This window comes from Acidobacteriota bacterium (assembly GCA_012517875.1).
In the GTDB taxonomy this organism is placed as follows: domain Bacteria; phylum Acidobacteriota; class JAAYUB01; order JAAYUB01; family JAAYUB01; genus JAAYUB01.
On record JAAYUB010000022.1, the window covers coordinates 1 to 56,282 of the forward strand.

The following is a 56,282-nucleotide window of genomic DNA, read 5'->3' on the forward strand; positions in this document are numbered from 1 at the left end:
AGGGAGGCTGAATATGGCGGGGTTGACGAGACTCGAACTCGCGACCTTCGGCGTGACAGGCCGACGTTCTAACCAACTGAACTACAACCCCGCGTGCTTTAAAGACCCGTGATCCGTTTCCTGGTGGGCGGTACAGGGCTCGAACCTGTGACCTCCGGCTTGTAAAACCGATGCTCTCCCAGCTGAGCTAACCGCCCCGGAAGAAGGCATATTTATAGCCGAGCCCTCCAAATGTGTCAAGGAGAATTTCGGAAATCCGCATCGAACGTGGGCTCAGTGTTCCAGGCGGAGGGTCAGCCACAGATTGCCCAACCCCAGAGCCAGCGCGGCGAGGAACACGGCCGGATAGCCGGAGGCGTCCCAGAGGAACCCGCCAAGGAACGGCACGATCATGGACACCGCGTGATCCAACGTCAGCCCCATGGACAGGGTGGGCGCGATTTCCCGCTTGTCCGCGGCGATTTTGTTCAGGTAGGTGATCCGGGCGATCCGGGTGGCGAACATCAGGCTGTCGAGCACGAACAATCCGTACAACAGATGGATGTTCGCCGAGAGGGCGAACCCCAGGCAGATGGCCGCCATCGCCACGCCGTCGACCACCAGCACGGCGCGCTCGCCGAACCGATCCACCGCCAGACCGAAGTACTGGCGGAACACCACGCCGCCCACCGCCGCCGCCATGACCAGCAGGGCGATGGTCTGGGGCGGCGTGTGGAACACGCTCACCAGCACCCACGGGCTGAACGTGAGGAAGAGCTGCTTGCGGGCGCCCCAGAAAATATTGAGGAGATAGAACCGGGTGTACCGCTTCTTCAGCACGAACCGGCGGTGGTTGCCGCCGCCGTCGCCGGGCAGGCGCAGCCGGCTGAAGGCCACGGCCGCCAGAATCGCCGTGGCGGCGGCCAGCGTGTAGACACCCGGGTAGCGAACGCCCAGCCGGTCCATTAACAGCCAGACGGCCGCGGTGCCCAAGATCATGGACAGGTTCCGCGCACCGGTGAGCTGTCCCAGCCGCCGACCGGCCCGGTTCGCCTCGGCCAGCTTCAGGCCGATGGTGGCTTCGGCGGTGATGAACAGGTGGTCCCCGAGGCTCCATAGCATCATCCAGAAGATCATGAGGGACAGCGTGGGGGACAGGTACCCGAGGCCCAGGATGCCGACCCCGGTCGTCAGTCCCACCAGCACGGCCCACAACCGGAGTGAGAACGCGGCGAGGGCGCCGGTGACGAAGATCATGGCGAAGCCGGGCAGCTCCCGCGGGAATTCGATCAGGCCGCGGGCCGAGGCGCTGACGTGGAACGAGTCGAAGAGGTAATTGTTGAAGGTGGCGGTGAGAATGCCGTTGTTGATTCCCAGCAGCAGGGCGCCGACCAGAAACACCCGCAGGCTCGGACTGGACTCCCGCCATCGGTTGCGGTATCGGGTCAGGATGCGCACGAAACTCCTTCTCACTTTCCCGGCCGTCCGCACATCCGTCAAATTGAGGCAACGCCGGCGGCGAACCGTCATCCAACAGGACTGTCGTCATCGCCGGTCGGGTGTCGCGGCCGGTCAAATAACAGTTGAACACCAGACCGCCTTCATCGTACAAACATCAATCGGCGACGGACGATCCGGAGATGACCGCCCATTATGGCACCGGCGCCGTCGAATGCAACCACTTTCCCAAGGGAGTTCACATGACGCTCCGCCCCTGCCCTGCTCGCCGCTCCTGTTCCAGGCTGCTGCGGGCTCTGGTCGTGATCTTCGCCACCGCGCTAGGCATGCTCCACGCTCCCGCCATCCCGCCGCCGCCTCCGCGGGACGCCGCCGCCCTGCAGCTCACCCTGGACCGGCTGACGGTGCTGGGCAGCATCCTGTATGTGGCGCCCCACCCCGACGATGAAAACACCGCCCTGCTGGCGTACATGGCGCGCGGGCGAAAGGTCCGCGCGGCGTACCTGTCGCTGACCCGCGGCGGCGGCGGCCAGAACCTCATCGGCACCGAGCAGGGACCGCTCCTGGCCGCTGTCCGCACCCAGGAGTTGCTGGCAGCCCGCCGCATTGACGGGGCCGAGCAGTTCTTCACGCGGGCGCGGGATTTCGGCTACTCCAAGACGCCCGAGGAGAGCCTGGCCATCTGGGGCCGCGAGGCCGTGCTGGGCGACGTGGTCTGGGTGATCCGCCGATTCCAACCCGACGTGATCGTCACCCGCTTCCCGTCCACCGGCGAGACGCACGGCCACCATACCGCCTCGGCCATCCTGGCCCTGGACGCCTTCCATGCCGCCGCCGACCCGGCGCGCTTCCCGGAGCAACTCCAGTGGGTCAAGCCGTGGCAGGCGCGCCGGATTTTCTGGAACGCCTGGCGGCCGCCGTCTGATCGCACGTTCGATGCCACCGGTCTCATTCAGCTCAATCCCGGCGCCTACGATCCGCTGTTCGGCGAATCGTTCGCCGAGACCGCCGCCCGCAGCCGTTCCATGCACAAAACCCAGGGATTCGGCGTGCTGGCCCGCCGCGGCGCGTACACCGACTACTTCAAGTTGCTGGCCGGGGAGCCGGCCGCCGCCGACCTGTTCGAGGGCATCGACACCACCTGGGCCCGGGTGCCGGGCGGCGATGCGGTCGGCCGGTTGCTCAGCGAAGCGGCCGCCCGCTTCAATCCCCGCCGGCCCAGTGACGTGCTGCCGCTCCTCCTGCAGGCCTGGGAGGCGCTGGCAGCGCTGGACCATCCATGGGCGGCGGTGAAACGCGAGGAGCTGAGGGACGCCATCCGCGACTGCGCCGGGCTTTGGCTGGAGGCGATCGCCGAAACGGACACGGCCGCGCCGGGCGAAACCATCAAGGTGTCTGTCACCGCCATCAACCGGTCGGGGGCACGGGTCACCTGGACGTCCGTGACCGCCGCCGGCAAGACGGAGACGCGCGACACCGTCCTGGCCGCCGATCAACCCGACACGCGGCAACTCGCCGTGACCATACCGCCGGACGCAGCCGTCTCCCAACCGTACTGGCTGCTCCAGGAGCCCGAGCGGGGCGTCTATCGCGACAACGACCCGTCGCGGCGGGGGCTGGCCGAAAATCCGCCGGCGCTCGAGGTCGTCTTCTATTTGACGTTTGGGAACACGGTCATCGATTTTCCCGTGCCCGTGCGCTACCGCTGGCGCGACGCGGTGGAGGGCGAGCAGTACCGGCCGTTCATCATCCAGCCGCCCGTCATGATCCGCTCGGTGGACCGGGTGGAGATGTTCGCCGACAACCGGCCCCGCGACATCCGCTTCACTGTCGTCGCCGGACGGCCCGGAGTCAGGGGTACGGTCACCGCCGTCGTCCCCGACGGCTGGCAGGTGGAACCGGCCGAACAGCCGTTCGCGCTGGAGCGGAAGTCGGACGAGAGCGCCTTGTCCGTCCGCGTGACTCCGCCTGCCGGCGCCGGCACGGCGGTGCTGGATCTGGCCGCGGTGACCGATGGCGGCACCTATCGTCAGGGCCTGCAGCAGCTGGCCTATCCGCACATCCCCACCCAGACCCTGTTCCCGCCCGCTCACCTGCACCTGGTGCGGCTGGACCTGCGGCGCGACGGCCGCCGGATCGGCTACATCATGGGTGCCGGCGACGACGTGCCCGACTGCCTGCGGCAGATCGGCTACACGGTGGATCTGCTCTCGGACGAGGCGCTCGAATCGGGCGATTTGGCGGCGTACGACGCCATCGTAGCCGGGGTTCGGGCCTACAACACGCGGTCGCGGCTGGCCACGCTGGCGGGCCGCTTGGCCGACTACGTCGCCGCCGGCGGCACACTCGTCGTCCAGTACGCCACCGACCGCGGCCTCGTGGCGGACCCCGTGGGTCCTCTCCCGCTCACGCTCACCCGGAACCGCGTCACCGACGAGGAATCGCCGGTCATGTTCCTCCTCCCGGAGCATCCCGTCCTGAACACCCCCAACCGGATCACCGCGGCGGACTTCGCCGGCTGGGAGCAGGAGCGCGGCCTCTACTTCGCCGGGGAGCGGGACCCGCGATTCGCCGCGCCGCTGGCCATGCACGACCCGGGCGAAACGCCCATGGACGGCGGGCTTGTCGTGGTCCGGCACGGCCGGGGCCATTTCGTCTACACCGGACTGGCCTTCTTCCGGCAGCTCCCAGCGGGCGTCCCCGGCGCGTACCGCCTCTTCGTGAATCTGCTCTCGCTGGAGGCCGCCGATGAGTGATCCCGCCACCCGACGCGGGCCGGAGCCGCTCGAGGAGCCGCCGCCGTTCTTCGGGACGTGGCGACGCTTCTACCTCGTGGTGGCGGGCAACCTGCTGGGCTGGATCGTGCTGTTCTACCTTTTCCAGCGGTGGTTCTCATGACGCTCCTGGACTGGCTGGTGCTGGGCGGCACTCTGGCCTTCATCACCGGTTTCGGCATCTACAAGGGCCGCCAGGCGAACAGCCTCCAGGAGTACTTATTGGCGGGCCGCCGCATGCGTTGGTACTCGGTCACCCTGGCCATCATGGCCACCCAGGCCAGTGCCATCACCTTCCTCTCCACCCCCGGCCAGGGGTACGCCGACGGCATGCGGTTCGTCCAGATGTACCTCGGCCTGCCGCTGGCCATGATCGGCATCGCCGCGGTGGCAGTTCCCATCTACCACCGGCTGAAAATCCTCACCCCCTACGAATACCTCGAGCAGCGGTTTGATACCAAAACCCGGCTGCTGACGGCGTTCCTCTTCCTGCTTCAGCGCGGCCTGGCCACGGGCCTGACGATCTATGCGCCGTCGCTGGTGCTGTCGGTGCTGCTCGGCTGGAACCTGTCGCTGACCATCCTGGTCATGGGCGGGCTCATGATCACCTACACCGTCACCGGCGGCGCCCGGGCGGTGAGCCGCACCCAGCCGCAACAGGCGGCGGTGATTTTTCTGGGCATGACCGCCGCCTTCGTGGTTCTGGTGTGGCGGCTGCCGCACGACGTCTCCACAACAGGCGTGCTGCAACTGGCCGGTCACCTCGGGCGGCTCAATCCGATCGACTGGACTTTCGACTTGCAGAACCGCTACAACATTTGGTCAGGTCTGATCGGCGGGTTCTTCCTGGCATTGTCCTACTTCGGAACGGATCACTCGCAGGTGCAGCGCTACCTCACCGGCCGGTCGGTGGCCGAGAGCCGCACCGGCCTGCTCACGAACGGCCTGCTGAAGGTACCCATGCAGTTCGCCATCCTGCTGCTGGGCGCGCTGCTCTTCGTGTTCTACCAGTTCAATCCGGCCCCGCTCTTCTTCAACCCTGTGGAAACCGCCAAGGTGGTGGCGAGCGAGCGGCGGGCCGAATGGCTGGAACTGGAGGGGCGGCACCAGCGACTGCTCGAGGAAAGGAAGCAGCGGGCGCAGGAACTGGCCCGGATCATTGATGATGGGCCGGCGGATTCCGACGCAAAGGCCCGGCAGGCGCTGGCGGCAGCCGACCGGGCCGTGGACCAGACTCGCACCGCCGCCGCGCGGCTCATCCAAGAGGTGGATCCGACGGCGAACACCAACGACGTGAACTACGTGTTCCTGACGTTCGTGCTCCACTACCTGCCGGCCGGGCTGGTGGGCCTGATCCTGGCGGTGGTGTTCTCCGCCTCGATGTCGTCCACCTCGGGCGAACTGGCGGCGCTGTCCGCCGTCACCGTCGTGGACGGCTACCGCCGGCTCACCAGGGGCGCCGTCGGGGAACGCCGCGAGGTGGCTGTGTCGCGGCTGGCCACCCTCGCCTGGGGTGCCTTCGCCATGTTCTTCGCCGAGTACGCCGGCCGCCTGGGCACACTGGTGGAGGCCGTCAACATTCTCGGCTCTCTCTTCTACGGCACCATCCTGGGCATTTTTCTCGTGGCGTTTTTCGCCAAGCGCGTGCGCGGCAATGCGGTATTTATCGCCGCGCTGGTCGCCGAAGCGGCGGTAATCGCCTGCTGGCTGTGCACTCCCGTCTCGTTCCTCTGGTACAACGTGGTGGGTTGCATCATGGTCATCGGGCTCGCCCTGTTGTTCCATTCTGTTGAAAGATACTTTCTATCGACGATTGGCCGCACCGGTCCTTGCAGTTGATTCATGTTGACAATATCGTCATTTCCCAATATAAATCATTCATCACTCTTAATTTCGTCGGCAAAGGAGGAAAGATGGAACAGTGGCTGCCTCTGATCATTCAGCTGGTGAGCGGTGCGTTGGGCGGCAACCTGGCGGGAGCTTTGATGAAGAAGTTTTCTCTGGGCACCCTCGGCGATTCCATCGTCGGCATTCTGGGCGGCGGAATTGGCGGGTTCCTCCTCAAGTTGTTGGGGGTTGCGCTCTCGGGCGGGGCCGGTCTGGACCTTGGTTCCATTATCGGGAACATTGCGGCTGGCGGTGTCGGCGGCGGTGTCCTGATGGCCATCGTGGGACTCATCAAGAAGGCGCTGGCCAAGTAATCTCGGATCTCTCGGATCCGCCCGGCGCTGTTGCTGGAAGGATCCTGACAACATGCTGTCAAGATAATGAGAAGAGCCCCGGAATCGGGGCTCTTTGTTTATCGAATGACGGATCCCATCGGTCCTGCGGTTGCTATTTTTTCCACTCCGCCAGCAAGCCCTCCATCTCCTTCAGGTTGAAGGGGGGCTGTTCCATCTTGCGGCCCATCACCAGCGCTGTTTCCATGGTCGCCACGGCCTCGCCCTTCTGGCCTTGTTTAGCCAGAATGCGCGCCTTCGCCGCCAGGTTGTAGTAGGTTTCCTGAATCGCCACCGAGGTGTTGATCCACTTGAGCGCCTCATCGAGGTTGGTGTCATGGTCCAGGCAGAACATGGCCGCCCGATACGGCTCCGTCCAGTAGCGGGCCATGGTCTTGCGCGCCTGGTTCAGGAACTTGCCGGCGGTGTCCACGCTGAGTTTTACCGGAACGCCCACTTTTTCCCACTGGAGCATCAGGGTGGCGGAGTCCTCCTTGAGGTCAGCGAACACGAACTGCATCCACTCCGTATGCGCTACGATCACCGGCTTGACCTTCACGCGCAGGATGTCCTCCTCCTGCTTGTAGCCCATGGTGCCCCACATGGCGGTGTTCTTGTTGACGATGAATGTCCACTCGTCGGCGCCAGGGATGGTCGCCAGTGCATACGTGCCGGCCGCCAGCTCCTGCCCCTCCACCTTGACCGGATCGCTGATGGTCAGGAGAGTGGCCTCGTTGGCACCGGTGCGCCACACTTCGTTATAGGGGACCAGGCCGCCCCAGATCGTCCGCTCCTTGACGCCGGGGCGGCAATAGGTGACAGTCACGGTCGTAGTGCCGATGGTCTGAGTGACCACAGCTTTGGGACTGACTCGGGGTATTTCCAAACCCTGGGCCTGAAGGGGGATCACTGCCAGCACCAACGCCAGCAGCACCATCGAAACGAGTTTAGCCATGTTCATGTTGCCTCCTTACAAATTTCGCCGGAGTTGCCGCAGGAGCGGTCAGACCGAGTGTGTGTCATCTGCCCCGTTGAGGCGTTCACTCGACCGCGGTGTTGGCTTCCTCCCGGATGTTGAACGTATTCTACCAGACCTCGGATTGGATTCATACCTCACCGAACGGTTTCAGGGAAGCGCCTGGCAGCGGCAATAAACCGGAAAATACCTGTTTATTGCTTGGCAGCCACACAGTGGGATGATACACTGATTTTTTAATTCAGCCGGCTGCCCACCGGCAATCCCCGGAGGCGACATGGATTCCAATTCGAAGCACGGCTTCAGCACGTTGCAGGTCCACGGCGGCCATCACCAGGACTCGCTGGGTGCGGTGAACGTGCCCGTCTATCTAAGCTCCACCTTCGCCTTTAAAAATGCCGCCCACGGGGCTTCTCTGTTCGCCGGCGATTCGGACGGGTATATCTATACCCGGATCAGTAACCCCACCATCCGGGCCTTGGAGCGCGCCGTGGCCGAGATGGAAGGAGGCTTCGACGGCATCGCCACCAGCTCCGGGATGGGCGCCGTGTCCACCATCTACTTGGCGCTGCTGGACCAGGGGGCCCACGTGGTGAGCACGGCTTCGGTTTACGGCCCCTCGCGGCTGATCGTGGAAAAACACCTCAGCCGGTTCGGCGTGGCGGCAACTTTTGTCGACACGTCCGACACGAACAAGGTCCGGCAGGCCTTCCGCCCCGAAACCCGCGTGTTGTACGTGGAAACGCCATCCAATCCCACCATGCAGGTTACCGATCTGGCCGCCATGTCGGAATTGGCCCACGCTCACGGCGCCGTCCTGGTGGTGGATAACACCTTTGCCACCCCGTACCTGCAACGGCCGCTGGAACTCGGCGCCGATGTGGTCTTCCATTCGGTGACGAAGTTCCTCAACGGCCACGCCGACGTGGTGGGCGGCATCATCGTCACCCGAACCGAGGAGATGTATCGCCGGATCCGTCCCCTCATGGTGAACTTCGGCTGCAACATGGACCCTCATCAGGCCTACCTGGTGCTGCGCGGTCTAAAAACCTTGTCGCTGCGCGTCGAGCGGTCCCAACACAACGCCATGCAGATCGCCCGCTGGCTGGAGGGCAACCCCAAGGTAGCCTGGGTCAAGTATCTCGGCCTGGAATCCCATCCCCAGCATGAGCTGGTGAAACGGCAGATGCGGGGTTTCGGCTCCATGATCAGCTTCGAGCTCAAGGGCGGTTACGAGGCCGGCCGCCGGCTCATGGACAACGTCCGCCTCGCCATCCTGGCCGTCTCGCTGGGCGGGGTGGAGACTCTGATCCAGCATCCCGCTTCCATGACCCACGCGGGCATGTCCCGCGAATCGCGGCTTGCCGCCGACATCACCGACGGTCTGGTGCGGTACTCCGTGGGCATCGAAGATGTCAAGGATCTGCAGGCCGATCTCGAACAGGCGATGGAAAAGGTGTAGGTGCCGGGACGCAAGTTACAGGACCTAGGTCCTGGGTCCTGGGTACAGCACCTTAGGGATATACACCCTTGGTTTTGATTGTTCGTCGCGAACAGAACCGATTTTCAATGTGTCGGCTGGGGATTGTCCGAATTGTGTAGGATCAACCGATGGTGATTCTCCGTCCATAAATAGAGCCCTCGTTTTCAGAACCCAGGTTCTCGGTCCCAGGTCCCAGACCCCAGATCCCAGACCCCAGATCCCAGACCCCAGACCCCAGATCCCGGACCCCTGCTTCAACTCCCCTCACCCAACTTACGACTGCCTACACCGGGTAGTTGCCCGCCATGAGGGCTTCAACGTCTGCGACGGCTTTCGGGATGCGCCGTCCCAGCACCCGGGCGCTGTCCGCGGTGATCAGCACGTCATCCTCGATGCGGAATCCACCCAGACCGAGGTACTTGTCCACCTGGTCGTAGTTGATGAACTCGGCGTGGCGCTTCTCGGCGCGCCACTGCTCCACCAGCGCCGGGATGAAATAGATTCCCGGCTCGATGGTGATGCAGTAGCCGGGCCGCAGCGGCCGGATCATCCGGAGGTAGCCCAGTCCGAACTGCTCGGAGCGCCGATTGTCGGGGCCGTAGCCCACAAGATCGCCCAGATCCTCCATGTCGTGCACGTCGAGGCCCAGCATGTGGCCCAGGCCATGGGGGAAGAACAGGGCGTGGGCGCCGGCGGCCACCGCCTGCGGGACGTCTCCCCGCATGAGTCCCACCGCCACCAGTCCGTCGGCGATCACGCGGGCCGCCTCCAGATGGACGTCGCGGAACGCCACGTCGGGCCGGCACATCCGGATGGCTCGTTCGTTGGCTGCGAGGACGATCTCGTAGATCTCGCGCTGCCGTGAATCGAACGTACCCGTGATGGGGAAGGTGCGGGTGATGTCGCTGGCATAACCGGCGGTGGTCTCGGCACCGGTGTCCATCAGGACCATGCCGTGAGCGGGAATCTGGTTATGGTACGCGTGGTTGTGCAACACCTCGCCGTGGATGGTCACTATGGGGGGAAATGACAACGGCATCCCGCGGCTCATCGCCGCGTCGTGCATGGCCGCCATGACTTCAAACTCGGTGCGTCCCGGCGCGATGGTTCGCGCTGCCGCCGCGTACATGTGGAAGCTCACCTCGACCGCGCGTTCGATCTCGGCGACCTCCTCGTCGCCTTTTACCAGCCGCAGTTCCACAACGGCCCGCTTCAATGCCTCGCTGGCGTTCTGGCGGGTTTCCTGCGCGCTGAGGTGCAGCAGGCCGGCCAGCTTTAACAGATGGTCGCCACGATACGGCGGCAGGTAGTGCAGCGTCTGGGCGCCGCCCCGGAATGTGACGAGAAACTGCTCCAGTGAATTGATGTCTTCCACCCGGTGGATGCCCACCGTCTCGCCCAGTGATTCCAGCGACGGCAGCGGCCCGGTCCAGACGATATCGGCCACCGTCGGCTTGTAGCCGAACAGGATGTCCTCTTCCGGAGTCATGAGCAGGGCCATGTTGGGAATGGCGTGACCGGCGAAGTATAGGAAATGGCTGTTCTGGCGGTAGGGGTAGGGATTGTCCGCGTAATTGCGCGGCGCCTCGTCGTGGCCCAGGATCAGGATCCACGAACCGTTCAGGAGCTGCCGCAGCGCGTTCCGGCGATTGGCGTACACCCGAGCGTCGAACATGATTCCTCCAGGCAAAGGTTTCTAGTAAGATATACCAGATTCGAGCCGTTGTACAGCCCTCCAAGGCGCAACGCCCGAGCCTGGAGATGGTGACTGCCGATCTGATTGAGGTTTGTCAACGATGCACCCTGCACCGAACGGAATCCGGGAAGAGGTGGAATCGTTCCTCCACGACTGCACCATCATGCATTTAGCCACGATGTCGGCTGTATACCCCTGGTGTGCATCGGTTTACTTCGCCCATCGCGGCCGGCGGTTCTATTTTTTCTCCAGCCCCGACTCCCGGCATGTGAGCCACCTGCAGGACGTTCCGCGGGCCGCCGGCTCGATCTCGGTGGACAATGCCGATTGGCTGATGATCCGAGGTGTGCAACTTTCGGGCACCGTCCGCCGGGTGGACGCCTCGGTCGAGAAAATCCAGGCCATTGGTCTATACCTCACCAAATTCCCCCTGGTGGAGTCGTTCGTCGCTCGCCAGCACGGCGCCGGGCACCTGCCCGGCGGCCAGCTCGCTCACCTGTCCATGTACTGCCTCGACGTCGACGTAGTCGTCTACACGGACAACCGCCGGGGCTTCGGATGGCGCACGGAGCTGCACCTCGACGATTGACGCACCGTCCCTCATTGAGTGCACTCACCGCAGCCAACGTGACTCCGGAATCTGCATTGCGACTTCCTGACCGGCAAGTTACAGCGAATCAATCGTCAGATTGGCTCTTAAAAAATAATCCGGCCCGGAGGCCGGATCGGAAAAAATGGTTGGCGATTTGCATTATGACAGCACCCGAGATGTATGTCAAGAGAAAAGGTGTAAATTTGGTGTATATGATATAAGCCCATCTCAATCAGCAATATTGCGCATCCAAAATCCGCCGGGTGTTTACAAACCAGCTCCGCATTGCCATCGTTGGATGATTTCTGTAAAATACGTGTTTATGCGTGGAACCGGAAAGACATTCATCGTGGCGATCACGGGAGCCAGCGGCTCCATCTACGGCTGGGACCTGCTCCAGCGGCTGGAGACAGCGACTGATGTGGCCCGAATCTTCCTGGTGGTCTCCAGGCCGGGACGCGATGTGTTCCGGATGGAAACCGGCCAGAGCCTGGCCGGGCCAGAAGACGCCGTGCGACTGGGATTGTCCAAGGCGGTGTGGTTTGATGAGAGCGACTGGTTCGCGCCTATCGCCAGCGGTTCCTGCGCCACCGACGGCATGGTGATCGCGCCGTGCACCATGTCCACCCTGGGCGAGATTGCCGCCGGCACCGGCCGCAACCTGATCCATCGGGCGGCCGATGTCTGCCTGAAGGAGCGGCGCCCGCTGGTGCTCGTCCCCCGGGAAACACCGCTCAACATCATCCATTTGGAAAATATGCTCCGGGCGGCCCGGGCGGGCGCGATCATCCTCCCCGCCATGCCCGCGTTCTATTCACGCCCACAGAGCATCGACGAGCTAGCGGGCACCGTTTCCGCCCGGGTCCTGGCCGTGTTGGGGTCGCCGCTGCCGGACAACCTGACCTGGACGGGTCAGCCGTGATCACCGTCATCTTCAGGCAGCTCCGCCTGACTCTGGAGATGATCCGGATCGAGCACACCGTCTTTGCGCTCCCCTTCGCCTTCCTGGGTGCAGTGCTGGCCGAGCGCCGCTTCCCCGATGCCGTCACGTGCACCTGGATTCTGCTGGCCATGGTGGGCGCCCGCAGCGCCGCAATGGCGTTCAACCGGCTGGCGGACCTCCCCTTTGACCGCGAGAATCCGCGAACCAGCAACCGCGTGCTGCCGCAGGGGCGGGTCAGCCGGCGGTACGTGGTGGGCTTCATCATTTCCAGCGCCCTGCTCATGCTGCTGGCGGCCTACCTGCTGAATCCGCTCGCCTTCATCCTGGCGTTTCCCGCACTGCTGGTTATCCTGGGATATTCGCTGACCAAGCGCTTCACCTCGCTGACTCACGTCGTGCTCGGCTTCGCCCTGAGTATCGCTCCGGCCGGCGGCTGGATCGCGGTAACCGGCACCTTCGACCCCCGGATCCTGCTGCTGTCGGTGGTCGTGGTCACCTGGGTCGCCGGATTCGACATTCTCTACGCCTGCCAGGATGTCGGCTTCGACAGCCGGTTCGGGCTCTATTCCGTCCCGGTCCGCTTTGGGATCCGCCGGGCCCTGGCCATCAGCTTCCTGCTGCATCTCGGGACCATCCTCTCGCTGGGATTGATCATTTATGTCTTCCAACTGTCGTGGTTCAGCCTGGCGGGTTCCCTGTTCCTGGCCGGCATCCTCGTGTATGAACACCTGCTCCTGCGGCCGCAGGACCTGTCCCGGGTGAACACGGCGTTTTTCACCCTGAACGGCATCTTCAGCATCCTGCTGTTCGTCATCGTGCTGCTGGACATCTGGCTGTTCCGAACTCCCATCATCCCGATCCGCTGAGGCGACATCATGCTGGACATCTCGGCCCGATCCCCGCTCGCAGACGTCGCCCGCAAGGTGCATGGCGGCGAGCGCCTCGATTTCGCCGACGGGGTGCGGCTTTACCGCAGCCACGATCTGCTGACCATCGGCTACCTGGCCAATGTGGTCCGCGAACGGCTCAACGGAGACAGGGCCTACTACATTGTCAACCGCCACATCAACCATACGAACGTCTGCGTCAACGAATGCCGTTTCTGCGCCTACTACCGCCCGCCGGACCACCCCGAGGCGCACACGATGTCGCTGGACGAGATTTTCGCCATCGCCGAGGGGCACGCCCGCGAGGGCATCAGCGAGCTGCACATCGTCGGCGGCCTGAATCCCCGCCTGCCCTACAGCTATTACCTCGACATGCTTCGCGGACTGAAGGCCCGCCTCCCGGATGTCCACCTGCAGGCGTTCACCATGGTGGAGATCGACCACATCGCCGCGGTCGCCGGCAAGACGGTGCGAGACACACTGCTGGACCTTCAGGCGGCCGGGCTCGGTTCCATTCCGGGCGGGGGCGCCGAGGTGTTCTCACCCGGAGTCCGCGAGCAGCTCTGCGAGAAGAAAATCCCGGGAGCACGCTGGCTGGAAATCGCCCGCACCGCCCATGAGCTGGGCATCCGCAGCAACGCCACCATGCTGTACGGCCATGTGGAATCAGCCGAGGAGCGCGTGGAGCACCTCATCCAGCTGCGCGACTTGCAGGACGAGACCGGCGGCTTTCTGGCGTTCATCCCCCTGGCCTTCCACCCTGAGAACACCCGCGTGGAACAGGGTGCCGGCACCACCGGTTACGACGACCTGAAGAATCTGGCCGTGGCGCGGCTCATGCTGGACAACTTCCCCCACATCAAGGCGTTCTGGATCATGGTGGGACCCAAGATCGCCCAGGTCTCACTCTCGTTCGGTGTGGACGACATCGACGGCACCGTGATCGAGGAGCGGATCACCCACAGCGCGGGCGCCCGAACGGCCCAGGGCATGACCCGATCCGAGCTGGTGCATCTGATCCGGCAAGCTGGCCGGGTACCCGTGGAGCGGGACACGGTGTATAATGTCCGGAGTCAGAACGTCTGACGAGGTGACGCCAATGGATGTCAAGATCGCGCTCATCGGAGCGGGCAATGTGGGCCAGGGCTTTCTGTCGGTCTTACGGAAGAAGCGGGAACAACTGGCCGTCCGGCACGGCATCACCTTCCAGTTGGTCTCGGTGTGCGACCGCTCCCACGGCTCCGTCACCGCCTCGGCTGGCCTGAAGATCAGCGAGATTCTGCCCATCCTCGAGGACGGCCGCGGGCTCCTCGACTACCAGACGTCAGACCAGGCCTGTGTCAAGGGGCTGGACCCGCTGGCATGCCTGGAATTGAGCCAGGCTGATGTGGTGCTTGAGTGTACCCACTCCAACCTGCAGACCGGCGAGCCTGCCGCCGGCTATATCCGCCAGGCACTGGGGCTGCGCAAGCATGTGGTGTCCAGCAACAAGGGGCCGGCGGCGCTCAACTACCAGGAACTGCGCGACCTGGCCAAGACCAACTGCGTGCGCTACCTGTTCGGCGCCTCGGTGATGAACGGCACCCCGCTGGTGCCCCTCCTTCGCAATGCCTACCGTGCCGATGAGGTGCTGGAAATACGGGGCTTGCTCAACGTGACCACCAACTTCGTTCTGGCCCAGATGGAGAAGGACAAGCCGGGCGAGGCTGCAATCCAGGAAGCCGTTGAAAACGGCTACTCCGAAGCCGACGTCGCCCTCGACCTGGAAGGGCACGACACCATGGCCAAACTGATGATTCTGCTCAATGTGCTGAGCGATCGCCAGCAGCCGCTGGACCGGTTCATTCGGGAGGGGATCACAAACATCACCGTGCGGGACGTCCAGTCCGCCCGGGAAAAGAACATGCGCTACCGCATGATCGCCCATGCCGTGCGGGATGAGGATGGATCGTGGCGCGGCCAGGTCGGGCCGAACAAGATCGACGCACTCGATCCGTTCTATCACGTGGTGGAAACGCAGAACGCGATCCAGTTCAAGTCAGAGACAGTCGGCGACATCTACCTGGAAGGCCCGGGCTCGGGCCGTCAGGAGGTGGGCTACTCGATGCTGCTGGATCTGTTGTCCATCTATGTGCCCTGAGCGGCGGGTGGGAAGCGGCCGCTGCGCCGGACCCAGACCGAGACCCCCAGATTGTGCATGATGTGCGTAGCCATCGCCGCGCCGAGCGATCCGGTCCAGGCGTACACCGACGCCAACACCAGCCCCATCACAAACGCCATGACACCGTAGGCGGCCAGCCGTCGCTGCATCAAAAAGTGCAGGAAGGCAAACAACGTCGTCGCCGGCAGGATGCCGATCAGCGGCTGCAGTGCCGCACGGAATAGTACTTCTTCGGCCGCGGACCCCACCACCGCCACGAACAGCCACGGCACCGGCGGCACCGCCGCCACCGCCAGGTATATTTCCGCATCCAGTCGCGCGCAAAGCCACGGCCATTGCTCATAGAGGAGGGCGCCGGTACCGGCTGTGAGAAGTCCCAGCAACGCCGCCAGCGCCAAGGTGTCGAGCGGCCCCGGCAAACCGGCCAGGTCGTCCACCAAAGACGGCCCGCGCACCCCGAAGGCGATCCCCGTCTGAATCGCCGCGAGCACTATGGTCCCCAGCAGCACGGCTTTGACGAGATCGCGGTTATTCATTTTTAATTCAACAAGATATAAGCGTGCATCAAAAATCACTTTAACAGTTCAAATACGATGATTATCATTATATTTACGCTAAAAAGAAAGTATAATCTAGGCATCTTACAAAGATAATACTTATAAATATCGTATATAAATAAATAAAAACACGCAGGATTCGTCGATGCCGACGCGATCAGCGCCCGAGCTCATCGAAGTTGTCGATCTCGGGTGGGTCAGTCTGACGCACCTGGATGCCCACGTCAGCCAGCATGTTTCGCATGGCGGGATATGGGTATAGATAGACGACTTCTGTTATGCCGGCGTTGATGATGAGGCGTTGGCAAAGGTCGCACGGAAAGAGGGTGGTGTACATGGCCGCCCCTTTCGTGGAGATGCCCTGGTAGGCGGCTTGCACGATGGCGTTGGCCTCGGAATGGGTGGCCGGGCAGAGGGAGTGCCCCTGGTTGCTGTCGATGCGCTCGGTATCCTTGATGCAGGGGCGGCAGAACTGGTGGGTGAAGCCCTTGGGCGGTCCGTTGTATCCGGTGGAGATGATGTGCCCGTCGCGGACGATCACGGTACCGATCTGATGGCGCACGCAGATGGACCGCGCCCCGGCGATCTTGGCCAACGCCATGAAATACTCGTCCCGGGTGAGCCGTTTGCGCTCAATCACGGTTGGCCGCCTCCAGAGGGCTTTGGGGCGGCGGCCGGCGCAGGCACCACCAGTACCTTCTCGTCCCCTTCGCAGGTGACGAGAATCCGGCTGGCATCGGCGGTGAACACCGCATCGACGGGACTCTTGCGGACGGGAATCCGCCGGACGGACGGTTCGCCGGCGATGTCGGCATCGAGCACCGCCACCTCGCCGGCGCGGTAGCAGGCCACCGCCACCCATTTCTCGTCGGGCGACAGGCTGAAGCGGAAGGGACCCTCGGGCATGGGCACCTTGTGGAGCACCTGTCCGCGGCGCAGATCCCACACCCACAGATCGTTGGATCGCGAATGGGTGATGTAGAGCTTGCGGCCGTTGCGGCTGATCGCCAGCCCGTTGGGTCCGTCGCCCACCTTCAGGGTGTCGATCACCTTGTTCACATCCAGCGAGATCACCGACACCGTGCTCTCGGCGCTGTTGGCCACATACACCGTGTCCCCCGCCGGATTGACCGCCAGCGCCTGCGGCCGCAACCCCACCTTGACCGATTCGATCACGCGCTGCTTCTGCAGGTCGAAGATGTCCAGGCGTCCCCACTTCCCCTTGCCGTAGTTGGCTATCAGGAGGTGGTAGCCATCCGGGGTCAGACACAGGTCGGTGGGGACATGCCCCACCTTAAACGTGTCCTCGAGCTCCAGAATCGGCAGCGTGAACGCCTTGACCAGCCCCGACTCCATGTTCGTGACGTACACCCGCCGCCCCGCCGGTTCGACGGCGATGCCCAGTGGGCCGTAGCCTCCGGGCACCTTCCGGATCTGCCGCATGGATTTCAGGCTGATCAGAGAGATCTCGTCGGAACCGAAGTTGGTCACCACCGCGTGTTCGCCGTCGGAGGTGAGACGGATGAAGTTGGGCGCCTGACCCACCTTGATTTCTGTGGCCGTCACGGCGGCGGCCATGAACAGGCATGCGGCCCAAATGATCGCGCGTTTCATTCGGGTGATGTCCTCTCCAGTTGGTTTCGACACGCCCGGAGCGTGTTGTCCATCAGCAGGGCGATGGTCAGCGGGCCCACCCCGCCCGGCACCGGCGTGATGGCCGCGGCCCGCGGGGCCGCCGAGGTCCATTCCACGTCACCCACCAGGGCCGTACCCTTCTTCTCGAAGGACCGCCAATGCTCGGGGCTGTCGCCGACGATCCGCCGCAGCTCGGCTGCGTCGGCCACCGCGTTGATGCCGACGTCCACCACCACGGCGCCCTCGGCCACGTGGCGGCCGGTGATCATGCCGGGTTTGCCCACTGCGGCGATCAGCACGTCCGCCTGGCGGCAAACCACCTCCAGATCGCGGGTCCTGGAATGGCAGAAGATCACCGTGGCATGGCGCTGCAGAAGCAGAATGCCCATGGGCTTGCCCACAATGTTGCTCCGCCCCACCACCACCGCGGTCCGGCCCGCCAGGTCCACGCCCGACTGGTCCAGCAGCACCATGATGCCGGCGGGCGTACATGGCACGAGGCGGGGGCGACCCAGGAGCAGGCGGCCCATGTTCTCCGGGTGGAAGCCGTCCACGTCCTTGGCCGGTAGAATCATCTCGGTGAGCGCGTCGGCCTCGCCGGCCAAAGCCGGCGGCAGGGGCAACTGCAGGAGGATGCCATGGACGGTGTCGTCCTCGTTGAGTTCGCGGATGGCCGCCCGGATCCGGTCGGCGCCGCTATCGGCGGGCAACGGCACGTGCCGGGATTCCATGCCCAGCTCCTCGCAGGTCTTGACCTTCTTGCGCACGTACACCCGCGAAGCCGGGTCGTCGCCCACAAGCACCGTGGCCAGAGCGGGGGTCACGCCCCGCCGGTCGCGAAGCTCCCGCACCTGCGACTTGATGCGTTCGATGATTTCGTTGGCGATTCGCTGTCCGTCCAGGATGACCGGCGGCATGATCGACCTCGTGTCTGGCAGTCCCGCCCATCTTAGCAGAGCCGTTATCCGATGACAACGATGCCCTGAAGGCGGAGGAGGTTTCGGTTGGCGAACGATCGGCGAAGGCTCCTCCCGACCGGTGCCCCTCGCCCTTCAGGCCGGGAGGTGTCCCGTCATCCGTGTGTTTGTCAGCCGCCGGCTCCGCGGACCGGGCAGAATCAGGACCTGCCCGCCCTAGAGTCTGGAGTTCACGAAGTCCCAGTTGATCAGCCGGTCGATAAACGCCGCCACATAGTCGGGCCGGCGGTTCTGGTAGTCCAAGTAATAGGCGTGCTCCCAGACGTCCACGGTGAGCAAGGCGGTGCAGCCGTGCGCCAGCGGCGTGTCGGCGTTGGCGGTCTTGGTCACCGCCAGCTTGCCGTCGCGCAGCACCAGCCAGGCCCAGCCGCTGCCGAACTGGGTGGCGGCGGCGTTTTTGAACTCTTCGACGAATTTCTCATAACCGCCAAGGTCCGTGTCGATTTTCTTCGCGACGGCTCCGGTGGGCCGGCCGCCGCCGCCCGGCTTCATGCAGTTCCAGTAGAAGGTGTGGTTCCACACCTGGGCGGCGTTGTTGAAGACCCCCGCCTTGCCGCTGTCGCCGGCGACCTTGCGGATGATCGCCTCCAGGTCCAGAGTCTCCAGGTCGGTCCCCGCGATCAGCTTGTTGGTGTTGGCGACATAGGCGGCATGGTGCTTGCCATGGTGGAATTCCAGCGTTCGCTCGCTGATGAAATCCGCCAGGGCGTTCTTCGGGTAAGGCAGCTCGGGAAGGACGACGGCCATGATTACCTCCTCGCGACAGATGATACGGACATCTAATCACACTCCCGGGGTGGACGTAAAGCACGTCCAGCGGCTCAGTGCGTCCGCTCCAGGACAAACACCGCCAGATCCCGCAGGAAGCCGGGGTCGGCGAGGCCTGGGCCGATTTCCGCCAGCACCGCCAAGGCGCGGTCCACGGTTTCGCGGGCCATCGCCCGACTTCGCTCCAGGCCGTGAACGGCCGGAAACGTGAGCTTGGACTGGGCCGCGTCCTTGCCGGGCGTCTTGCCCAGTTCCTCGCGGGTGGCCGTGACGTCCAGCAGGTCGTCCGTGATCTGGAACGCCAGGCCCAGCGCCTCGCCGTACTCGGTGAGCCCGTCCAGAATGTCCCCGCCGGCGTCACCAAGGAGCGCCCCGCAGCGCACCGCACCGCGGATCATGGCGCCGGTCTTCAGCCGGTGGATCTCACGAAGTCGTTCCGCATCGGGTGCGCCCGCGCTGGAGGCGACGTCCAGAACCTGCCCGGCGACCATCCCGTCGGGAGTACCGGCCGCCAGCGCCATCTCCTCGACCAGGCGGGCGCGCAGGGCGGCGAATTCCCCCCCCTGCGGGTGGCGCGCGAGCAGCCAGAAGGCGTAGGTCAGCAGAGCGTCGCCGGCCAGGATGGCTGTGGCCTCGCCGAACCTTTTATGGCTGGTGGGCTTGCCGCGGCGGAAATCGTCGTCATCCATGGCCGGCAGATCGTCATGGATGAGCGAGTAGGTATGGATGAGCTCCACGGCGCAGCCCGGAACGTGCCGCTCCGGGTGTCGGCAGCCCAGCGCCTCGGCCGTGGCGGCAACGAGCACGGCGCGAAGTCGCTTGCCGCCGGCGAACACGCTGTAGCGCATCGCCTCATGGATGACGGCCGGCGACTGCCCGGCCGGAGGCAGGAGGCGGTCCAGCCAGGCGTCCACCTCGCGCCGGGTGGCGTCCCATCGGTTCTGGAAGAGGGTGGCCATATGGGCAGTCCTCGGTGTCAGAACGGCACGTCGTCGTCCTGACGCTTGTCCGCACCGGTGTCCGCGTCCTCGCCGCCGAAAGGCTCCCGCCGCATCTTGCCGTCGGCGCCCTTGAGCAGAACCTCGACCTTCTGTTCCGCTTCCTGAAGTTTCGCCGAGCAGGTCTCGGCCAGGGCCATGCCCTCCTCGAATACCTTGAGTGCCTCCTCCAAGGGCAGATTCCCCTCCTCGAGCGCCTTGACCTTACCCTCCAAGGCGGTCAGTGCCGACTCGAAATCCTTGAACTGCTTCTGCGCCATGGGCAATCCACCTCCGCGTCGTTTCAATCTTGCGTGCCGCCGTCATCGGGATCCGTTGCGTCCGGCCGCGACGTTTCGACGGCACACCCCAGCCGGCCGGCGCCCAGCAGCACGTTCACGCGACTGCCGGGCGGGGCCTGCTGCCACGTCCGCACGGGACGTCCGCCGGCGTCGAGGCACAGGGCGTACCCCCGCGCCAGCACCGAGCGGGGCCCCACCGCCTCCAGGCGCCGCCACGCCAGGTCCAGCCGGCCGCGATGGGCCACCAGGATGGCCTGCATGCGCGCCGCGAGGCCGCGGCCCGCCAAGACGGTCCGGTGGGCGGTTTCGCGCAGCCGCTGGACGGGGCTTCGAGTCTCCAGCCGGCGCCGCGCGTCGGCCAGGCGCCGCTCGGCGCCGCCCAGCCGCTCCCGGATCCGTAACCGAAGTTGCACCGCCAGCTCATCCACCCGCTGGATGCGCGTGCCCACCAGGTGCGGCAGCGCTGTGACGCCGCGGCTCAGGAGCAGAACGCGCAGGCGGTGGCGCCGCTCGGCGACGGCTTGTCGCAGCGTCACGGCCATAGCATGCCGGGCGGCGGCCACGCGGTCCCGCAGGTGTTCGGCGGCGGCGGCCACCAGCTCGGCGGCCGCCGACGGCGTGGGCGCCCGCAGGTCGGCGACGAAATCGGCGATGGTGAAATCCACCTCATGCCCCACGGCCGAGATCACCGGCACCCGGCACGCAGCGATGGCCCGCGCCACCGGTTCCGTGTTGAACGGCCAAAGATCCTCGAGGCTGCCGCCACCCCGTCCCACGATGAGCACATCCGCCGTTTCAGGATGCGCATCGAACCAACGCAGCGCCTCGGCGATCTCATCGGCCGCCCCTTCCCCCTGCACCTTGACCGGGTACAACAGAACATGCACGGCGCTGTTCCGCCGCCGGAGAATGTGCAGGATGTCGCGCACCGCCGCGCCGGTGGCCGACGTCACCACGCCCACCCGCGCCGGGAACAACGGCAACCGGCGCTTGCGCGCCTCGTCGAACAGCCCCTCGGCGGCCAGCTTCTCCTTGAGCTGCTCGAAGGCACGCATGAGGTTGCCCAGGCCGAAGTCCACCATCTCCTCAACGATGATCTGGAGGTCACCGCGCGGTTCGTACATGGAGATGCGGCCGCGGGCGATCACCTCCATGCCGTTGCGCGGCGTGAACGGCACCCGGCGGTGCGAGCCGCGGAAGCAGACCGCCCGCAGCTGGGCGGCGGCATCCTTCAAGGAGAAATAGTAATGGCCTGACGACGGAATCGCGAAATTGGAAATTTCGCCCCGCACCCAGACCGCGGGGAAGGTGTCCTCCAGCGCGGCGCGAATGATGGCGGTCAGCTCGCTGACGGTGAGAATGCCCCGGTCGTCCAGCCCCTGCTCGCTCATCTCGCCCCCTCCTCCGCCACCCGCTGCTTGATTTCCGCCACCAGGTACAGCGAACCGGCCACGACCACATGGCCGTCGGGACCTGCCAGCTCCTGCGCCTCCCGCAGGGCCTTGCCGGGTTCCTCCCGGAAGCGCACGCCCGGATCGTCGAGCCACGCGGCGTAGTCGTCGGCGCCGGCGGCCCGGGGGGTCGGCGGTCGGGTCAGCACCAGGGCCGCCGCCGCCGGGCGGAGCAGCGCCAGCATGCCGTGCAGATCCTTGTCGCGCATGGCGCCGAACACCACCACCGGCCGCGGATCGAACCGGTCGATCTCCCGGACCAGCTCCCGGACCGCCGCCACATTGTGCGCACCGTCCACCACGACGGATGGTGCCTCGACCAGGCGCTCCATCCGGCCGGGCCACCCGCCGCAGGCGAGCCCCCGGCGGATGACCGCTTCGTCCAGTCGCCAGCCGAACGCACGCAACACCCGGCAGCAGGTCACGACCGTGGCGGCGTTATACCGCTGATAGGCCCCGTCCAGGCCCAGCCTCCAATCGCATTCCCCGGCGAACTCCGCCTCGTAGACGGGGCGGGCCGGCACCAGCGCTCCGCACCCGGCGACCAGGTCGTCCATCACCTCGTCGGCCCAGCCGTCCTGCGGGCCCAGCACGGCCGGGGCCGAACGCCGCAGCACGCCCATCTTCTCGCGGGCGATGGCCGTGATGGAATCGCCGAGAAACTGGCAATGATCCAGGCCCACCGACGTGATGACCGACAGCATCGGTGCGGCGACATTGACCGCGTCGAACCGGCCTCCCAGGCCCACCTCAAGGACATGGACATCGGCCCGGGCTTCGCGGAACAGGCTGGCCGCCACGAAGGTCAACCACTCAAAGTACGTGGGCCGCCGGGGCAGCGCGCCGCCCAGCCTGTGGACCACCTCGCGGACAACGCAGGCGTGGCGGTAGACTGCGGCCGGGTCCGCCGGCGTCCCGTCCAGTCGAATCCGCTCGGTGAGATGCAACAGATGGGGCGAGGTGTAGAGCGCCGTCCGGTAACCCGCCGCTTGGAACACCTGGGCGAGCCACCAGGCGACGCTTCCCTTGCCGTTGGTGCCTGCGATCACCACCGCCGGCGCGAACCGTTCCGGGAATAGGAGCTGGATCACCTGCTCCGCCACGGCCAGGTCGTAGCGCATCTCCGTCACTTCGCCACCGAGGCGGGCGAGGAACTCGGTGAAATCAGCGTAGCTGTGCCAAACGGTCTCGGCCATCAGGATGTCAGGAAACGCAGGACCTTGATGAGGAAGTCGCGCAGCTGCCGGCGGTCCACAATCCGGTCCAGCATGCCGTGCTGGAGGAGGAACTCCGACCGCTGGAAACCGGCGGGCAGCTTCTGGCGGATGGTCTGCTCGATGACCCGGGGGCCGGCGAAACCGATGAGCGCCCCGGGTTCGGCGATATTCAGATCGCCCAGCATGGCGAACGACGCGGTGACGCCGCCCGTGGTGGGATCGGTTAGGATGCTCAGATACGGCAGGCCCGCATCGTCCAGGCGGGCGAGCGCGGCGCTGATCTTGGCCATCTGCATGAGCGACAGAATCCCTTCCATCATCCGGGCGCCGCCCGAAGCCGCCACCAGAATCAGCGGTAGCCGTCGATCCAGCGCCTGATCAATGGCCCGAGCGATTTTCTCGCCCACCACCGAGCCCATGCTGCCGCCGATGAACCGGTAGTCGAGAGCCGCGACGACCACGTCCATTCCGCCCATCCGGCCCGTGGCGCAGCGGACGGCATCCCAAATCCCCGTCTTGCTGTACGTGTCCCGGAGACGTTCCGCGTACGGCTTCTGATCGACGAACCGGAGCGGATCCGGCGAGCGCAGGTCGGGATCCATTTCCTCGAAAGTGCCGTCGTCGAAGAGCTGTTGTAAACGCTGCAGGGAATACACTTTCAGATGGTGGCCGCACTTGGGACAAACCATCCGGTTCTCTTCCAGATCCCGGATGAAATGGGTGACCCCGCAGCCGGGGCATTTTTGAAACTGGCCTTCGGTGAGGACCCGTTGCGCTTCCGAGTCTGCCTTGCGGAATTTCGAGGCGCCGCTTCGCTCCGGCACGTTGCGTCACTCCAAACCGAGCGTTGAAACGAGTGTCATCTTATCGGCTGCCTGAGGGCGAGTCAAGTGCCTTGGACGTCGGGGACGCCGCCATATCCATGAAAAGATTTGATTTTTTATTCAACTCTGGTTAAATATAGCCAATGTTCATGTTCGGGAGGACGGTATGATCTGTCCCTTCTGCCTGAAGGATTTCCCGGCAGGCTATTCCCAGTGTCCGCATTGCCTCGGTTCCATGGCCGGTAATCCCCTACCCGCCTACGCCGGCGTGTTCCGACGCTTCTTCGCCTTTTTCTTCGATGTGCTGATCATCGCCGTCCCGGCAACCGGCCTCTATTTCGGCCTGACTTTCGCGCTCGGATCAGAACAGCCGATGATCCCGCTGGCGGCCATGTCCGCAGTCTTAGGCCTGCTCGGGATCCTGCAGCTGGTGTTGCTGCTCACGTCCGGGCAGACGATCGGCAAGAAGATGCTCGGCGCCAAGATCGTCGGCAAGGATTTCGAGAAAGCGGGCGTGGGCAACATTCTGATGCGTGAGATCATCGGTCGGATGGTCTGCGGTTTGACCGCCAGCATCGGCTATCTGATCATCTTGTTCAACCCCCAGCGGCGCGGTCTGCACGACATGATCGGCGGCACGGTGGTCCTGCGCAAGCAGAAGGCGGCGGAGGTCCCGATCGCCGCGGCGCCCGCCCCCCAGCCCGCTTTCGAGGCAGCCCCTGCCCCGCCGCCGCCCACACCCGCAGCGCCGACTGCGGTGCCGATCGCGGCGCCGCCGGTGCCCGAGCCGGCCTTCCAGCCGCCTCCGCCGATGCCCGCAGCCCCCCCTGTTCCCGTGATGCCTCCCCCCGCCATGCCGGTGGCTCCGCCCGTTCCCGAACCGGTCAAAGCGCCCGAAGCACCGGCGGCGGTCGCCGAAGCGGGCAACTGTCCCGCCTGTCATTCTCCCATCGAAGATCCGAGCAGCAAGTTCTGCCTGGTGTGCGGATATCCGATTCAGGGCGGTATAAAGATCTACAACCAGTTCTGCCCCAATTGCAAGGCGCCGGTGCCCGAGGGGATGCCCACCTGCCCTTCCTGCAACCGGCTCATGGCAGAGGTGCCTCCGCCGGTGATCGCACCGCTGCCCCTCGAGGCGGCAGCCGAGGCCACGGTAGTCGTTTCGGCTCCCCAGATCATCTCGTACACCGCCGATGGACGTCAGGAAGTGTTCACCCTGCAGATTCCCCTGACCAAGATCGGCCGCAACAAGGACAACCACATCCCGCTGCCGGGCGAGAAAGCGATCTCGGGGCATCACTGCGAAATTTACATGGAAGGGAATCAGTTCTTCATCCGGGATCTCCAGAGCACCAACGGCGTGTACGTCAACAACCGGAAAGTGGAAACCAGTGTTCTGGCTGACGGCGACAAGATCAAGCTCGGCTTCAAGATCTTCCGCTTCAAACAAAGTTAGCGAGAACCCGCACCGCCAGACAACACGCGGCGTCGTCCGCACCGATGAGATGGCGTCGGTTTTGCCACCCCCGCCATCTCCCGGCATTCAACCTCACCAGACCTTGCATTCTCAAGGCCGACTGCCCTGATCTGAGACAACCCGGCGGGCGATGCCCGGTCCTGCCGCATGGTCGATCAGCCGGTATGAGTGAAAGAGGTGGCATCGGGTGTCCAATTTTCCCTGGTGTGCAAAGTCCGTTTTGAATCCAAACAGCGCACTGAACAAAGTGATTTGCATCACAACAGAAAAATTGATGGACCCATAAATATGAGTTGACAGAATAAGACAACTATTGATAATTCTATAGTCACAGGTTTAGATTGTTATGTTTGATTGTAAGGCTCATACATATTGTTTTTGCCGCTCTCGCTCCACATCATCCGGCACCGAAGCCAGCACCCCCTCGCGGCAACACCAGAGCATGTGCGTTGAGTTTTTTGATTATTGTAAAGGAGGTCTTATGAGAAGATTCCTTCTGACGCTCCTCGTGGTCGCCTGTTTATTGCCGGGTTCCTCGGCATTGGCCAAGGAAGCCAATCCCGGCGGCCTCCAGCTGGCCGCGGCCCATGCGGGCCCGGGTGACATCGTTGTCCGGCTTCGCAATCACCTGATTGCCACGAACGGCATCGAGGCGGCGTTCTCCGAACCGAGCTACGTTGGCTCGGAGTACTGCCTGTCATGCCACGGCGCCTTCTCGCCCGAGATGGATGAGTGGCACCACACCCTGCACGCATTTTTCATTCGCGAGCCGATGGGGATGTACAGCCTGCAACCGGGCCAGGGGATCATGGCCGATTACGACAAGAACGGGCAGGACGACTTCATGCAGGGCCTGGACTTCAATGCCATCACCGGTACCGCCCTGGACGCCGTTCAACCCAATGCGCCGATCCTGTCCTACGACGCAGCCGCGGACAGGTACTACATCCAACTCGGACCCGGCGGGCTGAAACTCTGGGTGGTCGCCACACTGGGCGGCCACAGCGTGGGCAACGGTCAGCGCTTCATGTGCCGCGTGCCGGTTTCCGACGGCGACAAGCACACCGGCGGCTGGAGCCAAGCCATTTACTTCGGACCTCTGGCATGGAGCGGAACGACTTATAGCGCCAGCACCACGGCCTGGTACACCGGCAACACGCCCAAGTACGCGCCCGGTGTGACCGCAATCGACCTGGGCAATCCGGCCACCGGACTCCAGGGTCAGAACTACCTGAAGAACTGCGTGGGCTGCCACATGACCGGCGTCCGCCAGGCGTGGGTTGCCGAAAGCGGCGAGTACATCGTCAATCCCTACCCGGCCTCGCTCTACCAGGAGTTTAGCCCGAATTATCCCGATCTGGATGGGGACGGCATCAAGGACCTGATCAACATCGGTTGCGAATCGTGCCACGGCCCCGGCTCCATGCACATTCTCAGCCGCGGCAATCCAGAGCGGATTGTCAACCCCAGCAATATCCGGAACAACAAGGAGCGGTCGGCCGTGTGTCTCCAGTGCCACGTCCGGATTGCGTCCGCCCCGTCGAAAAAATGGGGCTTCACGTATGATGAAACCGCCAACACCGGTTACCGGATGCAGATCCCGGTGATCCCGCTGGACACCTACCAGGTGTCCACCGCAGCCAAGTGGCCGGACGGCTGGAACTATGCCTACGCCCGCATCGATTCGTACTTGAGCAGCGGCCACTACCAGGGCAGCCATGGCATCGCCTGCAGCGACTGCCACAATGCCCACCGTGAAACCGCCAACCCGGCCCAGGTGCGCGACACCATGAACCACAGCGGCGTGAACGACATCCCGTCGCTCGTGGAAAACGACAGCTTCTGTCTGTCGTGCCACAACGCGCCCTACTCCTTCCCCACCATCACCGAGCAGATGGTCAAGGACTGGGACGCCAACTTCACGACGATCCGCGCCGCCATTGAAGAGCACACACATCACCCCTACGGCGCGGACCGCATCATGGGCCTGTCCAACTGCATCACCTGCCACATGGCGCCCAACCAGGGGCATTCCTTCATGCCGGCCCGTCCGGAGGACACCATCACCTATCGCACCGCCACCGGCTTCTACTCATCGGCGACGGGCAATGTGAACTCCTGCTCCTCCGCCTGCCACCGCGGGCTGGTGCGCATCTGGCAGGATGTGGAGGTCATCGCCGACTGGACCAACAACAAGTTCGGCACGCCCACCGAGATCGCGCTGGCCAACCACCTGGTGGAGTACTTCGGTCCCGGCGGACTCTGGTGGGACACCACCCCGGAAGCCGCCCACTAGAACGAACCGTCACATCAACTGAGTGCAACGGGCTGCCCATCAGGGCAGCCCGTTGTTTTTAGCAGTCGGATTCTCGTCCTGCGACCGGACTTGATCACCCGCGTCCGAAGGCGGCCGAGCGACCGCGTGGCTCCATATCAGGATGCGCGTTCCGGTCGAGGTATGCTCATTGAATCAATTGCCCCGCTTTTAAGCTCTTGGCGATGGACGCCGCCAGCGCCTGTCGTTGCGTGGCGTCGCCGCCCGTGCTCCCCCAAACAAAGCGGCCCCGCCAGCCCAGTTGGATGTCCCCGTTGTACTTGTCACGAAACGCCTTGCCACCGGCATCGAGAGCTCCGGCCGGCGCGTTTCCCCCGAACGCAAAACGGGCCACCACGGCATGGGCGGATTCCGCGTCGCCGCAATCCATGACGAATCCTTGCAGATTCTGGCCTTTCAGCAAGTACTCTGCGATGTAGGCGCCACGGAGATACTGATATCCAAAAAAATTCTGGGCGATGTACTTTTCCGTGTGCGCCTTTCGCCCGGCCTCAGGCAACCGGCGGACCAGTTCCGGAAACCGGGCCGGCCCCGGAATCCTCTCGGCGACGGCCTTGCCGAACATGTCCAGCACCACCGGCCCCTCCTTCCCCGCGCCATCCACGGTGATCTTGACGTAGCAGTCTCCCTTGAAAAAATTCAGGGTGATGATATCGCCGTACCCTTCGGCGCCGATCGCCATGAAGAAACCGCTGGGGGGACGTTCCTGGCTGTAGATACCGAAGGCGTCGGCGGGTGACGCATGCTGGTAAATCTCCACGGTGGCGGTGGCGCCGCCTTTCCGCGAATAGTTCTGCACCGCCAGCATGCGGAAGTTGCAACTCAGATAGGATTCCGCCGCGCCGTTGATATATTTATAGAGCGATTCCGGCGCGTACAGCTCCACCTTGCCGCTGGGCTGCCAGCCGGCTGGAGCGGCCAGCCACTGCTCCGGACCCGCCGCCGATGCAGATTCGGCCAGGATTACGAAGGGAATCAGGGTGACAAGCAATGCGAATGACCATCGGAACCAAAGCATGTTCACCTCTCGCTCATGCCAGCGGCATGCGTGGATTGTGCGCCGCGGATACGGACCGTCGGCCGGAGCGCTGCCGGTCCGTTTCGCCGGCTCGGCGCGTGCCCGGTCGGCGCGGCCCGAGATGTACCGTTATGATGCCGGCTCACGGGAAAAGTTTTCGGATCCCGCCGCTCATCCCAGCAGTTCACGCGGCGCGCCGCGCAGTCGGGCGATGTCCCGGACCCTTTCCCGTACCGGAAAACCCTTGACGCAGCGGACGTCGCACGTCGCACAGTCCGCGCACGGGTCGCCGGGCAGGTCCAGTTGCGCCAGCACGTCGTGGGCCAGACCGGGATTTCGATAACCATACGCGTACATGTAGCTCCGCATCAGATCGGGGATGGGCAGTGCCGCCGGGCACTGCGGTCGGCACCGGCCGCACTGCTGGCAATACAGTCCGGCCACACCCGGTTGCTCGTTGAGGTCCAGCCGTTCGGCGGGCGTCAGTTCCAGGCCGGCCATCACCTTCAGGTCAGTCTCAAGCTGGTCGAAGGTGGTGAAGCCGGGAATCGACGTGTGCACGCTCGGTTCCTGCAGAACCCACTTGAGTGCCGCCGTCATGTTGATGGGCAGGAGGCGTTCGCGGTCCCAGTAGACGCCGGCCTGGGTCTTCATGGCCACGATCCCCAGGCCCGCACCGGCCGCTTCGACAATGGCTTTACGCACCTCTTCCCGGTGGTCCTGGCGAAAGTTGTAGGCGGTGAGCACCACATCGTAGAAACCGCTATCCATGGCGGCGCGTAGGACTTCCGGCTCATTGGAGTGGGTGGAGACGCCGATGAAGCGGGCCTTGCCCGATTTCTTGATCCCGGCGGTTACCTCAAGCATGGTCTCGTCAAGCACCCCCGCCCGGCTGGACACGTTGTGCAGATACAGGATGTCCACGTAGTCCGTGGCCAGCCGGCGCAGGCTGATATCGAGCATTTCGAGGTAGCGCACCTTGCGCCGGGCGGCGTTGCCTTCTCCCGGCGGCGGGACCTTGGTAGCCACCACGACCGCGTCTCGTTTGAAGGCCTTCACCGCCTGCCCCACCATCTCCTCGTTGCGCCCATTCTGATAGCCGTGGGCGGTGTCCACGTGGTTGATGCCCGCGTTCAGCGCCGCTTCGACCAGGCGGGGGTTGTCGGCGTTCATCACGCCCATGCCCACAATGGAAACGGACAGCCCGGTTTTTCCGAGCGTTCGGGTCATCACCGGCCCTTTGGCCGGCGGAGCCGAAGCCGGTTCCGGCGATTGGGCAACCGGTTCCGGGGCGCGTCCGCAGGCCGCACCCAGCGCGATACCGGCCAAGCCGGCCAGACCCGCCTTCAGGAGCGTCCGCCGTTCCATGCTGTTGGACTCATCGCCCATGGCCACCTCCTGCAGATGTCGGCTGGATCTGAACGCTGGTATTGTACGGTTGCCGCCGGCGAAAAGCAACGCGGCGCTGCACCCGGAGTACGCCGCCCTGCTGATGCGCGACTCGGGAACATCCCCCTTCTATGTCGTGGCGTCGGCATGCGGACCTCCCGTTTCTCCATCTCAGACCCCTGCGAACAGCAGTGCCCTGACCCTTCAGCGGACGTCGCACCCGGCTGCAGGAAAATTGATGACGCTGATCCGGGTGCTAGGAAAGCGGTGGCCATCACGGCATCGGGAACCAACTGGCTCCGGAAGCAGCCGCCAACGCCTGAAACGTCCTGGCTGCAGCAGGTCCAGGGTGGAATAGTTGTCCCCCGTCCGGTTGGACGCCGGCGGAACAAAAATCCTCCTGGCGCGCGGCCCGAAGCGGTCGGAGGAGCCGTACTTGCTAGAGGATCAGGACCTGCTGGCAGCGGGCACCGGCGCCCTGGCTCTCCGCTTGGACATACCGTCCGCTTCCGCGCAGACCCAGCCTTGGGCACCGGCTCTGCGCTGATCATCGTCCGGCTCAAAAACAACGGACATCATCGCCAGGCGGTGATACCCATGAATATTGGTGCCGATGGCCGGACTTGAACCGGCACGCCCCTCACAGGGCCAGGGATTTTAAGTCCCTTGTGTCTGCCATTCCACCACATCGGCGATCGATCTTTCACCACAGGCACAGAGAACATAAAGACAAACAATGAGTTGCAGGCCATCACCAGCCCCGCAAGTCATCTTGTCGTTGGCAAGACCATTATAAAGAAACGATGGCCTGGACACTAAAAATTCTTTGTGTTCGCTGTGAACTCTGTGGTGAGAAAAGAGAGAAAAAAATGGAGGCGGCGAGCGGACTCGAACCGCTGAATGGAGGTTTTGCAGACCTCTCCCTTAGCCTCTTGGGTACGCCGCCTCAAAGAACCGGGGAGACAAAAAAGAGCCCATGCCGGGCTCTGGGGTCTTTGAAAAAATCTGGAGCGGGAAACGGGATTCGAACCCGCGACTTCAACCTTGGCAAGGTTGCACTCTACCACTGAGTTATTCCCGCTCACCAAGGCGGGGATTCTAACAAAGCCGGCCGGGGCTGTCAACACCAAATCTGCCCCAATCCGCCGCGCGGCGGCGGGGCCGCGATCGGTCAGGATCGGCGACCCAGCAGATCCAGCGCCACGCGGCAAACCAATTGGCAGAAATCCACCAGCTGGTTCACTTCAACATACTCGTTGGTCACGTGGAATGCCTCGTCGTCACCGGGGCCCCAGCCCACGGCGATCACGCCGTGGACATTGAGCACCTTGGCGAACGTGCCGCCGCCCATTCCGAACACCTCGGGCCGGAATCCCAGAACCTCGCCGCACTGCCGCTGGATGGCGTGGACCACCGGATTGTCGGGATCCACCTGGTGCGGCTCCGTCCAGGCCTGAAACTCCAGTTTGAACTCCCCTTCCACGGCACGACAGCAGCCCGTGAGCTGGTCTTCCACCTGCTGTCGGGTCATGCCGGGCACGGTGCGGATGTCCAGGTAAGCCACACACTCGCCGGGCACGATGTTGGGTGCGGCGCCGCCGTGGATCTCGCCCAGGTTGAGGGTGGGCGCGCCCAGCTGCGGGTGCACCGCATGCGCCAGATGCAATCCTTCGATGAGAGCCACCAGCCGGGCCATCCGGTAGACGGCGTTAATGCCACGCTCAGGCGTGGAGCCATGGGCCTGACGACCGAACGCCGTGATCTTGACAACGGCGCGGCCCTTCTCGGCGATGTCGATCCGTTTCATGTTCTCGCCGATATCCGGGATGATCGCCCAAGTGGGGTTGATCCGCCGCTCCTCCATCAGGAACCCGATCCCGAAATCCACGCCGTCCGGATCGGTGGCCTCTTCGTCAGACAGGGCGGCGATCTGAAGTTCGCCCGCCAGCGCGTCCTCGCCGACGGTCTCCTTCAGGATGCGCGCGGCCAGCAGGATGGCGGCCAGCGGGCCCTTGTTGTCCAGCACGCCGCGGCCAAAGACCTTGCCGTCGCGGACGGTGACCATGTACGGGTCCGAATCCCAGCCGTCGCCGGGCGGGACGATGTCCATGTGACCGGCCAGGAGCAGCCGCTGTCCCGTCCGGTCGCGGCCGAGCCGGCCGATCACGTTGGGCCGGCCCTCGTGCCGGGCGTGCACGTCGTAGCGGATGTCCCAGCGGTCGAACTCGCGGGTGACGATCTCCGCCACGCGGTATTCCTCGCCGCGGAACTCGAGGTACGGGTGTTCCGCGAGCTTTTCACTCACGACGTTGACGGTGCGCTGCGCCACCATCTCCGCCAGCAGGTTCAGCATCTCCCGGGTGATCTGTTGCCGGTGCTGCTTGAAATAGTCTTGAATCGTCAGTCTCATCATGCACTCCCCAACAGAAAGATTGCCGGATAAAGACATATTTCACCACACAGACACAAAAGACACAAAGGTTCTTTAAGCCTCGGGCCAATCAACCGCCCGCTGGCAGGATCGCCGGTCAGACTTCTTCGGGGGTGCGGAGGTGGGTGAATTCCACCACGAACCGGCAGCCATGGGGGTGGACGGGCTCGGCCTGAACAGCCGCCTCGTGGTCGTCCAGGATTTTTTTGACGATGGTCAGCCCCAGCCCCATGCCCTCCTTCTTCGTTGAGAAGTACGGCAGGAAGAGGTTCTCCCAATGTTCATCGGCGAGTCCACGGCCCTCGTCCTCGACGCTGAGGTGCACCCGGCGGCTCTCCTCCCGGTAGGCCGTGGCCACCGTGATCCGACCGTCGCCGCCTGCCTCGGCCACGGCGTCGGCGGCGTTGCGGAGCAGGTTGTTGATGACCAGCCGGATCAGTTCCCGGTCCAGATAGACCGGCGGCAGGCCGGGATCCAAATCCGTCTCGACGCGTCGTTCCGGGTGGGCGACGCGGAAGGCCGCGGCCGCCTCTTCGACGAGCTGATTCAGGTTGACCGGCAGCAGCACCGGGTTGGGTAGACGGGCGAAGCGGCTGAACTCCTCCACCAAGTACTTCAGGTTGCCGGTCTCCGTCTGAACCGTGGCCAGCCCGTCGTCCAGGAGCTGGCGGAAATGGCTCACGGAGTCGTTGCCCGGCAATGCGCCCGCGTCCTGAAGGCGACCGAACTGCTTGCGGATCCGCTCCACATACAGCTGGATGGGCGTCAGCGGATTTTTGATCTCGTGGGCCAGCCGCTTGGCGACCTCCTGCCAGGCGGCCGCTTTCTCGGTCCGGATCAGGTCACTGACATCATCAAACACCACCACGTAGCCGCTCACCTGCCCATCGGCATCGCGCATGGCCGACGCGGTGACGGCGAAGTGCATGGTCCGCTTGCCGGTTTCGAAGGTGATCTCCCTGCTGACCCGCTGGTGGAACTCGGCCTCCTGGAGGAGCCGCTGCAGCTCGGGCATTTTCTCCGGCGGGATCACCTCGCGCAGATATGTGGCACCGTCCTGGACACGACGCTGCTTGAGCAGATGGCGCGTGGCGGAATTGGAGCTGGTGATCCGCAGATCGGTGTCCACTGAAACGACGCCCGTGGCCACGCTGTCCAGCACGGTCTGGATGAACGTATTGCGCTCCGCCAACTCCCGGTTCATCCGGGTCAGCCCGGCGTTGGCCTGTTCGATGGCCTCCTGGCTGCGCGCCAGCTCGCCCATCATCCGATTGAACGATTGAACCAGCGTGCCGAACTCGTCGCTGGCGGCCCATTCGATGGGCCGGCTCCAGTCGCGCGCCGCCACCCGTTGAGATCCCGCGATCAAGGCCTCGACCGGTCCCGTGATCTGCTTGGAGATGTAGATTCCGAACCAGACGAAGGCGAACAGGAGGCTGATGCCCGCAAAGCTCACGATCAGGAGATACTGCCAGCGCAGCAGCTCCACCTGGTTTCTGAGCCGGAAGTATTCCTGGTACGCCTTGATGATCAGGTAGGACCGGTAGGCCACCGAGCCGGGGAGCGCTTTCAGGAAGACCAGGATGCCCCGGTCGTTCCACGGGCTCGGCGCAAAGCACACCACCACATCCCGGTCCGGATGGTTCTCCACGAAGTGGGCGATCTCGCCGGGATGCACGTTCTGCACCACCAGTGCCGGATCCTTCAGGGTCACCGTCGGCTGGCCGCGGTCCGGCCGGGCAACGTCCTCGCGCAGCACCCGGCCCCGGGCGTCCAGCAGCAGCACGGCGTTCAACCGGCGGCGCTGGCGGAACGCGGTCACATCTTCCCAGGTGAGTGCACCGCGGACGGCTCTGCCTCGAAAGTCGGCCATTTCGCTGCGGACGTTGTCGATGGCAGTGATGTAATAGGAGCGGGCCAGTTCCTCCGAGTGCCGCAGGATCTCTTCGGCCGGCGCCGAGAACCACTGGCTGATGCTCCGGTTGATCACGGTGTACGCCAGAAAGACAAACAGCCCCGTGGGCACGATGGCCAGCGCCAGAAACGCCAGCGTGAGCTTGGTCTTCACACTGGCGAACACCGTCCGTTCCCGCTTCTCGAAGAAGGTTTTGACCAGGTAACGGGCCAGCACCAGCACCAGCACGATGAGGAACAGCACGTTCATCACCGTGAGCACGGCCAGCAGAATGGCCTGCAGGTTGAAGGTGGGGGATTCGATTCCGCCGCCGCCCAGCTGGTACTGGGTGTAGAGCAGCGCGGCCAGGGCCAGCAGGATCCCCAGCGCCAGCAAGGTGATCTTCAGCTTGGTGAGCGGCCGCGACGCTTGCTTCATGGGCACCGGACCGGCTGGCGCTTCCACGGCGTGGCGGTTTCGACCGGGACGACGAACAGCAGCTTCTTCCGCTGGAGCACCACCCGCGCCTGCACGTAGTCGCCCGGCTGGAGCGGGTCGGAGAACCTCAGGAGCAACGGCGGTTCGGCGACGGCCGCCAGCCACTCGACGGCATCATCCAGAGTGCCGAATATCCGGGCGGACGACTCCCGGCCTTCGGTCGTGGTTGATCCGAAAAACTGCCGGGTGCGGGGATCATAAGACAGCCGCTTGTCCACCGTCGCCTCGGCGCAGAACTCATCGAACCAGATGCTCCGTTCGCCGCGCAACTCGGCCTCGTAGCGGAAAATGACCGTCTCGCCGCCCTCCAGCAGCCGGCGGAGAGCGGTCGGGTCGACGTCCCGAATGCGGCACCGCAGCGCGACTGTCTGAGACTCGCATGCACAGCTCAGATTGACCAGCTCGCCCTGCTCGTCGAGCAATACGTTCAGCATGCTCCAGATGGAGAGCAGGACGACCAGCTGGATTCTCATCGGTTCTCGGGCTCCTTTGGCGCCCGGCCGTCGTAGACGATCCGGCCGCCGACCATCGTCAGGAGCACCCGAGTCTTCAGGATGTCACTCTCCGGAACCCGCATCAGGTCCTGGTCGGTCACGGTGATGTCCGCCCACTTGCCGTTGGCCAGCACCCCTTTGTCCTTCTCCTGGAAAGCGGCGAACGCGCTCCACTCCGTCATGCCCCGCAGGGCCTGTTCCCGGGTCATCCGCTCCATGGGTGTCCAGCCCCCCGGCGGCTGGCCCGCTTTGTCCATGCGGGTGACTGCAGCGTAGAAGCCGAGCAGCGGATCGGGCGCCTCCACCGGAAAATCCGAACCGGTGGGGATCACCACACCCGTGCGGATCAGGGTCTGCCAGGTGTAGGCATAGCGGGCCCGCTCCGGTCCCAGGCGCCGGACCGCCCACGGCATATCGGATGTGCAATGGGTGGGTTGCATCGACGGGATCACGCCGAGCGCATGGAATCGCGGGATGTCGGCCATCGCCAGCACCTGCGCATGTTCCACCCGGAAGCGTCGTTCGCGGCCGTCGGGCAGTCCGGCCAGGACGCGCTGGTACACGTCCAGGATGGTCCGGTTGGCTCGGTCGCCGATGGCGTGGGTGCACGCCTGAAAGCCGTAGCGGGCGCACAGCCGAGCGATGCGTTCCAGGGTTTCAGTCGGATTGACCGGCAGGCCGCTGGTGTCGGGGCGGTCGGTGTATGGCGCCAGCAGCCAGGCGCCCCGGGAGCCCAGCGCACCATCGGCGTACATCTTCACCGCCCGGATCACCAGGCGGCCCGCGGCATCCTGTGAGACGCCGGCGGCAAGCTGGCTCTCCAGCCACGCCTCATCACCCTCGAGCATGGCCCAGATCCGGATGGGCATCTGGTCCGCCTGCAACAGCGCCCGGTACTGCGCCAGCTCGGCGGACCCGACGCCGGCGTCGTGGACCTGGGTCAGCCCCACAGCGGCGCAGCGTTCCATTGCTCGCTTCAGACGGCGGCGGATATCCTCGGGCCGCGCCGCCGGGATTTTTGATTCGATCAGGTCGGACGCGCGGTCCACCAGAATCCCGGTGGGGCGCCCGGACTCGTCCACGAGGATCTCGCCTCCGTCGACCGGTACAGCGCGCTCCCCCAGTCCGGCTATTTCCATGGCCCGTCGGTTGCACCAAATCGCGTGACCGTCCACCCGGGTCAGGGCCACCGGATGATCGGGAGCGGCGGCAGTGAGACTGGCCTGGGTGGGAAATAGTTTCTCAGGCCACCGGTTCTGGTCCCAGCCGCGGCCCAGGATCCAATCGCCGGCCGGCGTGCCGGCGGCGGAACGCCGCACCAGCATCGCCACGTCGGCCTCGCTCGCGGCTCCGGTCAGGTCCAGAATCTCCATGGCCCGGCCCAGGCCACCCACGTGCGCGTGGCCGTCAACGAAGCCCGGATAGGCTGTCGCGCCCGCCAGGTCCAGCACCACGGTCCGCGCGCCGGCCAGCGGCGCTATTTCCTCCCAGGAGCCGGTGGCCGCCACCCGGTCGCCGCGAATGGCCAGGGCGGTCACGACGGGGCGCGCCGCATCCAGCGTATAGATGACGCCGTTTTTCAGGATCCGGTCCGCCGGTTCATCGGCCATCGCGACGCTCCAGAGGAGGGTAAAAACACATAGCATCGCCGACCGTGTTTGCATATAATAGCCTGCCTTAGAGGAAATTCAGCGTCATTGTAGCCGAAAGCAAGGATGCATTCAACGCCGATGCCCGACCGCGACGACTACCGATCACTGTTCGCCGAGTACTTTGACGCCCGCTGCCCGGACTGCCAGAATTCCCGCTGGGTGGTGGAAAACGGTGTCGCCCGCCGATGCCACTGTTTCACCGAAGAGCTGGCGGAACACCGCCTGGCGTTCGCCGGCATCCCCCCTTCCTACCAGCGATGCCGGCTGGACAATTTCATGCCCCAAAACGCCAAGCAGCGCGAGGCACTATCGTTCGTGGAGATGTTCATCACCTCGTTCCAGCGCGGTGAAGCGCTGGGCCGGGGACTGTTGATCCGCGGCCCGGTGGGCGTCGGCAAGACCCATCTGGCCGTGGCCGTCCTGCGCCGCCTCATCGAGCAGGGCTTCACCGGACGGTTCCAAAATTTCCTACATCTCATCGAGCAGATCCGGCAAAGCTTCGATGACAGCGGCGCCGACATCGAGGGGAAACTGTTCCGCCGGCTGAGCCGCTGCCAGGTGGTGCTGCTCGATGAACTGGGAGCCACCCGCCCCACCGAGTTCGTCTTCAACAAGCTGTACGACATCATCAATTTCTGTTTCGATCAGCGAATCTCGGTGCTGTTTACCACCAATTACTCGGACCATGCGGCCCGACCCGGCTGGTCGGCTCCCGCCGCCTCTCCGGCGACCGATTCCGAGGGGCGCCCGAAGACCGATCCGGCCGGTCCGGGCTCAGCCACGGCGTACACTCTGGCCGAGCGGATCACCCAGCGGCTTTACTCACGGATCATGGAGCGGTGCACCGACGTGGTGCTTCAGGGATCCGACTACCGCCTCCGGCACAAGGCCAAAAGCTGAGAGCCGGCTCTCCTGGTCATGTTTCCGAAAAAAACTGGTGCGGAAATCTTGGCGTCGCCGCCGGTGTTCAGCCTTTGACCTCGATTTTGTCGAAGGTGAGCAGCACACGGGAATCGACCAGCTTGCCTTTGGTGATCGCCGGAAACACGATGGATGAATCGATCATGTTCCGGACCTTGACGGCCGTCCCCGGATCGCCCCCGGAGATGGAGAGGATCTCCGCGCTGCCGTCGGACCGAACATGGGTGAGCACGCCCAGGCGGTCGCCCTTCAGTTTCTGAAAATCGTTTTCCGCGAACATCTTGACCGTGACCGTGCTGATCCGGGGCTGATAGACCTGGTCGGACGAAATCCGCTCGGGGGAAAAATCATATAGGTTTTGGAGATACTGGCGCTCCACGAGGTTCTCCGCCATGCCGTTGCCCGTGGAATCGTCCAGAAAGGCCTGCAGGTTCTCAAATCCCACCGGCGAATAGACCAGCAGCGAAATGGCCAGGAAGAACAGCACCGTGATGGGCACCGCGAGGAAAACCGTCCGCAAATGCTCGGCCATCGAGAACTCGAGCAAGCGGAATTGCAGGGTGGCAAACCAGTTGGATTGCAGGGGATGGGGTGCGAAATTGAGTTGGGAGTTCAGCGCGTAAGTGAGTCGGGCGGGAGCTGAAACAACCTGCAGACTCCGAACCATGTCACGGGCTTCGGTCATCCGGGCAAGGTACATGCGGCACGCGGCGCAGCGCGTCAGGTGACCGTTCAGATCCATTTCATCGGCGCTGGAAAGCTCACCGTCGATATATTCATGAACCAAAATCTTGTAGTTATCGCAATCCATATGGATACCCTGACAGACAGCTGTCCATCAAACTCCGCAGTTGCTCGCGCGCCCGGGCGATCCGGCTCTTGACCGTGCCCAAGGACAGCCCGAGACAGTTCCCGATCTCCTCATAGGACATCGCCTCGATGTCCCGCAGCAACAGCACCATCCGGTATTTGAACGGCAGCCGGTCCAGACAGCGCTGCAGATTCTCCTGCGTTTCCCGCATGGCGCATGCCTGCTCCGGACTCGGCGCACCGCCGCTCAGGGACAGGTTGAGCCGGATCATCGCCGCATGGTTCAGATCGTGGAGCGAAACCGTTCTGCCGCGGCGCCGCACGCGCCACCAGCGTTGCCGGTTGGCCGCCTTGTTGGCCACGATCCGGTACAACCAGGTCTTCAATGATGACTCGCCGCGGAACGTGTCCAGTTTCCGGTAGACGGTCATGAAAACATCCTGGGTCAAATCGAGGGCGTCGTCGAAATGACCCAGCAGGCGATAGGCCAAGTGGAAGATCATGTCGCGGTATTCGGCATAGACATCCTCGAAACGGCAGCACACGCGTGCTGCATCGCCCGCTACGAGTTCGGAGTCCGAATACGGCAGGACCAGCTTTGCTTCCGGGATGTCTTTCAACGTCAGATCCTGAGTAGCCATCGCCGGTTTCTCCCGAAGTCCTGATCAGTTAGACAACAGACCTCGGAAAAAGTTCCGCCCAGTTGGATTATAGCATACGTTCTCATGGTGAAATGTGTTGACAACATTTGTTCCAATTCTATATCATCAACTTCAGATTATATATTAAGTGGTTGATAAATGAGCTTTTCCCTCAATTATTACCGTTGATCCATCGCCGTACTTTCCCGTGTGGAGAGTGCGAGTTCAATCCCCACACCGGCTGATCAATCCGATGATTTGAGTGTCTGTTTTTCTACCTCACATACAGGAGGCCTCATGAAACGGTGTCTCGCGTTTCTCCTGCCGGCCTCCATCGTCCTGCTGATGGGCTTCGGCCTGGCGGCTGATGCCGCCAAGTCGTCTCCCACCGAGGAACTCCTCCCCGAAACGAGCCGCCAGTGCGCGAGTTGCCACGACGAGCTGTACAACCGCTTCGTGGCCGCCAACGCGCACGCCCGGCTGAAATCGTTCGAGTGGGGAACAGGCCTCGGTGGATGCGAAGCCTGCCATGGGAATGCTCAGAAGCACCTCGATTCGGGAGAGAAGACCGACATCTTCTCCTTCGGGGACGCGGACGAGGCGAAAACGAACGGGATGTGCATGACCTGTCACAAAACCGGCGAGTTTTCGCAATGGGCCCACGGCGCGCATGCCCGTAATGGACTGGCGTGCACCGAGTGTCACACCATCCACAAGGGCAAAGGACGCACGGCCGGCGACCAGATGGTGTTGTGCGGCAAGTGCCACGCCGACATCAACGCCAAAATGAACTACCCCTCGCACCACCCGGTGCGCGAGGGCAAGATGGGCTGCACCAGCTGCCACACGCCGCATGCCGGCGCCGTGATCGGTTCACTGAAGACCACCGAGCAGAAAAACGACCTGTGCCTCAAGTGCCACAGCCGCTACCAGGGTCCGTTCGTCTTCGAGCACGCGCCGGTCGTGGAAGACTGCACCATCTGCCATGCCCCGCACGGTGCGGCCGCCAACAACCTGTTGACGCAGAACGAACCGTTCCTCTGCCTGCAGTGCCACTCCGCCCATTTCCACATGGCCCGGATCGGCGATTCGACCCCGCACAGCGGGCCGTCGGGTGACGCCTCCAACCGCTGGGGCGAGTCGGGCTGGATCCGCGCCTACGGCACCAAGTGCACCCAGTGCCATTCCCAGGTCCACGGCTCTGATTTGCCGTCCCAGGGCGTCAGCAGCCATGGCCGCAGCCTGAGCCGGTAAAGGAGGCCGCACATGAAAAAGCATTTCACGCTGATCGCGCTCATCGTGGCGGTGCTGGCCGTCCCGGTTCTCGCCCAGGGCGGCGCCACGCGAACGGAGGGCAAGTTCGTCATCGGCATTGCCGGGGATGATCTGGACCGGTACATCGGCCGGGCCGCAGAGTACGAAATCGCCGACCAGGGCGTCCGCCCCTGGGTCAAAGCCTACCTGGAGCTGCTGAATCGCAACCTGTATCTCGAAATGGCCGCGGCGCACAGCGGCAATCCCGACGACCAGCTGTACCGGGTTCACGTGAACGCTGCCCGGGTCTGGGACAGCCGGTTCATCTACCGCCGGTTTCTGCACCGCCTGGACCACGATCCGCTCGCCAACATCGACACCACCCAGGTGGCCGGCCACCTCTACACGTATGCCGATGACCTGGCGCCCGCCCACGATTACCGGATCACGCACAGCGAAATTGCGTTCCTGAACGAATTCAGGATTCCGCAGGCGGAATGGCTCTCGCTCCGGTTCGATTACACTCGTCAGCAACGCGAGGGCGCCCACCAGTCCACCCAGCTGAACCACTGTTCCTCCTGCCACGTCACGGGCCAGGTGCGGCCGGTGGATGAAGCCCAGGACGACATTCAGTTCGGCATCGCCGTGGACACCGCCAAAGCCGGCGGATCCTACACGTTCCAGTACCGCCGGTTCAGCGATTCGGTTGGGTCCCTGCCCTACCTGTTCGACGAAGCGGTTCATCCCGGCACCCGGCTGGATGTCTTCACCAACCGGATCCTCTACGACCGCACGAACGGAGAGATCCCCGTCAGCCAGGTGCCCGACACCAATAAACTGCTCCATGCTCTCAAGGCGTATTACAACATCGATGATCGCAACACGGTCACCGGCGCTTTCCTCTATTCCGAAGTCGAGAACAAGACCAGCGATCTCAAAATCTACTCCCGCAATTACACCGGTCGCTATACCGGATCGCTCGGGCGCGGCGTCACCGTCAACGCCCGATTCCGGTACTCGAACATCGACAATGCCACGACCTTTGTGGAGCTTCCGGACCAGGTGGCCAATGCGGGACCGCAAGCAGGCCGAACGTACGCCGAGGCCTATCCGACCTTCGGTGGGGCATCATTCACCCGCTACTCGGCCCAGTCACGGGAAAACACCGAATTCGATGCCGACCTGAGCGTGCCCCTGCCCGGCCGAAACCGTTTTGTGGCGGAATACGATTTCGAGGACTCCGCCCGGGACTACTTTGAGACCGGCTCCACCCGTGAGCATCAGCTGACCTTCACCTTCCGGACAGACCACCGCCGGGAGCTGTCGGGCTGGGCCCGCTACCAGGCGTCCTTCATCGACAATCCCTTCGCCAACCGGAATGCTGCGGTGGAGGAGGTGCTCCAGCCGTTTTCGACTCCGGGCGCCGTACCGTTCCCGGGCGTCCAGTACTTCCAGTTGTACGCATCGCGGCAAGCCACGCTCACCAACCAGCCCGCCATGACCCACGACCTGAAACTCAACGGAACCTGGAAACCGATCCGGAACGGCGCGCTGAACGTGGCGTACAACCTCAAGCACGCGACCAACGACGAGCTGAATTTCTCGGACTGGTCTCAGACGGTCCACACCGTTGGTGCGGATGCCTGGTACTCCCCGGACGAGACAATCACCCTCAACGCCGGGATCCATTACACCGATTACGAGACGGAGTCGCTGTTCGTGCAACCCGTCTGGAATGGTTGAGCGGCCGGCATCACGACGGGCCAGTTTGGCTCGTTATACGACCCGATGGATTACCACGGTCACGACACCAACGCGTTTTTCACCGCCAATTTCATCCCCCGCGAACGCCTGCGCATCTACGCGGAGTTCGCCTTCAACCAGGTGGACGAAGGCCTCGACGGGATCTCGATCAACCTCGCCCAGGTGCCCGGCGTGCCACCGGGCAACCTGTTTGACTACAGCATCGACGAAACACTGGGCGATTACTCCCACGTCAACGTCCGCCACATCATGGGCAAGTACGGGTTTTCCTACGAGTTCGCCAACGGCATCTCGCTGCTGTCCTATCTCAAGCACGACAATTACAACGACAACACCCCATACCTGTTCGACGCGACTGGGACCGTGATCAGCCTGGTCGCCGGGCTCGGTTACCGATTCTGATCCACGCGGACGACACATTCGTTCCGGGCCGCCGGCTGATTGCCGGCGGCTCTTTTTTTCACCGGTTCCTGCGCCGCCGGGCTTTCCGGTTGCAACGAATCGCGTTTACTGATAAGATTTACAAACAGATCGTGAGCATCCACACCCCGTGCGGCATGCTGAAGGTGCCCCTAGGCCGAGAGACCGGCACGGGAGTGATCTTTGAATCATGAATCATGTATTTCCGGAGCGGCGGCGGCAAACGCTCCCGCGCCCGACGCGGGAGAGGAAAGTCCGGACTCCACAGGGCGGTGCGCCTCCTAACGGGAGGGAGGGGCGACCCTACGGAAAGTGCAACAGAGAGCAGACCGCCGATGGCCCGCGTGGCTCAGGCAAGGGTGAAACGGTGGGGTAAGAGCCCACCAGGTCCGGTGGCGACACCGGACGCTTGGCAAACCCCGCACGGAGCAAGGCCGAATAGGAAGGCGCTTGATGCCGGCCCGGCCGATGCCTTCGGGTAGGCCGCACGAGCGCCGGGGGAACCCGGCGCCCAGAGGAATGTTTGCCCCGCGTCTCCGCGGAGAGGCGGAACAGAATCCGGCTTACAAGCCGCTCCGGAATTTTTCTGAAGTTGAATCTTCGATCCGTCTAATGTTCAAACCAAATACAAGGAGATAGCATCATGGGCGAACCTGGTTTCTGGATGGGCGATGACGCCAAGAACACCCCGATTCCCGCGGACCGCGTGATCAAGGCGGACCCGGTGAACCGGCTGCTGGCCGCGCTGATCGACTGGGTCATCACCACAGCGGGCATGATTCTGTGCATCCTGCCCGGCATCGCGTACGCCTTGTGCAAGGACGCGCTCTACGACGGCCGGAGTTTCGGCAAGAAGGTCATGGGCCTGCAGGTCATCAATGCCCAAACACTGACTCCATGCAAGCTGATGGAATCGGTCATCCGCAACGTCTCCCTGATGATCCCGATTTTCGGCCTCATCGACGCCGTGATGGTCTTCGTCGATCCGGACGGCTACCGGTTCGGTGACAAGTGGGCCACCACGCGGGTCATCGAGAACAAGTAGGCGTCCCCGAATCCTGCACAGGAGGCATTGACCATGACAGATGCGGAACTCCAAAAAAACCGATTCATCGCCCTGGCCATCGACATCGGCGCGATTTTCACGCTGGTCATCGTGATTGTGATCGTGGGCATCATCGGCAACATCATCTCCTCCATTCTGGGCAGCCTGGTCCAGATCGCCGGAGCCGCCATCCTGTGCGGCTTCATCCTGCTGCGCGACTTCATCGTCAAGGGCAACAGCATCGGCAAGCACCTGATGAAGATCAAGGTGGTGACCATGGCCGGCGGCCCCATCGAATTGATGCACTCGGTCAAGCGCAATCTGGTCTACTCACTGACTTCGCTCATCTGGCTGCTGACCAGCATCATCACACTGATCCCCTTCCTGGGCTGCATCGCGGGCGTCATCCTATCCTTGCTGCAGTTTGTGGTGGGGCTGGCCGTGCTGGCGTTCGCCGTCTGGGAAGCGATTACCATCACCAAGTCGCCGGAGGGCCTGCGCTGGAGTGACACGTTCGCCGGAACACGGGTCGTCCGCCAGTAAGCGCCGTCCGGTGCTGAAACTGGTCGGACTGCTCTTCGCTCTCTTCTGCCTTGCGGTGATCGCCGACGGTCTCCGATCGCCGCAGGCGCAGATCACCAGCCGCATTCTGGCGGGGGGGATCCAGGTTTACCAGGACCGGATATCCCCTCTGCTCCATTTCAACCACCGTCTGCAGTTTTGCCGTTTCACGCCCACCTGCAGCGAGTATATGCGGCAGGCGCTCCTGAAATACGGGCTCTTTCCCGGCCTGGCCAAGGGCACCTGGCGCATCATGCGGTGCAATCCCTGGAATCCGGGCGGCATCGACCCCCCCTGAATTCCTGCCGGGCCCGGCACCGGCCGTCTCTCTCATTTTATCGCTGAGTTGTTCCGGCGGGATTCTGATTGGCCGAACAGCCACGCCAGATCGGCGGGCCGGCCGGCATATAACCGCGAGTAGTAGTTCCAGTTCCGGTAGATCGCCTTCACATAGTTGCGCGACTGGGCCATGGGGATGAGTTCCACGATCTCCGGCAGGCCGCATTTGGTCTCGTAGCGGCGGTTGACGGCGCGGATGCGGCGAGGGCCGCCGTTGTAGGCGGCCAGGGCCAGAGCCATCTTCCGGTCGAAATACCGGTACTGCTTGACGAGATAGCGGCAGCCCAGCTGCAGGTTGAACTCGGGCGTCTTGAGCCGGGACACGAGCTCGGCCGGATCGCCCCGAAAGCCCGCTTCCTCGGCGGCGGTTGCGGGCAGGAGTTGCATCAACCCGATGGCGTCGGACACCGAGCGCGCATCCTCCAGAAAGGCCGACTCCTGCCGGATCAGCGCCAGGGCCAGGTACGGATCGACTCCGGTGTCAGCCAGCTCCCGCTTCAAAATCTCTTCGTACCGCACGGGAAAAAGCATGTGCCAGCATTCCGGCGACGCATCCTCCACGCGCAGTGTGTACAGCTCTGAGCAGGCCCGATGGGCGTGCCAGATCAGGTCGTAGGTGCGCCCGTCCTCGGCCGCGAGACCGGCCAAGAGGGCGTGCAGCCATGGGTCGCGGAGCGTGCGGTTGGCGGTGTCGAGGCGCTGCACCGCCGGTTTCCGGAGTCCCGCAGCGAGGGCTTCCAGCACGAAAAACCGGTCGGGCGGCGACAGCATCTCCAGCGGCTGATCCGGCTCGGCAGCCCGGATGGGCGTGTACTTCTCCCGGAGCATGCGGGACCAGCCCTCGGCCGCATGGGCCGCGTCCGGGTCGGTCGGCGGCGGACCGCCCCATCCCTGCCGGACGAGTTCCGCATAGTACGAGAAAGGGAAGACCTCCAGCAACGCCCTGTGCGCGGCATCGGCTTCGGCGATCTGCTTCATCCGCCGGGCGCAGACACCGTGCCAGTACAATCCGGCCAGCGCGAATTCGCGGCCGTCGTCCAACTCGACGGCGCGACGGAACAGAGCATCGGCCCGCGCCCATTTTCTATGGAGATACTCGATCCAGGCCAGCTTCCAACTGGCTTCGGCGACATCCGGGCGCCGCTGGGACAGGCGGGCGATCTCGCCGTAGAGCCGGCGCACGTCGTCGGTCCGGCCCGCCACCTCGGCGTCGAAGGCCGCCGGCTGCAGCAGCCGGATGTGCTCGTCCGACCGGGGTGCGCTCTGTCGAATCAGGGCCAGGTTCCGCTTGTATTCGTCGGTCCGGCCGAGTTTTTTGCCGGCCACCGCCAGGGCGTATGCACGCGCCAGCCGGTCGTCGGCCGCGCGGGGCTGGAAGCGCCGCAACAGTTCCCGCGCCTGCCGGTACTGTCCCGTCTGGAGCGCAGCCTCGCCGGCGGTGCGCCAGAACGGATCAGCGGCGGCTGTCGGCGCCTGGTTCGGCAGGTACCCCGCCAGGCAGGCCCAGGCGGCCCGGCCGCTGCCCCTGGCCAGAAACCCGCGGGCGATGCGGACGGCTTCCGGCGCCGCCAGCAGGCCGGGGAGGGGATCGCTCCCCTCGGCCTGCTTCAGTTCACCCAGAGCGGCCAGAAAGACGGCAGGATCGGGATCGGCCACGCGCAGGGCGGCGCGCCAGTGCGCCTTCGCCGCCTCCAGGCGGCCTTCCGCCAGGTCCAGTCGTCCCAGGGTGAAAAGGTGCCAGTCGGCACGGATGCCGGGGATGACGGACGGATCGGCCATGGTGAGCCAGCGCCGGACCTCCACAAGCCGCCCGTTCAAACGGTGCGACTCCACCACCTGCGACAGCAGCCGGAAATCGAGTGCGCCTGCGCGTTCCGGCGCACTCAGCATCGTGTCCACCCGCCCCGAGAGCTGCGGATGGTTCCGGACGATTTCCAGCGCCGTTTCGAGGGCCAGGTCGGCCAGCGCGGTGTGGCGGAACACCGCCGGATCGTCGAGACAGCTCAGAGCGGCTTCCGGTTGGTCATCGGCCAGCATTCGTCCCAGGATCAGCCCGGCCAATCCTTCGAGGCGTCGGTTACCCTCGGTCCGGTAGATCTGGAGCTGCGCCTGCCACCGGGTGACCCGCTGCTCCGGCGGCAGCACGTCGATGACGGCCCGATCCCGGGCCAGTCGTGCCAGGTCCGGTTGCTGCGCATACGGATCCGGGTCGGCTAACCACGGACAGGGCGCCGGCGTCGCGGCCAGCACGGAGGCGCAGCATGACGCGATGAGGAACGTGGCGATTGATGACTTGAAGCGCAACGCTGAATGACGCTACTGATTGACCGGTCCGGGGTAACCCTTGCCCAATTTGGTCGAGTCGCCCTCCGCCAGGATGCGGACCAGTTCTTCATGGAAGTAATCGATTTTCAAGCCGAGACTGCGCGGCACCCGCTTGTCGAACATCTCCCGGCTGCGGTCGATGTCCTTCTGCAGCCGCCGGTACAAGTCTTTTTCGATCCGGCCCTCGGTCACCGAGTCCTCGTTGTAGAGCTTGATCTCCGAGACCAGCAGGCGGGCAAACCGGCGGGCGTCGTTGTACTGTTTTTCCTCGTCGGGCGTTGACCACGGCTGCGCGCTCACCGGGGGCGTCGCCGGAATTTGTGGCGGAGTGACAACGGGCGCCGGCGTTTCGAAGCGGGGGGCAGCCGGGGTTTCCTCCAGAATCAACTCTTCCAGCGGATGTTCCTCAAGAACAATCTCCTCCGGCTCCTCGGCTCTCGGGGCGGCCGGGCCCGGCGTCATCTCCATGGATGGCGCATACCCCATATCCACGGGCTCTTCCAGGACGATCTCCTCGGGCTCCGCCTCAAACAGGGTGGGGATGACCGGCGCCGCAGCAGCCTCATCCACCACAATCTCCTCTTCACCCATGCTCTCGATCTTCATGACCTGGTCGATGAGTGTCGGTTCCTGTCCGAACACCGGAGTTCCAGGCGCGGCTGGCGGTTCCTCGAGCCGGATCTCGTACTCATCTGGTCCGGCGGCGATCCCCGCCAGATCGAGTTCGACGGCCTGCTCCTCCGCCGGGAATTCCCGGGTGACGGCCGCCGACTTGTCGGGGGCTGCGGGAATGTCCGCCGGCATGACCCGATCGGCCGCGGGCACAGCAGCGGGCGACTCCCACGTGGCGCGGTACGTTTCAGCGACAGGCTCCGCCGCCGGTTCCGCGAGAAGTTCCTCCGCCGGCTCTTCGATTAGTTCCTCCACGGCCCCGGCGGTCTGTGGTGTTTTGGCTGTGGGCGGCTCATCGATCGCCGCCGGCGCCGCCGCCGCGTAGATCTCCTCTTCCGGTTCCGCAGCGACGGGGCCCGCGCCCGGCAGTCCCAGGCCCAGGCTTTTGCGCATGGCCAAGTTTTCCAGCCAGATGGCGGTGGTGGTCATGATGGTATCACCCGCCTGGATGGCTTCTGCGTCACCGACCCGGCACCCGTCGCCGTCAACGAACAGAACGGCGGCAACCGACCCGAAGAGAACCAGCGGGAAGAGGTGGAACTTGGCGGGTTTTTCAAAACCGTCGATATCCAGGTAACGGGCTCCGGGGGGAATGGTCTCGCGGGTGAACGTCCGCCCGCCGGTTTCCGTCAGCAGGGGGCCGATGACGGCGTCCGCGCCGGCGGCCGCGGAGAACGCCTTCAATCCGTCTTCAACAAATGCCGGCGGGTACCCCCGGCCCTCCCAGCCGGACACCTGTCCCTGACGGACCAGCAGGATGAACGCACGGTCGGCGATCCTGGCTGTGGCATCCAGCACGGCTTCGAGGATCTGCTTCTGCTCGATGCCGCGGGTGATGCGGGCGATATCCGTCATCAACCCGCTATGCCATCGTGCGGCCGCTTCTTGCTCGGCGCGCAGCGGGATGAGCGTCTCCCGGATGTAATCCGCGAGCTCATCGCCGGTGATATGCGGGGTGATGCCCGCCGTCTGCCTCTCCAACTCCTCCAGGGTACCTTGCGCCTTGGCCTGCACGCTCTTCAGGCGATTCTGAATCGACTCCGTGTAGGTGTTGAGCATTTCCTGAAAATAAAAGGAGAGCTTTCGTTCCGGGTCGAGGAGCTGGCTCATCGTTTCATCTCCTATCTGTGCCAACGGTATGACAAATCGGTCTTACGCCATCATAACCAAGCAGGAAAAGCCTGTCAATAATATAGAATCAAGCAAAACCGCCTGATGATCCCCGCCGACAGCCTAGTGCGCCGTGCGCGCCGCCGCGCGGGCGGCACGCAGCAGCGGCTCGGCCGTCAGGTCATTCCCGACGGCGCCACGCATCCAGTACCGGGGTGTCAGCGCCCCCTGGCGGCACATGCGCTCCATTTCCGCCCCCAGCGGCTTCCCGACCAGCGCCGATTCCACCTGGAAGTGGATCAGGTGGCCCAGCGCATAATCGGCCAGGTAGAGCGGATGGTAGACCATGTGCTGGTACACGGCCAGGATCGGACAATCCCTCACGCGGAACACCGGCGCGTAGTACTCATTCCACACGTCTTTGGCCAGACGGAGAACTTCGGCCTGAAAGTCGGCGGCATCCGCCTCCGGGTGCGCGTACAGCCAGCGCCAGGCCCGCATCTCCACCAGCGACACACCGGCGATCTCGTAGGTGATCCAGAAGGTGTCGAGGGCCTCCATCTGCCGTGACGATGCGTCCGGCTCGCCCAGCCCGAGAACCTGGAGGTCGCGGGCCTGGAACACGTAGGCGAAACACTCGGTGAACGCATTATTGGGCACGCCACTCATGGCGTAGTGTTCCACGCCCTCCAGAGAGAGCACCTGTTCCACATTGTGCCCGAATTCGTGCATGGCGATGTTGAAGCCCTTGTAATTCATCCCCCCGGGCGCCACGCGGGTGCGCAGATGAGCCTTGTCGCCGCGCATCGACGCGCCCATGGCGTGCCCGATGCCTCGGGACGCGTCCACGGCGACGTGATTGGCGATGAACGCGGCCCGGTCGGGCGCAAAACCCAGTCGCTGCAGGATGGCGGGCAGATCGGCCTGGAAAGCCGCCACGGTGGGATAGCGCGCCCGGACGATGCGGTCCAGTTCCGCTTCCGGCTTCGCGGGCCCGCTTCGGAAACCGCCGTACCAGATATCGAAAGGCCTCAGTTCGCGACCCAGCCGGCGGGCGACGAGGCGGCCGATGTCCTGAGCCACCGGATCCCGCAGCACGGCCAGGAGCAGTTGCTCCACCTCGGCCTCGGGAATCTGCCGGTCAAGGTTGAATTTGCGGTCGATGGCCGTGGGGCTGAGCGGCATGTGGGCGTCCAGCCGTCGGGACGCATGGTACAGGTTGAGCCACTGCTGATAGCGCCGAGCCCCTTCCTGCGCGATCTCCAATTCCTTGAGGTTGCCGTCCACCGTTTCGAAGAGGCGGTTGGCGGCCGGATCCCAGGCGTAGCGCGCATCGTCAATCACCGACTGGGGGATGCTCCCGTCCACGATCCGCTCCAGAACCTTCGCCAGAAGCTCCTGGCGGATCAGGCCGTCGGGTTCGGCATACTGCGCCCGGATCTCGTCGCGGAGGTTCCAGTGGGTGACCAGCTTGCGGTCCTGCGCGAAGGGCCGCCGGTTCCCGTCCTGCAACAGGTTGCCGATGTGGATGTTGTAGGTCGCCACGTAATTGCCGGCCTCTGCGTGCGCCCGGCTCGACAGCTGGCTGACCTCGGCGGGGACCCGGGCAATGAACCAGTCGCCCAGGCGGGCCATGGCCCACTCCTCGCGGCTCCAGGTCTCTCCCAGCCGGTTCTTCTCGTCCAGGGTGTAGAACGGGAAATTCAGCATGACCACCTGGGCGATCCGAAGGCCGAACAGATCGTCGGCGAGATGCGCGGCCGGGGCATACTGCTGAAACAGGTAATCGATCGCCAGCGGCTGTCCGAGATCCAGTTCCAGCGGCTCCGACAAGCTGCGGCGGATCTGGTGGAACCGCCCGTGGATCAGCTCCATGTTGTCCTGGATCCGGGCGAAGGTCTGCCGGCGAAGCTGCGGATCACCGAGGAACTGCTCCCGGCAAAAGCGTTCAAACTCCGCTTCCGGGCCGTCAGCCGGCGCCCACAGGAAGGCCAGTTGGCGTACTCCCCGCTCTGCCCGCTCCCGGACGCCCGTACCCCATCGCTCCGCGAGAGCGTCCACCGTGCGGAGTCGGCATTCGGCGGATATGGCAGGCACCGCCGGCGCCTCAGTGGCCGCCGCCGCGAGGACATGCCCGGCAGCCGGCGCGATGGCCGATAGCGCGAAAAATCCCCAAACGGCGCATGTGAGTCTCATGATGAAGGTCCCTCCTACTCACAATCCAGGCTCTCCAGCAGGCAGAGCGTCACCCGGGTCACCCGGAAGATGTTCGCCACGGAAACGTTGTCCGGGATGTCACGCGGGGTGTGCCAGTAGCTGTTCCAGGGGCCGTATTCGAAATCGATCAGGTCAATGACCGGGATGCCCAGTTCGCGGAAGGGAATGTGGTCGTCGATGATGGCGTTGGATTCGCCCGCGGCGATCTCGGGCCAGCCCAGCCGGCGGCAGCACACCGCCAACAGCGACCATAACTCGGGCGAGGAATACCGGTCCCGGGTCAGCGCCAAGTCGCGGTCGCCGATCATGTCCAGCAGGATCATGGCCCGCACGCTCTGCGCCTCGTCGCTCCGTCGGATGTTGTCGGCGTGCTGGCGGCTGCCGTACAGGCCGTCCGTCTCGGTGATCGATTCGCCGACCGATTCCTCGCCGTCGAAGAAGAGAAAGCGATAGGTGGCCCGGGCATCGGCACGCGCCGCGATCACCCGGGCGATCTCCAGGACGGCGGCGGTGCTCGAGCCCGAATCGTTGGCCCCGATGAAGTGGACACCGGGCAGTTCCTTGGTGTCGATATGGGTCGCCACGATGAGGATCCGCCGGGGATCTCCGGCTTTTTCGCCGATCACGTTGGCCATCTCGATGACACCCCGCGGCGTCGCCGCCCGGAACGACTCCCGGCGGACGCCCAGGCCGGCGCCTGTCAGTTCCTCGGCGATCAGGCGCCGGCAGGCTTCCAGGCGCTCGGAGCCGGCCGGACGCGGCGCCAGGCGGATCATGGCGGCGAAATCCCGCTCCAGCCGGTGCATCTCCGCGGCGGTCTGCCATTCGCCGCCGGCGGCCGGTGCGGCCGCTGCGGCGGTGGGGGCCGGTTCGTCCGCCGCCGATCCGCCCGACACCCGTTCGGGTCCGCACCCGCCGGCCGCCGCCATCGCGAGAGACAGCCAAAGGAGTCCGCCGATGCGCAAGACACGGCCTGCGCTCCCCCCGGCTTGACTAACCTTGAACCCATTCATATAATGAGGACTCTTTTATTGCGCCACGTCTTGGTTTTTCATTTTGAATCATCTTCCGGCTCGAGGCAACATGAAAATCTTCTCCCGGCTGGTGCTTGCGGCGACAGTGCTCACATTGGCGGGGGCCGCGTGGTCTCAGCAAGCGGTTCAGACGCCCGAGGGCCGCATCGCGGTCCGGGTGGAGATGGTCAACCTGCTGTGCAGCGTCCTCGATCGGCGGGGCAATTATGTGACGACCCTGCAGCAGGACGACTTCATCGTTTACGAGAACAACGCGCCGCAGAGGATCGAGAACTTCAGCGCCATGAGCGACCTGCCCCTGAGCATCGCGCTCCTCATCGACACCAGCGCCTCGGTCGCCAACAAACTCAAGTTCGAACAGGACGCGGCCACCGAGTTTTTCGCCACCGTGCTGCGCCCCCAGGACAAGGCGCTCCTGGTGGAATTCGACACCGGCGTCACGCTCATTCAGGATTTCACCAACGACACGAACCTGCTGGGCAAACAGCTGCGCACCCTGCGGGCCGCCGGCGGCACCTCGCTCTACGACGCCGTCCTGCTGGTGGCGGAAGAAAAGCTGGTGCCCGACCAGGGCGAGCGACGCAAAACCGTGATCGTCATCTCCGACGGCGAGGACACCGTCAGCAAGGTGACGTTTGAAGAGGCGCTTGAGATGGCTCAGCGGTCCGGCGCCACGGTGTTCGCCATTTCCACCAACAAGGGCGGGTATTTCGGCGTCAAGGGCAGTGACGAAGGAGACACCATTCTGGAACAGCTCACCTCGGCCACCGGCGGCAAGGCCTACTACCCGACCAAGATGGAGGACCTGAGCCTGGCGTTCCGGGAGATCAACCAGGAGCTGCGCAGCCAATACAGCATCAGTTACCGCTCCTCCAACCCGGCGCGTGACGGGACGTTCCGGGCGCTCCGCGTGGCAGTCAAGGGGAAAGATTTGCGCGTGCGCCACCGCAAGGGGTATTTCGCGCCCAAAAGCTCGGGCTCGGATTGACAGAAACCGAAGCACGTGCTATTAATCCATCACCACAACGTTTGTGATGGCCATGAGCAAAGAGGCCGAACAGCCCGATCAGCCCCGCACGCCGGACAGCCGTCGGGAGTCCTCCACCACCGGGTTCTCCACGAACCGGGACTTGGAGCGCCTGTTTCAGGAAGCCGAGCAGACCATCGACAAGATCGTTCACGCCAAGCGGGAATCGCGCGAGGAGACGCTGGCGGTGCCATTGTTCGTCCCGGAAGCGGTGGTGACGCCGATCACCCCGCCGGCGGAGACCGAACCGGACGAAGCGGAGCTGCTGCGGCAGGAGTTGGAGCGGCTCAAACTCCGCTATCAGGAGCTTGAGACTGATTTCCAGAATTTTCGCAACCGGGTGGAGCGGGATGCGGAGAGCACCAACCTGAACACCCGGGCGGAGTTGTTGAAGGACCTGCTGCAGATCATTGACATTCTGGAACTCGCCAGCAACACATTCAATTCGGAGAAATTTTCCCATTCCGTCGACAGTTACCGAAAGGGTTTCAACCTGCTGCATCGGCAGTTTCTGGATGTCTTTGACAAGATCGGGGTGCTCAAGATCCCCACCGAGGCACAGCCGTTCGACCCGCACCTGCACCAGGCCATCACCGCCGAGGAGCGAAGCGACCTCGAGGTCCAGACCAATCTGAAGGAATTGAAGGCTGGTTACGTGTACCATGGAATTCTGCTGCGGCCGGCCATGGTCAAGGTCGGCGTGCCCAAGCCGAAACCGAGCGGATCGCATTGATCGGTAAATATTTGTCGTAAATCAGGTTTTGTGTATAATAACGGCTAATTTCTGATCGGCTGACGAGGACCATATGGCAAAAGTGATCGGGATTGACCTCGGGACCACCAACTCGTGCGTCGCAGTCGTCGAAGGCGGCAACAGCCAGATCATCGCAAACAGCCTGGGCGGCCGAACCACCCCGTCCATTGTCGCCTTCACTGACAAGAACGAGCGGCTGGTGGGCCAGATTGCCAAGCGCCAGGCCATCACCAACGCCGCCAACACCATATATGCGGTGAAGCGCCTCATCGGGCGCAAATTCAACTCACCCGAAGTCACACGGGCCCGGGACCACCTGCCCTACCAGCTGGTGCCGGCGACCAACGGCGACGTCCGGCTCAAGATCCGCGACAAGCAGTACTCGCCGCAGGAAATTTCAGCCATGATCCTCCAGTTCCTGAAACAGTGCGCCGAGGAGTTCATCGGCTCCAAGGACATCGAAGCGGTCATCACGGTGCCCGCCTATTTCGACGACTCCCAGCGCCAGGCGACGAAGGACGCCGGCGAGATCGCCGGACTGAAAGTCAAGCGGATCATCAATGAGCCCACGGCGGCCGCGCTGGCGTACGGCCTCGGCAAGAACAAGAACGAGAAAGTGGCCGTCTACGACCTGGGCGGCGGCACCTTCGATATCTCCATCCTGGAAATCAACGAAGGGGTGTTCGAAGTGCTGTCCACCTGCGGGGACAGTTTCCTCGGCGGCGAAGACTTCGACCAGCGCATCACGGACTGGATCATCCACGAATTCCAGGAGGAGACCGGGATCGATCTGCGCAACGATATCCTGGCCTTGCAGCGCCTGAAGGAGGCGGCCGAAAAGGCCAAGTGCGAGCTGTCGTCGGTCACTGAGACCGCCGTCTCCCTGCCGTTCATCGCCGCCGACGAGTCGGGCCCGAAGCACTTCGACCGGACACTCACCCGCCCGCAGCTCGAGGAGATGGTCAAGGATCTCGTGGATCGGACGCTGGAGCCGTGCGAGAAGGCGCTGTACGACGCAAAGCTCAACGTTGCCGACATCGACAAGATCATCCTGGTGGGCGGACAGACCCGCACGCCTAAAATTCGCCAGGTCGTTTCGGAATTCTTCAAGAAGCAGGCGAGTACCGAGATCAACCCCGACGAGGTGGTGGCGGTGGGCGCGGCGCTCCAGGGCGGCGTGCTGCAGGGTGACGTGAAAGACATTGTCCTGCTCGATGTCATCCCGCTCTCGCTGGGCGTGGAAACCCATGGCGGGTTGTTCACCAAGATCATCGATCGCAACTCCACCATCCCGCTGAAAAAGACGCTCCCGTTCACCACGGTGGCCGACAACCAGACGATCGTCGAAGTCCACGTCCTGCAGGGCGAGCGGGACCTGGCCGAATTCAACCGCTCCCTCGCCAAATTCGAACTGGTGGGCATCGCCCCGGCCCCGCGGGGCGTGCCGCAGATCGACGTGGCCTTCGAGGTGGACTCCAACGGCATCCTGCACGTGTCGGCCAAGGATCAGAAATCGGGCAAGGTGCAGGAGATCCGCGTGACGCCGTCTTCCGGCTTGTCGCAGGACGAGGTCCTGCGCATGAAGGAGGAGGCCAAATTCTTCTCCCAGAAAGACCTGGAACGCAAGGAGCAGCGGCTGGCGCTCAACCGGCTTGACGGCCTGATCAAGAATGTGCAGCGTTCTTACAATGAATACGGCTACCTGCTGAGCCCGGACAAGTCCAACAGCGTAAAAAACACCCTGAACGAGTCGACCAAGATTCTGAATCAGCTGGATCTGCCCCTGGCTTCAATCGAGAGCACCTACCAGGAGCTGGAGAAGGCGGGCATGGAGATCACCAACGCCATGCTGGCCTCGCCGGGCGTCGGCTACGCCGACGGCGACCAAGACAGTCAGACCAAGATGGAGCAGTTGCTCCGCGAAGCGATGCAGCAGCCGCAGAAGAAGGACGAGCCCTGACGCGCTGTCGCCGACCGCCGTCTCCCCTGCCGGTCCTTGAGGCCCGGCCCCACTTCCACTATAATGACCGCTCTCGCGGCCTGACGCCGCCGACCCTGGAGGAATGACTTGGCCAAGCGCGACTACTACGAAGTCCTGGAAGTGTATCGCTCCGCGTCACTGGACGAGATCAAGAAAGCCTATCGGAAGATGGCGCTCAAGCACCATCCGGATAAAAACCCGAACGACCCCGCTGCGGAGGAGAAATTCAAGGAGGCGGCGGAGGCCTACAGCGTCCTGAGCAATGCGGAAAAACGCGCCCAGTACGACCGCTTCGGGCATGCGGGCGTGTCCGGCTCGCCCTTCGAGGGCGGCTTCGACACGG

At 64.0% G+C, this 56,282-nt stretch carries 48 protein-coding genes, 5 tRNA genes and 1 other RNA gene; 24 read left to right on the forward strand and 30 right to left on the reverse strand.

The window, feature by feature from the left end:
* Positions 1-14 precede the first annotated feature (14 nt).
* The 3 genes from GX414_03020 to GX414_03030 all read right to left on the reverse strand — a co-directional run bounded on the left by GX414_03020 (position 15) and on the right by GX414_03030 (position 1,437).
* Positions 15-91 (reverse strand) — tRNA-Asp (locus tag GX414_03020).
* Between the two features lie 30 nt (positions 92-121).
* A tRNA-Val gene (locus GX414_03025) sits at positions 122-197 on the reverse strand.
* Positions 198-273: 76 nt separating this feature from the next.
* Positions 274-1,437: an MFS transporter gene (locus GX414_03030; GenBank protein ID NLI46060.1), complete on the reverse strand. Its 1,164-nt coding sequence runs from the start codon at positions 1,435-1,437 to the stop codon at positions 274-276.
* Positions 1,438-1,619: 182 nt separating this feature from the next.
* Between GX414_03030 and GX414_03035 the strand changes: the two genes are divergently transcribed.
* The 4 genes from GX414_03035 to GX414_03050 all read left to right on the forward strand — a co-directional run bounded on the left by GX414_03035 (position 1,620) and on the right by GX414_03050 (position 6,412).
* On the forward strand, positions 1,620-4,193 hold the full coding sequence (locus tag GX414_03035; GenBank protein NLI46061.1) for a PIG-L family deacetylase: 2,574 nt from the start codon (positions 1,620-1,622) through the stop codon (positions 4,191-4,193).
* Positions 4,186-4,335 (forward strand): hypothetical protein, encoded by a 150-nt coding sequence (locus GX414_03040; GenBank protein NLI46062.1) that lies wholly within the window; start codon positions 4,186-4,188, stop codon positions 4,333-4,335. Before GX414_03035 ends, GX414_03040 begins: the two co-directional genes overlap by 8 nt.
* On the forward strand, positions 4,332-6,050 hold the full coding sequence (locus tag GX414_03045) for a sodium:solute symporter (protein NLI46063.1): 1,719 nt from the start codon (positions 4,332-4,334) through the stop codon (positions 6,048-6,050). The genes GX414_03040 and GX414_03045 overlap by 4 nt, the downstream gene beginning before the upstream one ends.
* Positions 6,051-6,124: 74 nt before the next feature.
* A complete protein-coding gene (locus GX414_03050; protein ID NLI46064.1) occupies positions 6,125-6,412 on the forward strand; it encodes a hypothetical protein in 288 nt (95 codons plus the stop codon).
* Positions 6,413-6,545: 133 nt separating this feature from the next.
* On the opposite strand, the gene GX414_03055 is transcribed toward GX414_03050, so the two are convergent.
* On the reverse strand, positions 6,546-7,391 hold the full coding sequence (locus tag GX414_03055) for a DUF2911 domain-containing protein (GenBank protein ID NLI46065.1): 846 nt from the start codon (positions 7,389-7,391) through the stop codon (positions 6,546-6,548).
* Positions 7,392-7,683: 292 nt separating this feature from the next.
* Between GX414_03055 and GX414_03060 the strand changes: the two genes are divergently transcribed.
* The gene (locus GX414_03060; protein ID NLI46066.1) at positions 7,684-8,868 is read left to right on the forward strand and encodes a PLP-dependent transferase; all 1,185 of its coding nucleotides are present in this window, start codon (positions 7,684-7,686) and stop codon (positions 8,866-8,868) included.
* Between the two features lie 304 nt (positions 8,869-9,172).
* Here the strand turns inward: GX414_03060 and GX414_03065 are convergent, their stop codons facing one another.
* Positions 9,173-10,564 carry an aminopeptidase P family protein gene (locus GX414_03065; GenBank protein ID NLI46067.1) on the reverse strand — a complete coding sequence of 464 codons (1,392 nt, stop codon included), beginning with the start codon at positions 10,562-10,564 and terminating at the stop codon, positions 9,173-9,175.
* Positions 10,565-10,685: 121 nt separating this feature from the next.
* Between GX414_03065 and GX414_03070 the strand changes: the two genes are divergently transcribed.
* From GX414_03070 to GX414_03090, 5 genes are all read left to right on the forward strand, one after another.
* On the forward strand, positions 10,686-11,174 hold the full coding sequence (locus GX414_03070) for a hypothetical protein (GenBank protein ID NLI46068.1): 489 nt from the start codon (positions 10,686-10,688) through the stop codon (positions 11,172-11,174).
* 325 nt (positions 11,175-11,499) lie between these two features.
* Positions 11,500-12,099 carry a UbiX family flavin prenyltransferase gene (locus tag GX414_03075; protein NLI46069.1) on the forward strand — a complete coding sequence of 200 codons (600 nt, stop codon included), beginning with the start codon at positions 11,500-11,502 and terminating at the stop codon, positions 12,097-12,099.
* Positions 12,099-12,986: a UbiA family prenyltransferase gene (locus GX414_03080; protein NLI46070.1), complete on the forward strand. Its 888-nt coding sequence runs from the start codon at positions 12,099-12,101 to the stop codon at positions 12,984-12,986. The genes GX414_03075 and GX414_03080 overlap by 1 nt, the downstream gene beginning before the upstream one ends.
* A 9-nt stretch (positions 12,987-12,995) precedes the next feature.
* Positions 12,996-14,093: an aminofutalosine synthase MqnE gene (mqnE, locus tag GX414_03085; protein NLI46071.1), complete on the forward strand. Its 1,098-nt coding sequence runs from the start codon at positions 12,996-12,998 to the stop codon at positions 14,091-14,093.
* A gap of 13 nt (positions 14,094-14,106) precedes the next feature.
* Positions 14,107-15,147 carry a hypothetical protein gene (locus GX414_03090; protein ID NLI46072.1) on the forward strand — a complete coding sequence of 347 codons (1,041 nt, stop codon included), beginning with the start codon at positions 14,107-14,109 and terminating at the stop codon, positions 15,145-15,147.
* On the opposite strand, the gene GX414_03095 is transcribed toward GX414_03090, so the two are convergent.
* The 10 genes from GX414_03095 to GX414_03140 form a co-directional block, all read right to left on the reverse strand.
* Positions 15,135-15,704, reverse strand: a complete 570-nt coding sequence (locus GX414_03095) for a CPBP family intramembrane metalloprotease (protein ID NLI46073.1) — start codon at positions 15,702-15,704, stop codon at positions 15,135-15,137. The two genes, GX414_03090 and GX414_03095, sit on opposite strands and share 13 nt — an antisense overlap.
* A 178-nt stretch (positions 15,705-15,882) precedes the next feature.
* Positions 15,883-16,365, reverse strand: a complete 483-nt coding sequence (locus GX414_03100; GenBank protein NLI46074.1) for a dCMP deaminase family protein — start codon at positions 16,363-16,365, stop codon at positions 15,883-15,885.
* The gene (locus GX414_03105) at positions 16,362-17,339 is read right to left on the reverse strand and encodes a YncE family protein (GenBank protein NLI46075.1); all 978 of its coding nucleotides are present in this window, start codon (positions 17,337-17,339) and stop codon (positions 16,362-16,364) included. Before GX414_03105 ends, GX414_03100 begins: the two co-directional genes overlap by 4 nt.
* A complete protein-coding gene (locus tag GX414_03110) occupies positions 17,336-18,277 on the reverse strand; it encodes a bifunctional 5,10-methylenetetrahydrofolate dehydrogenase/5,10-methenyltetrahydrofolate cyclohydrolase (protein ID NLI46076.1) in 942 nt (313 codons plus the stop codon). Before GX414_03110 ends, GX414_03105 begins: the two co-directional genes overlap by 4 nt.
* 216 nt (positions 18,278-18,493) lie before the next feature.
* The gene (locus GX414_03115) at positions 18,494-19,084 is read right to left on the reverse strand and encodes a superoxide dismutase (protein ID NLI46077.1); all 591 of its coding nucleotides are present in this window, start codon (positions 19,082-19,084) and stop codon (positions 18,494-18,496) included.
* 74 nt (positions 19,085-19,158) lie between these two features.
* Positions 19,159-20,064, reverse strand: a complete 906-nt coding sequence (locus GX414_03120) for a polyprenyl synthetase family protein (GenBank protein NLI46078.1) — start codon at positions 20,062-20,064, stop codon at positions 19,159-19,161.
* A gap of 17 nt (positions 20,065-20,081) precedes the next feature.
* Positions 20,082-20,363, reverse strand: a complete 282-nt coding sequence (xseB, locus tag GX414_03125) for an exodeoxyribonuclease VII small subunit (GenBank protein NLI46079.1) — start codon at positions 20,361-20,363, stop codon at positions 20,082-20,084.
* Between the two features lie 23 nt (positions 20,364-20,386).
* Positions 20,387-21,775: an exodeoxyribonuclease VII large subunit gene (locus GX414_03130; GenBank protein NLI46080.1), complete on the reverse strand. Its 1,389-nt coding sequence runs from the start codon at positions 21,773-21,775 to the stop codon at positions 20,387-20,389.
* Entirely contained in the window at positions 21,772-23,031 is a 1,260-nt protein-coding gene (locus tag GX414_03135) for a bifunctional folylpolyglutamate synthase/dihydrofolate synthase (protein ID NLI46081.1), read from the reverse strand. Before GX414_03135 ends, GX414_03130 begins: the two co-directional genes overlap by 4 nt.
* A complete protein-coding gene (locus tag GX414_03140) occupies positions 23,031-23,876 on the reverse strand; it encodes an acetyl-CoA carboxylase carboxyltransferase subunit beta (protein ID NLI46082.1) in 846 nt (281 codons plus the stop codon). The genes GX414_03135 and GX414_03140 overlap by 1 nt, the downstream gene beginning before the upstream one ends.
* Positions 23,877-24,042: 166 nt before the next feature.
* On the opposite strand from GX414_03140, the gene GX414_03145 reads away from it, so the two are divergent.
* Together GX414_03145 and GX414_03150 are read left to right on the forward strand one after the other, a co-directional pair.
* A complete protein-coding gene (locus GX414_03145; protein ID NLI46083.1) occupies positions 24,043-25,332 on the forward strand; it encodes an FHA domain-containing protein in 1,290 nt (429 codons plus the stop codon).
* Between the two features lie 502 nt (positions 25,333-25,834).
* Positions 25,835-27,649, forward strand: a complete 1,815-nt coding sequence (locus GX414_03150; GenBank protein NLI46084.1) for a hypothetical protein — start codon at positions 25,835-25,837, stop codon at positions 27,647-27,649.
* Positions 27,650-27,815: 166 nt separating this feature from the next.
* Here GX414_03150 and GX414_03155 read toward each other — a convergent pair whose 3' ends face one another.
* From GX414_03155 to GX414_03195, 9 genes are all read right to left on the reverse strand, one after another.
* A complete protein-coding gene (locus GX414_03155) occupies positions 27,816-28,706 on the reverse strand; it encodes a hypothetical protein (protein ID NLI46085.1) in 891 nt (296 codons plus the stop codon).
* Between the two features lie 171 nt (positions 28,707-28,877).
* Positions 28,878-30,095 carry an oxidoreductase gene (locus GX414_03160; GenBank protein ID NLI46086.1) on the reverse strand — a complete coding sequence of 406 codons (1,218 nt, stop codon included), beginning with the start codon at positions 30,093-30,095 and terminating at the stop codon, positions 28,878-28,880.
* Between the two features lie 605 nt (positions 30,096-30,700).
* Positions 30,701-30,788 (reverse strand) — tRNA-Leu (locus GX414_03165).
* A 177-nt stretch (positions 30,789-30,965) separates the two neighbouring features.
* Positions 30,966-31,041, reverse strand: a tRNA-Cys gene (locus GX414_03170).
* Between the two features lie 60 nt (positions 31,042-31,101).
* A tRNA-Gly gene (locus tag GX414_03175) sits at positions 31,102-31,176 on the reverse strand.
* Positions 31,177-31,266: 90 nt separating this feature from the next.
* Positions 31,267-32,505, reverse strand: a complete 1,239-nt coding sequence (locus GX414_03180) for a M20 family metallopeptidase (GenBank protein NLI46087.1) — start codon at positions 32,503-32,505, stop codon at positions 31,267-31,269.
* 118 nt (positions 32,506-32,623) lie between these two features.
* A complete protein-coding gene (locus GX414_03185; GenBank protein ID NLI46088.1) occupies positions 32,624-34,858 on the reverse strand; it encodes a PAS domain-containing protein in 2,235 nt (744 codons plus the stop codon).
* Positions 34,855-35,391, reverse strand: coding sequence for a DUF4390 domain-containing protein (locus GX414_03190; GenBank protein NLI46089.1), 537 nt, complete (start codon positions 35,389-35,391; stop codon positions 34,855-34,857). The genes GX414_03185 and GX414_03190 overlap by 4 nt, the downstream gene beginning before the upstream one ends.
* Positions 35,388-37,022, reverse strand: a complete 1,635-nt coding sequence (locus tag GX414_03195; GenBank protein NLI46090.1) for an amidohydrolase — start codon at positions 37,020-37,022, stop codon at positions 35,388-35,390. Before GX414_03195 ends, GX414_03190 begins: the two co-directional genes overlap by 4 nt.
* A 120-nt stretch (positions 37,023-37,142) precedes the next feature.
* Between GX414_03195 and GX414_03200 the strand changes: the two genes are divergently transcribed.
* Positions 37,143-37,964, forward strand: a complete 822-nt coding sequence (locus GX414_03200; GenBank protein ID NLI46091.1) for an ATP-binding protein — start codon at positions 37,143-37,145, stop codon at positions 37,962-37,964.
* A 67-nt stretch (positions 37,965-38,031) separates the two neighbouring features.
* On the opposite strand, the gene GX414_03205 is transcribed toward GX414_03200, so the two are convergent.
* Together GX414_03205 and GX414_03210 are read right to left on the reverse strand one after the other, a co-directional pair.
* Complete coding sequence (locus GX414_03205) at positions 38,032-38,796, reverse strand: hypothetical protein (GenBank protein ID NLI46092.1); 765 nt, start codon at positions 38,794-38,796, stop codon at positions 38,032-38,034.
* Entirely contained in the window at positions 38,783-39,436 is a 654-nt protein-coding gene (locus GX414_03210) for an RNA polymerase sigma factor (protein NLI46093.1), read from the reverse strand. The genes GX414_03205 and GX414_03210 overlap by 14 nt, the downstream gene beginning before the upstream one ends.
* Positions 39,437-39,733: 297 nt before the next feature.
* Here GX414_03210 and GX414_03215 point away from each other — a divergent pair, with 297 nt between their 5' ends.
* The 7 genes from GX414_03215 to yidD all read left to right on the forward strand — a co-directional run bounded on the left by GX414_03215 (position 39,734) and on the right by yidD (position 44,778).
* Positions 39,734-40,690 (forward strand): DmsE family decaheme c-type cytochrome, encoded by a 957-nt coding sequence (locus tag GX414_03215; GenBank protein NLI46094.1) that lies wholly within the window; start codon positions 39,734-39,736, stop codon positions 40,688-40,690.
* Positions 40,691-40,702: 12 nt separating this feature from the next.
* Positions 40,703-42,433, forward strand: a complete 1,731-nt coding sequence (locus GX414_03220) for an MtrB/PioB family outer membrane beta-barrel protein (protein ID NLI46095.1) — start codon at positions 40,703-40,705, stop codon at positions 42,431-42,433.
* A 45-nt stretch (positions 42,434-42,478) separates the two neighbouring features.
* The gene (locus GX414_03225; protein ID NLI46096.1) at positions 42,479-42,856 is read left to right on the forward strand and encodes a hypothetical protein; all 378 of its coding nucleotides are present in this window, start codon (positions 42,479-42,481) and stop codon (positions 42,854-42,856) included.
* A gap of 224 nt (positions 42,857-43,080) precedes the next feature.
* Positions 43,081-43,456, forward strand: an RNA gene (gene rnpB, locus GX414_03230) — RNase P RNA component class A.
* A gap of 61 nt (positions 43,457-43,517) precedes the next feature.
* Entirely contained in the window at positions 43,518-43,919 is a 402-nt protein-coding gene (locus tag GX414_03235) for an RDD family protein (protein ID NLI46097.1), read from the forward strand.
* A gap of 33 nt (positions 43,920-43,952) precedes the next feature.
* On the forward strand, positions 43,953-44,462 hold the full coding sequence (locus GX414_03240) for an RDD family protein (GenBank protein NLI46098.1): 510 nt from the start codon (positions 43,953-43,955) through the stop codon (positions 44,460-44,462).
* 91 nt (positions 44,463-44,553) lie between these two features.
* Positions 44,554-44,778, forward strand: a complete 225-nt coding sequence (yidD, locus tag GX414_03245; GenBank protein ID NLI46099.1) for a membrane protein insertion efficiency factor YidD — start codon at positions 44,554-44,556, stop codon at positions 44,776-44,778.
* Between the two features lie 32 nt (positions 44,779-44,810).
* On the opposite strand, the gene GX414_03250 is transcribed toward yidD, so the two are convergent.
* The 4 genes from GX414_03250 to GX414_03265 all read right to left on the reverse strand — a co-directional run bounded on the left by GX414_03250 (position 44,811) and on the right by GX414_03265 (position 52,108).
* Complete coding sequence (locus GX414_03250; GenBank protein ID NLI46100.1) at positions 44,811-47,123, reverse strand: transglycosylase SLT domain-containing protein; 2,313 nt, start codon at positions 47,121-47,123, stop codon at positions 44,811-44,813.
* A gap of 12 nt (positions 47,124-47,135) precedes the next feature.
* Positions 47,136-48,926 (reverse strand): hypothetical protein, encoded by a 1,791-nt coding sequence (locus GX414_03255; protein ID NLI46101.1) that lies wholly within the window; start codon positions 48,924-48,926, stop codon positions 47,136-47,138.
* Between the two features lie 123 nt (positions 48,927-49,049).
* Complete coding sequence (locus GX414_03260) at positions 49,050-51,122, reverse strand: hypothetical protein (protein NLI46102.1); 2,073 nt, start codon at positions 51,120-51,122, stop codon at positions 49,050-49,052.
* A 14-nt stretch (positions 51,123-51,136) separates the two neighbouring features.
* Positions 51,137-52,108 (reverse strand): M28 family peptidase, encoded by a 972-nt coding sequence (locus GX414_03265; protein ID NLI46103.1) that lies wholly within the window; start codon positions 52,106-52,108, stop codon positions 51,137-51,139.
* A gap of 118 nt (positions 52,109-52,226) precedes the next feature.
* On the opposite strand from GX414_03265, the gene GX414_03270 reads away from it, so the two are divergent.
* From GX414_03270 to GX414_03285, 4 genes are all read left to right on the forward strand, one after another.
* Complete coding sequence (locus tag GX414_03270; protein NLI46104.1) at positions 52,227-53,165, forward strand: VWA domain-containing protein; 939 nt, start codon at positions 52,227-52,229, stop codon at positions 53,163-53,165.
* A 52-nt stretch (positions 53,166-53,217) separates the two neighbouring features.
* Entirely contained in the window at positions 53,218-53,937 is a 720-nt protein-coding gene (locus GX414_03275; protein ID NLI46105.1) for a nucleotide exchange factor GrpE, read from the forward strand.
* A 73-nt stretch (positions 53,938-54,010) separates the two neighbouring features.
* Positions 54,011-55,918 (forward strand): molecular chaperone DnaK, encoded by a 1,908-nt coding sequence (dnaK, locus tag GX414_03280; GenBank protein NLI46106.1) that lies wholly within the window; start codon positions 54,011-54,013, stop codon positions 55,916-55,918.
* A gap of 108 nt (positions 55,919-56,026) precedes the next feature.
* A partial coding sequence (locus GX414_03285) for a DnaJ domain-containing protein (GenBank protein ID NLI46107.1) occupies positions 56,027-56,282 on the forward strand: 256 nt, incomplete at its 3' end.

Coding starts and splice junctions, on each gene's coding strand:
- GX414_03050 (NLI46064.1), top strand. CDS start 6,125: ATGGAACAGTGGCTGCCTCTGATCATTCAGCTGGTGAGCGGTGCGTTG.
- GX414_03035 (NLI46061.1), top strand. CDS start 1,620: ATGACCGCCCATTATGGCACCGGCGCCGTCGAATGCAACCACTTTCCC.
- GX414_03200 (NLI46091.1), top strand. CDS start 37,143: ATGCCCGACCGCGACGACTACCGATCACTGTTCGCCGAGTACTTTGAC.
- GX414_03220 (NLI46095.1), top strand. CDS start 40,703: ATGAAAAAGCATTTCACGCTGATCGCGCTCATCGTGGCGGTGCTGGCC.
- GX414_03160 (NLI46086.1), bottom strand. CDS start 30,095: ATGGGCGATGAGTCCAACAGCATGGAACGGCGGACGCTCCTGAAGGCG.
- GX414_03270 (NLI46104.1), top strand. CDS start 52,227: ATGAAAATCTTCTCCCGGCTGGTGCTTGCGGCGACAGTGCTCACATTG.
- GX414_03275 (NLI46105.1), top strand. CDS start 53,218: ATGAGCAAAGAGGCCGAACAGCCCGATCAGCCCCGCACGCCGGACAGC.
- GX414_03110 (NLI46076.1), bottom strand. CDS start 18,277: ATGCCGCCGGTCATCCTGGACGGACAGCGAATCGCCAACGAAATCATC.
- GX414_03120 (NLI46078.1), bottom strand. CDS start 20,064: ATGGCCACCCTCTTCCAGAACCGATGGGACGCCACCCGGCGCGAGGTG.
- GX414_03065 (NLI46067.1), bottom strand. CDS start 10,564: ATGTTCGACGCTCGGGTGTACGCCAATCGCCGGAACGCGCTGCGGCAG.
- GX414_03180 (NLI46087.1), bottom strand. CDS start 32,505: ATGAGACTGACGATTCAAGACTATTTCAAGCAGCACCGGCAACAGATC.
- GX414_03210 (NLI46093.1), bottom strand. CDS start 39,436: ATGGCTACTCAGGATCTGACGTTGAAAGACATCCCGGAAGCAAAGCTG.
- GX414_03090 (NLI46072.1), top strand. CDS start 14,107: ATGGATGTCAAGATCGCGCTCATCGGAGCGGGCAATGTGGGCCAGGGC.
- GX414_03060 (NLI46066.1), top strand. CDS start 7,684: ATGGATTCCAATTCGAAGCACGGCTTCAGCACGTTGCAGGTCCACGGC.
- GX414_03070 (NLI46068.1), top strand. CDS start 10,686: ATGCACCCTGCACCGAACGGAATCCGGGAAGAGGTGGAATCGTTCCTC.
- mqnE (NLI46071.1), top strand. CDS start 12,996: ATGCTGGACATCTCGGCCCGATCCCCGCTCGCAGACGTCGCCCGCAAG.
- GX414_03135 (NLI46081.1), bottom strand. CDS start 23,031: ATGGCCGAGACCGTTTGGCACAGCTACGCTGATTTCACCGAGTTCCTC.
- GX414_03205 (NLI46092.1), bottom strand. CDS start 38,796: ATGGATTGCGATAACTACAAGATTTTGGTTCATGAATATATCGACGGT.
- GX414_03075 (NLI46069.1), top strand. CDS start 11,500: ATGCGTGGAACCGGAAAGACATTCATCGTGGCGATCACGGGAGCCAGC.
- GX414_03255 (NLI46101.1), bottom strand. CDS start 48,926: ATGAGCCAGCTCCTCGACCCGGAACGAAAGCTCTCCTTTTATTTTCAG.
- GX414_03195 (NLI46090.1), bottom strand. CDS start 37,022: ATGGCCGATGAACCGGCGGACCGGATCCTGAAAAACGGCGTCATCTAT.
- GX414_03155 (NLI46085.1), bottom strand. CDS start 28,706: ATGCTTTGGTTCCGATGGTCATTCGCATTGCTTGTCACCCTGATTCCC.
- GX414_03150 (NLI46084.1), top strand. CDS start 25,835: ATGAGAAGATTCCTTCTGACGCTCCTCGTGGTCGCCTGTTTATTGCCG.
- GX414_03145 (NLI46083.1), top strand. CDS start 24,043: ATGATCTGTCCCTTCTGCCTGAAGGATTTCCCGGCAGGCTATTCCCAG.
- GX414_03240 (NLI46098.1), top strand. CDS start 43,953: ATGACAGATGCGGAACTCCAAAAAAACCGATTCATCGCCCTGGCCATC.
- dnaK (NLI46106.1), top strand. CDS start 54,011: ATGGCAAAAGTGATCGGGATTGACCTCGGGACCACCAACTCGTGCGTC.
- GX414_03115 (NLI46077.1), bottom strand. CDS start 19,084: ATGGCCGTCGTCCTTCCCGAGCTGCCTTACCCGAAGAACGCCCTGGCG.
- GX414_03185 (NLI46088.1), bottom strand. CDS start 34,858: ATGAAGCAAGCGTCGCGGCCGCTCACCAAGCTGAAGATCACCTTGCTG.
- xseB (NLI46079.1), bottom strand. CDS start 20,363: ATGGCGCAGAAGCAGTTCAAGGATTTCGAGTCGGCACTGACCGCCTTG.
- GX414_03215 (NLI46094.1), top strand. CDS start 39,734: ATGAAACGGTGTCTCGCGTTTCTCCTGCCGGCCTCCATCGTCCTGCTG.
- GX414_03045 (NLI46063.1), top strand. CDS start 4,332: ATGACGCTCCTGGACTGGCTGGTGCTGGGCGGCACTCTGGCCTTCATC.
- GX414_03055 (NLI46065.1), bottom strand. CDS start 7,391: ATGAACATGGCTAAACTCGTTTCGATGGTGCTGCTGGCGTTGGTGCTG.
- GX414_03225 (NLI46096.1), top strand. CDS start 42,479: ATGGATTACCACGGTCACGACACCAACGCGTTTTTCACCGCCAATTTC.
- GX414_03095 (NLI46073.1), bottom strand. CDS start 15,704: ATGAATAACCGCGATCTCGTCAAAGCCGTGCTGCTGGGGACCATAGTG.
- GX414_03040 (NLI46062.1), top strand. CDS start 4,186: ATGAGTGATCCCGCCACCCGACGCGGGCCGGAGCCGCTCGAGGAGCCG.
- GX414_03190 (NLI46089.1), bottom strand. CDS start 35,391: ATGAGAATCCAGCTGGTCGTCCTGCTCTCCATCTGGAGCATGCTGAAC.
- GX414_03235 (NLI46097.1), top strand. CDS start 43,518: ATGGGCGAACCTGGTTTCTGGATGGGCGATGACGCCAAGAACACCCCG.
- GX414_03260 (NLI46102.1), bottom strand. CDS start 51,122: ATGAGACTCACATGCGCCGTTTGGGGATTTTTCGCGCTATCGGCCATC.
- GX414_03105 (NLI46075.1), bottom strand. CDS start 17,339: ATGAAACGCGCGATCATTTGGGCCGCATGCCTGTTCATGGCCGCCGCC.
- GX414_03130 (NLI46080.1), bottom strand. CDS start 21,775: ATGAGCGAGCAGGGGCTGGACGACCGGGGCATTCTCACCGTCAGCGAG.